The sequence below is a fragment of the Streptomyces sp. NPDC045778 genome (assembly GCF_056431945.1).
In genome coordinates, this window is sequence record NZ_JBWKJZ010000048.1 from 1 (window position 1) to 50,781 (window position 50,781).

Annotated in this window: 40 protein-coding genes; 21 read left to right on the forward strand and 19 right to left on the reverse strand. The window is 71.8% G+C overall.

Annotation, left to right across the window (positions count from 1 at the left end; translation table 11 throughout):
- Positions 1-115: 115 nt before the first annotated feature.
- The 4 genes from AC07GB_RS36755 to AC07GB_RS36770 all read right to left on the reverse strand — a co-directional run bounded on the left by AC07GB_RS36755 (position 116) and on the right by AC07GB_RS36770 (position 2,892).
- Entirely contained in the window at positions 116-946 is an 831-nt protein-coding gene (locus tag AC07GB_RS36755; protein WP_478853359.1) for a recombinase family protein, read from the reverse strand.
- Between the two features lie 624 nt (positions 947-1,570).
- A complete protein-coding gene (locus AC07GB_RS36760; RefSeq protein ID WP_478853361.1) occupies positions 1,571-2,077 on the reverse strand; it encodes a hypothetical protein in 507 nt (168 codons plus the stop codon).
- A gap of 17 nt (positions 2,078-2,094) precedes the next feature.
- Entirely contained in the window at positions 2,095-2,268 is a 174-nt protein-coding gene (locus AC07GB_RS36765) for a helix-turn-helix domain-containing protein (RefSeq protein WP_478853363.1), read from the reverse strand.
- Positions 2,269-2,343: 75 nt separating this feature from the next.
- Complete coding sequence (locus AC07GB_RS36770) at positions 2,344-2,892, reverse strand: hypothetical protein (RefSeq protein ID WP_478853365.1); 549 nt, start codon at positions 2,890-2,892, stop codon at positions 2,344-2,346.
- 137 nt (positions 2,893-3,029) lie between these two features.
- Between AC07GB_RS36770 and AC07GB_RS36775 the strand changes: the two genes are divergently transcribed.
- On the forward strand, positions 3,030-4,205 hold the full coding sequence (locus tag AC07GB_RS36775) for a tyrosine-type recombinase/integrase (RefSeq protein WP_478853367.1): 1,176 nt from the start codon (positions 3,030-3,032) through the stop codon (positions 4,203-4,205).
- Positions 4,206-4,404: 199 nt separating this feature from the next.
- Here the strand turns inward: AC07GB_RS36775 and AC07GB_RS36780 are convergent, their stop codons facing one another.
- The gene (locus AC07GB_RS36780) at positions 4,405-5,562 is read right to left on the reverse strand and encodes an acyl-CoA dehydrogenase family protein (RefSeq protein ID WP_150511481.1); all 1,158 of its coding nucleotides are present in this window, start codon (positions 5,560-5,562) and stop codon (positions 4,405-4,407) included.
- 220 nt (positions 5,563-5,782) lie between these two features.
- Between AC07GB_RS36780 and AC07GB_RS36785 the strand changes: the two genes are divergently transcribed.
- Positions 5,783-7,108 (forward strand): UDP-glucose dehydrogenase family protein, encoded by a 1,326-nt coding sequence (locus tag AC07GB_RS36785; RefSeq protein WP_478853369.1) that lies wholly within the window; start codon positions 5,783-5,785, stop codon positions 7,106-7,108.
- Between the two features lie 34 nt (positions 7,109-7,142).
- Here the strand turns inward: AC07GB_RS36785 and AC07GB_RS36790 are convergent, their stop codons facing one another.
- On the reverse strand, positions 7,143-7,661 hold the full coding sequence (locus AC07GB_RS36790; RefSeq protein ID WP_478853371.1) for a CGNR zinc finger domain-containing protein: 519 nt from the start codon (positions 7,659-7,661) through the stop codon (positions 7,143-7,145).
- Between the two features lie 91 nt (positions 7,662-7,752).
- On the opposite strand from AC07GB_RS36790, the gene AC07GB_RS36795 reads away from it, so the two are divergent.
- Positions 7,753-8,151 (forward strand): VOC family protein, encoded by a 399-nt coding sequence (locus AC07GB_RS36795; RefSeq protein ID WP_478853373.1) that lies wholly within the window; start codon positions 7,753-7,755, stop codon positions 8,149-8,151.
- A 25-nt stretch (positions 8,152-8,176) separates the two neighbouring features.
- Here AC07GB_RS36795 and AC07GB_RS36800 read toward each other — a convergent pair whose 3' ends face one another.
- Together AC07GB_RS36800 and AC07GB_RS36805 are read right to left on the reverse strand one after the other, a co-directional pair.
- On the reverse strand, positions 8,177-9,298 hold the full coding sequence (locus tag AC07GB_RS36800) for a dipeptidase (protein WP_478853375.1): 1,122 nt from the start codon (positions 9,296-9,298) through the stop codon (positions 8,177-8,179).
- 163 nt (positions 9,299-9,461) lie between these two features.
- Positions 9,462-10,784 carry an LCP family protein gene (locus AC07GB_RS36805; RefSeq protein ID WP_478853377.1) on the reverse strand — a complete coding sequence of 441 codons (1,323 nt, stop codon included), beginning with the start codon at positions 10,782-10,784 and terminating at the stop codon, positions 9,462-9,464.
- A gap of 129 nt (positions 10,785-10,913) precedes the next feature.
- Between AC07GB_RS36805 and AC07GB_RS36810 the strand changes: the two genes are divergently transcribed.
- Complete coding sequence (locus tag AC07GB_RS36810) at positions 10,914-11,462, forward strand: acyl-CoA thioesterase (protein WP_478853379.1); 549 nt, start codon at positions 10,914-10,916, stop codon at positions 11,460-11,462.
- Positions 11,463-11,995: 533 nt separating this feature from the next.
- On the opposite strand, the gene AC07GB_RS36815 is transcribed toward AC07GB_RS36810, so the two are convergent.
- Complete coding sequence (locus tag AC07GB_RS36815; protein ID WP_478853381.1) at positions 11,996-13,483, reverse strand: LCP family protein; 1,488 nt, start codon at positions 13,481-13,483, stop codon at positions 11,996-11,998.
- A 194-nt stretch (positions 13,484-13,677) separates the two neighbouring features.
- On the opposite strand from AC07GB_RS36815, the gene AC07GB_RS36820 reads away from it, so the two are divergent.
- The gene (locus AC07GB_RS36820) at positions 13,678-14,718 is read left to right on the forward strand and encodes a glycosyltransferase family 2 protein (protein ID WP_478853383.1); all 1,041 of its coding nucleotides are present in this window, start codon (positions 13,678-13,680) and stop codon (positions 14,716-14,718) included.
- 34 nt (positions 14,719-14,752) lie between these two features.
- Here AC07GB_RS36820 and AC07GB_RS36825 read toward each other — a convergent pair whose 3' ends face one another.
- From AC07GB_RS36825 to AC07GB_RS36840, 4 genes are all read right to left on the reverse strand, one after another.
- Positions 14,753-16,540, reverse strand: coding sequence for an LCP family protein (locus AC07GB_RS36825; RefSeq protein ID WP_478853385.1), 1,788 nt, complete (start codon positions 16,538-16,540; stop codon positions 14,753-14,755).
- A 143-nt stretch (positions 16,541-16,683) separates the two neighbouring features.
- A complete protein-coding gene (locus AC07GB_RS36830) occupies positions 16,684-18,492 on the reverse strand; it encodes an LCP family protein (RefSeq protein WP_478853387.1) in 1,809 nt (602 codons plus the stop codon).
- A 226-nt stretch (positions 18,493-18,718) separates the two neighbouring features.
- Complete coding sequence (locus AC07GB_RS36835; protein WP_478853389.1) at positions 18,719-20,050, reverse strand: LCP family protein; 1,332 nt, start codon at positions 20,048-20,050, stop codon at positions 18,719-18,721.
- A gap of 126 nt (positions 20,051-20,176) precedes the next feature.
- Positions 20,177-20,929, reverse strand: coding sequence for a TIGR03089 family protein (locus tag AC07GB_RS36840; protein ID WP_478853391.1), 753 nt, complete (start codon positions 20,927-20,929; stop codon positions 20,177-20,179).
- A gap of 139 nt (positions 20,930-21,068) precedes the next feature.
- On the opposite strand from AC07GB_RS36840, the gene AC07GB_RS36845 reads away from it, so the two are divergent.
- The 3 genes from AC07GB_RS36845 to AC07GB_RS36855 all read left to right on the forward strand — a co-directional run bounded on the left by AC07GB_RS36845 (position 21,069) and on the right by AC07GB_RS36855 (position 25,007).
- The gene (locus tag AC07GB_RS36845) at positions 21,069-22,562 is read left to right on the forward strand and encodes a peptidoglycan recognition protein family protein (protein ID WP_478853393.1); all 1,494 of its coding nucleotides are present in this window, start codon (positions 21,069-21,071) and stop codon (positions 22,560-22,562) included.
- A 94-nt stretch (positions 22,563-22,656) separates the two neighbouring features.
- Positions 22,657-23,739, forward strand: a complete 1,083-nt coding sequence (gene manB, locus AC07GB_RS36850; RefSeq protein ID WP_478853395.1) for a mannose-1-phosphate guanylyltransferase — start codon at positions 22,657-22,659, stop codon at positions 23,737-23,739.
- Positions 23,740-24,002: 263 nt separating this feature from the next.
- Positions 24,003-25,007, forward strand: a complete 1,005-nt coding sequence (locus AC07GB_RS36855) for a DNA-3-methyladenine glycosylase family protein (RefSeq protein WP_478853397.1) — start codon at positions 24,003-24,005, stop codon at positions 25,005-25,007.
- Between the two features lie 10 nt (positions 25,008-25,017).
- On the opposite strand, the gene AC07GB_RS36860 is transcribed toward AC07GB_RS36855, so the two are convergent.
- From AC07GB_RS36860 to AC07GB_RS36870, 3 genes are all read right to left on the reverse strand, one after another.
- Entirely contained in the window at positions 25,018-26,370 is a 1,353-nt protein-coding gene (locus tag AC07GB_RS36860; protein ID WP_478853399.1) for a coenzyme F420-0:L-glutamate ligase, read from the reverse strand.
- Positions 26,367-27,344, reverse strand: coding sequence for a 2-phospho-L-lactate transferase (gene cofD, locus AC07GB_RS36865; RefSeq protein ID WP_478853401.1), 978 nt, complete (start codon positions 27,342-27,344; stop codon positions 26,367-26,369). Before cofD ends, AC07GB_RS36860 begins: the two co-directional genes overlap by 4 nt.
- Before the next feature lie 88 nt (positions 27,345-27,432).
- Positions 27,433-27,948 (reverse strand): cysteine dioxygenase, encoded by a 516-nt coding sequence (locus AC07GB_RS36870; protein ID WP_478853403.1) that lies wholly within the window; start codon positions 27,946-27,948, stop codon positions 27,433-27,435.
- Between the two features lie 762 nt (positions 27,949-28,710).
- On the opposite strand from AC07GB_RS36870, the gene AC07GB_RS36875 reads away from it, so the two are divergent.
- From AC07GB_RS36875 to AC07GB_RS36885, 3 genes are all read left to right on the forward strand, one after another.
- Positions 28,711-28,974, forward strand: coding sequence for a WhiB family transcriptional regulator (locus AC07GB_RS36875; protein ID WP_030672713.1), 264 nt, complete (start codon positions 28,711-28,713; stop codon positions 28,972-28,974).
- A 296-nt stretch (positions 28,975-29,270) separates the two neighbouring features.
- A complete protein-coding gene (locus tag AC07GB_RS36880; RefSeq protein ID WP_478853405.1) occupies positions 29,271-32,996 on the forward strand; it encodes a glycosyltransferase family 2 protein in 3,726 nt (1,241 codons plus the stop codon).
- Positions 32,993-34,480, forward strand: coding sequence for a DUF5719 family protein (locus AC07GB_RS36885; RefSeq protein ID WP_478853407.1), 1,488 nt, complete (start codon positions 32,993-32,995; stop codon positions 34,478-34,480). The genes AC07GB_RS36880 and AC07GB_RS36885 overlap by 4 nt, the downstream gene beginning before the upstream one ends.
- 21 nt (positions 34,481-34,501) lie before the next feature.
- Here the strand turns inward: AC07GB_RS36885 and AC07GB_RS36890 are convergent, their stop codons facing one another.
- Positions 34,502-34,957, reverse strand: a complete 456-nt coding sequence (locus AC07GB_RS36890) for a metallopeptidase family protein (protein WP_478853409.1) — start codon at positions 34,955-34,957, stop codon at positions 34,502-34,504.
- Positions 34,958-35,219: 262 nt separating this feature from the next.
- Between AC07GB_RS36890 and AC07GB_RS36895 the strand changes: the two genes are divergently transcribed.
- The 7 genes from AC07GB_RS36895 to AC07GB_RS36925 all read left to right on the forward strand — a co-directional run bounded on the left by AC07GB_RS36895 (position 35,220) and on the right by AC07GB_RS36925 (position 43,003).
- Complete coding sequence (locus AC07GB_RS36895) at positions 35,220-35,642, forward strand: DUF3499 domain-containing protein (RefSeq protein ID WP_478853411.1); 423 nt, start codon at positions 35,220-35,222, stop codon at positions 35,640-35,642.
- Positions 35,643-35,870: 228 nt separating this feature from the next.
- Positions 35,871-37,487 (forward strand): L-lactate permease, encoded by a 1,617-nt coding sequence (locus tag AC07GB_RS36900; protein ID WP_478853413.1) that lies wholly within the window; start codon positions 35,871-35,873, stop codon positions 37,485-37,487.
- A gap of 164 nt (positions 37,488-37,651) precedes the next feature.
- A complete protein-coding gene (locus AC07GB_RS36905; RefSeq protein ID WP_478853415.1) occupies positions 37,652-39,016 on the forward strand; it encodes a phosphomannomutase/phosphoglucomutase in 1,365 nt (454 codons plus the stop codon).
- 176 nt (positions 39,017-39,192) lie between these two features.
- Positions 39,193-39,369: a Trm112 family protein gene (locus tag AC07GB_RS36910; RefSeq protein WP_478853417.1), complete on the forward strand. Its 177-nt coding sequence runs from the start codon at positions 39,193-39,195 to the stop codon at positions 39,367-39,369.
- A gap of 83 nt (positions 39,370-39,452) precedes the next feature.
- On the forward strand, positions 39,453-40,616 hold the full coding sequence (locus AC07GB_RS36915) for an SIS domain-containing protein (RefSeq protein WP_478853419.1): 1,164 nt from the start codon (positions 39,453-39,455) through the stop codon (positions 40,614-40,616).
- 119 nt (positions 40,617-40,735) lie between these two features.
- The gene (gene manA / locus AC07GB_RS36920; protein WP_478853421.1) at positions 40,736-41,887 is read left to right on the forward strand and encodes a mannose-6-phosphate isomerase, class I; all 1,152 of its coding nucleotides are present in this window, start codon (positions 40,736-40,738) and stop codon (positions 41,885-41,887) included.
- A 138-nt stretch (positions 41,888-42,025) separates the two neighbouring features.
- The gene (locus AC07GB_RS36925) at positions 42,026-43,003 is read left to right on the forward strand and encodes a cation diffusion facilitator family transporter (RefSeq protein ID WP_478853423.1); all 978 of its coding nucleotides are present in this window, start codon (positions 42,026-42,028) and stop codon (positions 43,001-43,003) included.
- A gap of 178 nt (positions 43,004-43,181) precedes the next feature.
- Here the strand turns inward: AC07GB_RS36925 and AC07GB_RS36930 are convergent, their stop codons facing one another.
- Positions 43,182-45,329, reverse strand: coding sequence for a fructose-specific PTS transporter subunit EIIC (locus AC07GB_RS36930; RefSeq protein ID WP_478853425.1), 2,148 nt, complete (start codon positions 45,327-45,329; stop codon positions 43,182-43,184).
- A gap of 380 nt (positions 45,330-45,709) precedes the next feature.
- Between AC07GB_RS36930 and ahcY the strand changes: the two genes are divergently transcribed.
- On the forward strand, positions 45,710-47,167 hold the full coding sequence (gene ahcY / locus AC07GB_RS36935) for an adenosylhomocysteinase (protein WP_478853427.1): 1,458 nt from the start codon (positions 45,710-45,712) through the stop codon (positions 47,165-47,167).
- A gap of 505 nt (positions 47,168-47,672) precedes the next feature.
- Positions 47,673-48,287: a hypothetical protein gene (locus AC07GB_RS36940; protein WP_478853429.1), complete on the forward strand. Its 615-nt coding sequence runs from the start codon at positions 47,673-47,675 to the stop codon at positions 48,285-48,287.
- A gap of 12 nt (positions 48,288-48,299) precedes the next feature.
- On the opposite strand, the gene AC07GB_RS36945 is transcribed toward AC07GB_RS36940, so the two are convergent.
- Positions 48,300-49,235 carry an RDD family protein gene (locus tag AC07GB_RS36945; RefSeq protein ID WP_478853431.1) on the reverse strand — a complete coding sequence of 312 codons (936 nt, stop codon included), beginning with the start codon at positions 49,233-49,235 and terminating at the stop codon, positions 48,300-48,302.
- 107 nt (positions 49,236-49,342) lie between these two features.
- Between AC07GB_RS36945 and AC07GB_RS36950 the strand changes: the two genes are divergently transcribed.
- On the forward strand, positions 49,343-50,350 hold the full coding sequence (locus AC07GB_RS36950) for a stage II sporulation protein M (protein ID WP_478853433.1): 1,008 nt from the start codon (positions 49,343-49,345) through the stop codon (positions 50,348-50,350).
- The last annotated feature ends 431 nt before the right edge of the window (positions 50,351-50,781 follow it).

Here is a 50,781-nt window from a genome sequence, read left to right on the forward strand (position 1 = left end):
CCTCCGTGCGGTGAAGATTCGACACCTCCACCACACACGGGGGCCTTCGCCATGATCAAGCCCGGCCAGTGTCAACAACGCTCGTGATCAATACAGCTAGGCAGCGGCTGTCTCGTCACTCCTCGATGTGTCGGTACAACGTCGCCCTGGATATTCCCAGAGCCTTGGCGATGGCGGTGACACCCTCCCCCTTGGCCCTCCTGGCACGGGCGACGGCAAGCATGTCGTCTGTGATCACAGTGGGCCGTCCGCCGTGGTTGCCAAGGCGTGCCGCAGCATCCAGCCCTTCCAGGGTCTTCTCCCGGATGCCTTCGCGCTCCACCTCGGCACCGACGGCCAGAACGGCGAACACGATGGCCCCGGCACCGTTCGGGTCGTAGAGACCCTGGAGCGGGCCGGAGAGTAGCTCTAGCTGGATACCCTCGGCCTGGAGGGCGGAGGCAAGGGTCATCAACTCCACGGCCGATCTGGCAAGCCGCTTCATCTCATGCGCCACCAGAACCACGGCCTGATCAGGAGCTGCCCCCTTGATCTCCCGGGACAGGGACAGAGCCTTCTCCAGCTCTGGACGGACCTTGACTCGGGTACTGACCTTCTCCGAGAAGACCCGTCTACAGTTCGCTCGCTCCAACGCGTCCAACTGACTCTGTAGCTCCTGGCCAACGGTGGAGCAACGGGCGTAGCCGATGCGGATGACCGTGGCCGTTTCCGCTCTCTGGCCAATCGAGACGGGTGCGCCCTCGGTCCAGGGCTTGCCGGGGCTGCGATCGATTGGCGTCTTGATCTCCAGTTCAGCCTTCAGAGATGACACCAAGGCGAAGCGCCCCGTGTGGTAGCTGGTGGCCACCTTCCCGCTGGTGGTCCGGCACGGACTCCCGGTGGGTGCGCTGCACTTCGGGCAGTCATGACCTTCAACAAGGTCGGCTGGGGCCGCAGTCACTGTCATGCCGCCAACGTCTCACAAAGGCGTCTCACAACAAAGAGCACAGCAGGTTGTTTCGAGACGAGTTTTGAGACGCCCGAGGCGGAGTGAAACGGACACAGCCCCAGCCGTACCCACGCGTCTCACAAACGACGGTTTCTGAGACCCTTCGCGGTCGTCACAGTCTGTGCATCGTGGGGTAATACCTCGACCTTGGCTCCACGAGGACCGCAGGGGCGCCTTCCCGCCACGATGTACGGGTTTCACCGCTCAGGAACCAACGGGACGAGCGGCCATGTCGCCTGCATCACAGTGCCGTCCCAGAGTTGACCAGAGGACAGGTACATCATTTATGAGGCCGGGGGTTATATACCCCCGGCCAGATGACTACCTAGCAGATCCAACCCCACCCTGAAGGTGGGGATGTTGGTTGAGTGTTAGCCCCTCCCTGAAGGAGGGGGAAAGCAGATGGTTCTTACGAGTATCAACATCAACTGCCCTCCCCTTCGAGGGGGAGGAGGATTTGGATGTCTACTAATGACTACCCCCTTAGGGGGAGCCGTCTTCTATCTGGAACCAGCCTAGGCTCGCCCCGCACGGGGCGAACCCCCCTTATTACAAGAAGGGCCGTAGCCCCGCTCCTTGGTATCAAGCCGCCGAGGGCGCCGATCCGTTAACGCTGCTCTCGGCACGCAGACGCACTGACCGCGCCCACCCGCCCGCAGGAAACGGACCACCGCCCCTGGCGATGTTGTCGCACTCGGCCTCCCACGCTCGGGCCCGTTCGGGGTTCGCGAACAGCCAGTCACCGCTCCGGCCATCCCAGGGGACGTTGTGGCCGTGGGTGGCGCACTCTTCCCGCTCCCCCTTCGACGGGGCGTCCATGGACGCGACCGTGAACGGGATGAGCAGGCACCGCGCGGAGGCGGATGGGGCGAGCAGGCCCGCCTTGATCAGGTTGCACCTGGCCTGCCGGTAGCGGCTCGGGCTGTAGGGGCCGCCATCATCCTTGCCCAGGATCAGTTCCAGTTCGCCGGAGCCCAGGGGCGCGTGGCCTCCGCGCTGCATGCGGTCGAGAGCCAAGAGCCACATGCGGAGTTCGAGATGGAGGCCAGGGTTCCCGATGGTCGGGTTGCCGTGTTCCGGCCGGTACATCTTGGCGAATCGGTACCTCACTCGGCCCCCTGTGCATCCAGCCATCGGTCAAGGTCGCTCGGGCGGCATCGCAGCGCTTGGCCCACCTTGCGGAACGGGATCTGCTCTCGCTGCCAGTTCCCGTACACCCAAGACGTGGGCTTGTTCAGGAAATCGGCAACATCGTTGACTGTCATGAGCTTCGCGTGCATCTCTACTCCTTAACAAAAATGCCCCCAAGTTCCCTTGGGGGCCAATGAGATATGGAGTTTTATGAGGCGTCAGGGCTAGGTGGCGTCTGACTCTGTGATGGCTTCGAGTTCCCTCATCGCCTTGTCGGTCAGTTCCCCGCCCGCCTTCCCGGCGATGGTGGTCAAGTAGCCTTCCCTGCGTGCCCGCTTGAGGTGATCCTTGACGGTCTCAGGGCGGCGATCGATGACCCGCGCCAGCCATGGGACGGGAGCCGGAGCTCCCGCGTCCGCCATGGTCTTGTAGGTCGCGGCCAGTATGGCCAGGTAGCGCTCCGACACGCCTGCGCGGGCCAGTTCGGAACCTGCGGCCTTTCCTGCCTGCTCAATCTTCGCTGCGACTTCCCCCAAGCCCTTCTGAAGTTCCGGTGCTTTCTCTGCCACCTTCATGGCTGCCGCCAGGTCGAGCCTGCGCAGGACGGTTGTCGAGATCCCCCGTGCCACGTCACGGGAGGCGGCGCCTTCCGCAGCCTCAATGGTGATCCGCTGTGGCCCTCCAGTGATGGGCCCTGCGGGCCACCACAGACGGATCACCCACGCGTCCCCCTGCCGCTGGGTGAGTTCGAACCCGGTCTCCTGCGCTTCCATGCATCTGAACGTACCACACAGGGTGATCCACCCCGTGTTGACAACACAGGGTGGTCAGTGTGCAGACTGAGGATGCCGGACAACCGGCGCGGCGCAGGGCAGGTCCCGCGCATCGTTGACAGGAGGGGGCTGCCTCAGTGGCAAGGGCGTGGGTCGCGCGGTCCAAGGACGACCCGAGGAAATGGACGACGTTCTGGTACGACCCGGACGGGAGGCAGCGGCAGAAGACGTTCGGTACCAAGACGCGGGCCGACGACCAGCGCAAGCGCAAGGAGCGGGAACCCGATGCCGGGACCTACCTCGACGACCGCTTAGGCAAGCAGTCGGTGACGGCTGTCTGGGAGCAGTGGACCAATCAAAGGAAGCTGGAGAACAGCACCAAGAAGCAGTACCGGTCCATCCTCAACACGACCATAGAGCCGTTCTTTAAGGCGCGTTCCATCGTGTCCGTGAAAGTGGCCGACGTTGAGCAGTGGCTCTTGTGGATGGAGCAGGACCGGAAGCTCGCGGCCCGCACTCGGCGTCAGCGGTTCTCGTTCTTCGCCGGGATGCTGGACTGGGCTGTCGTCAACGAGATCATCGGCCGGAACCCGTGCAAGAAGGTCAAGGGTGCTGGCAGTCGCGCCAAGGAGATCCGGGAGCACAAGAGCAAGGCTCGGCGGCTCGCGACCAGGGAAGTCCTGGCGATGCTCGACGCCTGCCCTCCCCGCTACCGGGCGTTGCTCTGGCTGATGGCGGGGTGCGGTCTGCGGCTCGGCGAAGCTATGGCGGTCGCCCGCGATCAGATCGACTTCAAGGCCGAGACGCTGCGTGTGGACTTCCAGATCACCGAGGACGGCGCGACCGAGTCAGGCAAGAACAGTGCTCTTCAGCGTCGGCACATCAAGGCGCGGGACGAGGAGGAGCCGGGGCGCATCGTGCCTCTCCCGCCCAACGTCGCCTTCGAACTGCGACGGCACATCAAGAACCACGGCGTATGGGGACCGGAACGGCTCCTCTTCCCCAACGTGACGCGGACGGGCTACCTGTACGCGTCGTACTTCTACCCGAAGATCTGGATGGCGGCGCTGGAGAAGGGCGGGGTGGCCTACTGCAAGGCGCACTCGCTTCGGCACTACTACGGATCCCGGCTCCTGTACGCCGGAGTCCCTGAGAACGACGTGGCCGACTGGATGGGCCACAGCAGTACGGACGTACTCAGGGAGCACTACCACTACATCTTCGAAGGTGCCGAGCAGCGTGGACGGGCGGCCATCGCCACGATGCTGATGCCCGGTGCCGATGACCCCACGGACACGACAGAGGTTGCCTGACGCTCGTACGACAACAGCCCCCGGCTTGATGCCGGGGGCTGTTCTGTTTGCGCTGGTCAGCGGGCGTTCCCGAGTCCCTGGTTCCCCAGGATTCCCCCAGTATGACGGCCAGAAACAGTCATGATCGGGCCGCAACAGGCAGCAAGCTCCGAGTCTGCCTCCGCCCCCTCAAAACGCCATCTGACCTGCGAAATCCCTGCTACGGCAGGTTGCGGGCCATGACGATCCGCTGTACTTGATTCGTGCCTTCATAAATCTGCGTGATCTTGGCGTCGCGCATCATGCGCTCGACCGGGTAGTCACGGGTGTAGCCGTAGCCGCCGAGGAGCTGGACGGCGTCCGTGGTGACCTCCATGGCGATGTCGGAGGCGAAGCACTTGGCCGCGGCGCCGAGGTAGGTGAGGTCGGCGTCGCCGCGCTCGGACGCGGCGGCAGCCTGGTAGGTCAGGGCGCGGGCCGCGGAGATCTTCATGGCCATGTCGGCGAGCATGAACTGGACGCCCTGGAAGTCGGCGATCGGCTTGCCGAACTGCTTGCGCTCCTGGACATAGCCCTTGGCGTAGTCGAGGGCGCCCTGGGCGATGCCGAGGGCCTGGGCGGCGATGGTGATGCGGGTGTGGTCGAGCGTCTTCATCGCCGTGGCGAAGCCCGTGCCCTCCTCGCCGATCATGCGGTCGGCGGGGATGCGGACGTTGTCGAGGTAGACCTCGCGGGTCGGCGAGCCCTTGATGCCGAGCTTCTTCTCCGGGGCGCCGAAGGAGACGCCCTCGTCGCCCTTCTCCACGACGAAGGCGCTGATGCCCTTGGAGCGCTTCTCCGGGTCGGTGACGGCCATGACCGTGTAGTAGTCGGAGACGCCCGCGTTGGTGATCCAGCGCTTCACGCCGTTCAGGACGTAGAAGTCGCCGTCGCGCACGGCCTTCGTCTTCATGCCCGCCGCGTCCGAACCGGCGTCCGGCTCCGAGAGGCAGTACGAGAACATGCCGTCGCCCTTGGCCAGCGGCGTCATGTACTTCTTCTTCAGCTCCTCGGAGCCGGAGAGGATCACGGGCAGCGAGCCCAGCTTGTTCACCGCGGGGATGAGGGAGGACGACGCGCAGACGCGGGCCACCTCCTCGATCACGATGACCGTGGCCAGCGCGTCGGCACCCGCGCCGCCATAGCTCTCCGGCACGTGCACCGCGTGCAGGTCGGCGGCGCGCAGGGCGTCCAGGGCCTCCTGCGGGAAGCGGGCCTCCTCGTCCACGGCGGCGGCGAACGGCCCGATCTTCGACTCGGCGAGCGAGCGGATCGTGTCGCGGAGCATGTCGTGCTCCTCGGACGGGCGGTACAGGTCGAAGTCAGCCGATCCGGCCAAGGTCTCTCACGCTCCAAGGACGCTGTGGACGCTAGTCACCCTTGCTAATTACCGTTAAGTAACACGATGGGTACCCGCAGTTTAGGGTGCCGTCCGCGCCACCGGTACGTGAGCTTGACGACAGGGGGAATCGTGCCCGGTGAGAGCCCCGGGCAAGCCCGGCCGGGGCCCGACTATGCTCGGGCAGCGCACCCCGGTCAGTACACCTCTGGAGCACCTCATGGCCCTGAAGATCACCGTGATCGGCACCGGCTACCTCGGCGCCACGCACGCCGCGGCCATGGCCGAACTCGGCTTCGAGGTCCTCGGGCTCGACGTCGTGCCCGAGAAGATCGAGATGCTCACGCGGGGCGAGGTCCCCATGTACGAGCCCGGTCTCGAGGAGCTGCTGCGCCGCCACGTCGCCGGGATCGAGGGGTCGAGCGGCCGGCTGCGCTTCACGATGGACTTCGCCGAGGCCGCGGAGTTCGGCGACGTCCACTTCGTCTGCGTGAACACCCCCCAGAAGCACGGCGAGTACGCCTGCGACATGAGCTACGTCGACGCCGCCTTCTCCTCGCTCGCCCCGCACCTGAAGCCCGGGGCGCTGGTCGTCGGCAAGTCGACGGTGCCGGTCGGCTCGGCGCAGCGCCTGTCCGCGCTCCTTCCCGAGGGCGCCGAGCTGGCGTGGAACCCGGAGTTCCTGCGCGAGGGCTACGCCGTGAACGACACGCTGCGCCCGGACCGGATCGTGGTCGGCGTGCACAGCGAGCGGGCCGAGAAGCTGCTGCGCGACGTGTACGCGAAGCCCGTCGCCGACGGCACCCCCTTCGTCGTCACGGACTTCCCCACGGCCGAACTCGTGAAGACGGCGGCGAACTCCTTCCTCGCCACGAAGATCTCCTTCATCAACGCCATGGCCGAGGTCTGCGAGGCCGCGGGCGGCGACGTGGTGAAGCTGGCCGAGGCCCTCGGGTACGACGACCGCATCGGCGCCAAGTTCCTGCGCGCAGGCATCGGCTTCGGCGGCGGCTGCCTGCCCAAGGACATCCGCGCGTTCATGGCGCGCGCCGGCGAGCTGGGCGCCGACCAGGCCCTCACCTTCCTGCGCGAGGTCGACTCCATCAACATGCGCCGCCGCGGGCACATGGTGGAGCTGGCCCGCGAGGCCGTCGGCGGCGGCTCCTTCCTCGGCAAGCGAGTGGCCGTCCTCGGCGCCACCTTCAAGCCCGACTCGGACGACGTACGCGACTCGCCCGCCCTGAACGTGGCCGGGCAGATCCACCTCCAGGGCGGCCAGGTCACCGTCTACGACCCCAAGGGCATGGACAACGCCCGCCGCCTCTTCCCGACGCTCGGATACGCCGACACCGCCGAGGACGCCGTCCGGGGCGCCGACGTCGTCCTGCACCTCACGGAGTGGCGGGAGTTCCGCGACCTCGACCCCGAGGCGCTCGGCGCCGTGGCGGGACACCGGGTCCTGCTCGACGGGCGCAACGCCCTGGACCCGGAGAGCTGGCGGGCCGCCGGCTGGTCCTACCGGGCGATGGGCAGGCCCGCGGCCTGAGGGCCCGCGCCCTTCCGTCGAAGCAGGGCGGGGCTCAGAGCGGCCGCCCGGCCCGCCGCGCCCGGTAGGCGCGCATCTTGGCCCGGGCCCCGCACACGCCCATGTCGCACCAGCGCCCCCGCCCGCCCGGGCTGCGGTCGTAGTACGCCCAGTGGCAGGTCGCCGACTCGCACCCCTTGAGCCGCTCCCACGTGCCCGCCGCCACGGCCTCCGCGATGGCCACGGCGACCCGTGAGGCCAGCGTCCCGGGGTCCGCGGGCACGAGCCGCGCCGCGCCGTCCCCGGGGGAGACGCGCACCAACAGGGCCGCCCCGGCGAGGAGTTCGCCGAGCGGGCGCACCTGTTGATGCGGCGCGTGCCCGGCGTGGGCGAGGCAGACAGCCCGCAGGGCCTCACGCAGCTCCCGCGCGGCGGGCACGTCCCCGGGCGCGAGCCCGAACCGCGCCCGCCCCGTTTCACCGTCCAGTTCGTCGGTACCCGCGCCGATGTCCAGCGTGTTCACCAGGTCCTGGATCAGCGCGAGCCCGCCGGGCGCGGGTGCTCTGTCGTTCATGGTTGCGACGTTACCGCCACTGAGCCACCATGGGGTCACTACGTGAGTTACCAGTAGACACGCTCAAGCAGTAACTACCGGAGGAGAACCCATGGCCACCCCCGTCGCCCGGCTCCACAGCGTCGTCCTGGACTGCCCCGACCCCCGCCGGCTCGCCGAGTTCTACGCCGCCGTCATCGGGGGCGAGATCGTCGACGAGGACGGCGAGGGACGGTGGATCGACCTCGTGTCCGACGGCCGCGTCAAGGTGTCGTTCCAGTACGTCCCGGACCTCATGCCGACCGAGTGGCCCCGCTCGGACGCCAACGCCCAGCAGCTCCACCTGGACCTGGACGCGGGCCGCACGACGGCCCAGCTCGAGGCCGCCCAGGAGCGCGTCCTCGCCCTCGGCGCCCGCGCGCTCGACCTGGACGACGACGGCGGCAAGCGCGACTTCCGCGTGTACGCCGACCCGGCGGGCCACCCGTTCTGCCTCTGCCGGATCTCCTGAGCAGGCCGTGCGGCCGCCGGGCGGGCTAGCCGTCGAGCCGGGTGATCGTCGCCGTCGACGCGTCCCTGCGCTCCCGCGCCGCCCGGGCCGTGAAGTCCGCCCCGCGCAGGACGCGTTGTACGTTGCCCCAGGTGAGCGCCCCGATCTCGGCGTCGCTCCAGCCCTGCCCGAGCAGCTCGGCGACGAGCCGCGGGAAGCGCGAGGCGTCGTCGAGTTCCTCGGGGTGCGCGGCCGTGGTGTCGTACGTCCCCGCGATGCCGACGCACTCGGGCCCCGCGACCCGGCGTACGTGCTCCAGATGGCTCACGACGTCCCGTACCGAGGTCCCTGTCTGCTCGGCCGCGAGCGGCACCAGGCACAGGCCCTTGCCCGCGCCCACGGCGGCGAGGAGGTCGTCGCTCAGGTTCGCGGGGTGCTCGCGCAGCGCCCGCGCCCCGGACCGGGTGAAGAGCACCGGCGCCCTGGACACCGAGAGCACCCGCAGCGCGGTCTCCTCCGGTGCCCCGGACAGGTCGGCGAGGACGCCGAGCCGGTTCATCTCGCGTACGACCTCCTCGCCGAAGGCGCTCAGGCCGTCCCCGCCCGCCCACGACGTGTCGGCCAGCGTGAGGACGCTCAGGCCGAGCGTGTGCAGCGAGCGCAGCGCGCCGAGCGAGTCGCCGATGGCGCGGGCGCTCGCCGGGCCGACGACGGTGGCGACGCGGCCGTGGTTGCGGGCGTCGGCGGCCTCGGACGCGTCCCGGGCGAGCCGCAGGTCGTCCCCGTAGCGGGTGACGACCTGCCGCACCAGGTCGAGCTGTTCGAGGGTCGCGCTCACCGCGCGGTCACCGGCGATCTCCTCGGGCACGTGCAACGACCAGAACTGCGCGCCCACGCCACCCGCTCTCAGCCTTGGCACATCGGTCTCCAAAGAGCTGTCTCCGGACTCCAGGTCGCAGTACGGAAGGCCGCGCAGGGCCCAGGGAAGCCCGCTGTAGCCGTCGGCGACGGGATGCGCGGCCAGCAGGTCGCGGGCCTTGCCGAGGTCGTCGTCGAGGCGCGCGGCGGGCTCGGGTTCGGCCGCCTCGGCGCCTGGCGCGGCGGCCGGGGGCCGGTCGAGTTCTCCGGCCTCTGCGGTGGTGTCGAATTCGTCCTGCAGGTCCGCCATGGCAGCTCCGCGGTCCGGTGGGCACTTTCTCGCTGGTCCACCACCGTCGCACGGGGAGCGCGCGGCTTCGCGGCGGGCGAAGCGTTCGGGGTATGCGGGCGCCGGAACGCCGCGGGCCCCGCCGTCACGTGACGGCGGGGCCCGCAGGTATTCGGGTGTCGGGTCAGCTGCCCGACACGGTCACCGTCTCGTCGTTGTTGAGCTGCTCGACGAGCTGCTTGACCTTCGCCTTGTCCCAGACGAGGTTGCCGCCGACCGAGCCCGAGATCGGCATGTTCATGGACTTGCCGTCGCCGCCCGTGACGCCCTTCATCGCCCAGAACATCGACGCCACGTCGAACAGGCCCATGTCCTTGTCCACGATCAGCGTGTCCAGACCCGCGCCCATCGTGGGGTAGAGCTTGAACGGATTCATGACGGTGCCGGGCGTCGCCACCTGGTGGGCCAGGGCCGAGAGGAACTTCTGCTGGTTCTTCGTACGCTCCAGGTCGCTGCCGAAGGCGTGCCGGGTGCGGACGAAGGCGAGCGCCTCCTGGCCGCTCAGCTTCTGCTTGCCCGCCTCGAAGTCGGCGCCCGACCACTTGTCCTTGAAGGCCTTGGGGATGTCCATCTCGACGCCGCCGACCGAGTCCACGATCTTCGCGAAGCCGCCGAAGCCGATCTCCGCGTAGTGGTCGATGCGCAGGCCCGTGTTGGCCTCGACGGTACGGACGAGCAGCTCGGGGCCGTCCTCGGCGTACGCGGCGTTGAGCTTGGTCTGGCGGCCGGTGCCCGGGTAGAGCTTGCCCGACTCGGCGCCCTTGAAGGACGGGATCGTGACGTTCGAGTCGCGCGGCAGCGAGATCATCGTGTTCCCGCCGTCGTCCGCGACGTGCAGGATCATCATCGAGTCGGTCCGCTTGCCCTCGGCCGAGCCGGTGTGGAGCTTCTTCTTCTCCTCGTCGGACATGCCCGCGCGGCTGTCCGAGCCCACGATCAGGTAGTTCGTGCCCTTGCCGCCCGCGGGCCGCTCGATCACCTTCGACAGGTCGACCTCGCGCTTGAGCTTGGAGTCCGCCCAGAAGTACGTGCTCACGGAGACCACGATCAGCAGGGCGAGGAAGGTGACCAGGCCCCAGGTGATCCGCTTCTTCCAGTTCACCGGAGGCTTCGGGCGCGGTGGCGCGGGCGGGCCGCCCGGTCCCTGCGGGCCGCCCGGCGCCTGGCCACGGCGGGGGCCGGCCGGCGAGCCGTAGACCTGGCCGGTGTTGTACCCGCTGTCGTAGCCCGGGCCGCCCGGGCCCTGGGCGTGCTGCTGGCCCGGCTGGGCCCGCTGGTCGCGGTAGAGGTCGTCGTACACGTTGTCGTCGTACGAGGGCTGGCGCGGGACCCCGTCGGGCCGCTGCACGTGGCGCATCACGCGGGCGCCCTCGGGCTGTGCGCTGCCGCTGCCGTACCCGTGGCGGTCCCCGTTGCTGCCGTTCCGCGCGTCTGGCCAATCGCTCATGTGGCTTAGTGTGCAGTGCCGCACGCCGTGCCTCACAGGGAGGGCGTTATTTCGGGTCACGCCTGTTGCAGAGCTGTGGCAATGCGCCCGTAACCGGCACGATGCCCCCGCCGACATAGGGTGGAGGGCATGACAGATCAGGCCACCGGTCCGGAGTCGGAGATTCCGGGCAAGCCGACCTCGGCGTCCCGCACCACCCTCAGCCACATCATGACCCACGCCGACACCAACCTCCTCGGCTCGGTGCACGGCGGCGTGATCATGAAGCTCGTGGACGACGCGGCGGGCGCCGTCGCCGGGCGCCACTCCGGCGGGCCCGCGGTGACCGCCTCCATGGACGAGATGGCCTTCCTCTCACCCGTGCGCGTCGGCGACCTCGTCCATGTGAAGGCCCAGGTCAACTGGACCGGGCGGACCTCCATGGAAGTCGGCGTACGCGTGCTCGCCGAGCGCTGGAACGAGTCCACGCCCGCGCAGCAGGTGGGCTCCGCCTACCTCGTCTTCGCCGCGGTCGACGCCGATGGCAAGCCGCGGCTCGTGCCGCCGGTGGAGCCCGAGACCGACCGGGACCGGCGGCGCTACCAGGAGGCGCAGATCCGTCGCACCCACCGTCTGGCGCGGCGCCGGGCCATCAAGGAGCTGCGCGAGGCGCGTGCCCGCGAGGGCTTCGACGACTGACCCCGCCGCAAGCGGTACCTCCCCCTGGGCGGGGGGCCTGACGCGAAGCCCCGCCGCCCTCGGCGCGGCCCCGCTTCCCCACCGCTGCCGCGGCGGGGCGTTCTCCCACCCGCCCACCCGAAACTCCCCAGCTTCGCGGGGCTGGGCCCCGGCGCGTAGCGCTGCGGGTGGTGCCGTCTTCTTCCCCGCCCACCCGAAACTGCCCAGCTTCGCCGGACTGGGCCCTGACGCGGAGCGCTGCGGGTGGTGCAGGCCCTCTCGCCTGAACCCTCCAGCCGCCGCGTGAGACACCCCGGGCGGGGGAGGGCGGTGGGCCTGCCCCGTGCGGTGCGAGGGGGCCGGGCGGGGGCTGCCCAGCGCCACGCCGTCCCCCTTGAGGGGGGTGAGTGGGACCACCCCGCCGCGCGGAGCGCGGCCCCTGTGCCAGGCCCCAGCCGCAGGCCGGTGCGTGACGCCCGGGCGGGGGCTGCCCAGCGCCCCGCCGTCCGGGACCACCCCGTCGCGCGGAGCGCGGCCCCGGGGCCAGCCCCCCGTCAGGGGCAGATGACCTGGTCGCCGGTGATGGCGCCGAACTCGCCCTGATAGGCATCCTGCGCCCGCACCGCCCGCACCCCACGGAAATCCACCCCGGCCAACACCTTCAGCGTCGCCCCCTGCCCGTTGACCTGCCGCATCTCGCACCCGGGCAGCGCCGTAGCCAGGGACTTCGCGGAGCGGTCCCAGCGCGGGTCGTAGGCCACGACCGTGCGGGCGAGCGCCCTGGCGCCCGGCGCGAGCGGGACGGACCCGGGCGCCCCGGTGGTGCGGAAGCCGGACTTCCGTAGCTCGGAGTCCACGCGGCGCCCGAGCCCGGCCGTCCGCGTGCCGTTGTCCACCTGGACCCGGATCAGCTCCGGGGACACCGGCACGAGCGCCGTCTTCCGCCGCTCCCGGTGCGGAGCCAGCGGCTTGTCGTCGCGCAGCGCCTGGAACAGCTTCGCGGACTTCTGCGGATCCCACCTCAGCGTCGACCCGACCCCGGGAACCAGCTGCCCCTTGGGGGCCAGCGGCACGGTCGTGAACTCCGACGACGAGGGCGAGAAGTCCCGCATGGCCCGGCCGAGCGCCAGCATGTCCTCCGTACCGAAGCCCTTGTCGGCCCGCACCGACCCGAGCAGCGTCTGCGTGACGTCACGGAATTTGACCGGATTCAACAGCACGCCGCTGCTCGTGACCTTCGCGATGAGCGCCGCGAGGAACCGCTGCTGGCGCTGCATCCGCCCGAGGTCGGCGGCTCCGTCGACGTGCCGGGAGCGTACGTACTGAAGTGCCTCGCCGCCACCGAGCTGATGGGTGCCGACGGACAGGTCGAGACCCGTGTTGGAGTCCTTCAGGGGGCGCTCGGTGCAGATCTCCACGCCGCCGACGACGTCGACCGTCTTCATGAAGCTGGTGAAGTCGACCTCCATATAGTGGTCGATCTTCACCTTCGTCATGCGCTCGACCGTGCGGACGGTGAGGTTCGGACCGCCCTCCGCGTACGCCGCGTTGATCTTCACGGGGTGCGACCTGTGGTGCTTGCGCGAGTTCTGGTCGACGTGCGGCGGCAGCTCCGCGTACGAGTCCCGGGGCAGGCTCACCACGCTGGCGCGCTCCCGGTCGTCCGAGATGTGCACGATCATGATCGTGTCCGTGCAGTGGCAGGGCGCGCCGCCGAGCCGGTACTTCTTCTTCTCCGCACGGCTGATCTTGTCGCGCCCGTCGGTGCCGACGAGCAGCACGTTCGTGCCGTGGCTGCCCTCGGGCCGGTTCTTCATGTCCTTGAAGGCGTCGACGCGCCTGATCCCGGTGTCCAGGCTGGAGATCACGGAATGCCCGATCCCGGCGGCAACCAGCACCGCGACGGACAGCGCCGTCGTGATCCGCATCGCCCAGCGAGGCCGCCGCCTTCGCCGGGCCACCGGTCGGGCCGGGGGGTGCGGCGGCCGCGGCGGGTGAGGCCGGCGCGGTGGCGGGGCGGGGGAGCGGTGCGGTGCGGGCACGTGCGAGGACACCTCCGCGGTCGCTGCTTGAGCGGGGGACGCCAGAACCGTAGGCCCATACGATCTGCGGCCCGGGGTACGACCCGGATGGCGCGCGCCCGTGTCCCCCGTTCGCGGTAACGTGACGCCCGATGCTGCATTTCCCGGGGGCGTCCCCGGGAGCCCGGCCGCGAGACGAGAAGGAAACTCCGCACGTGAATTCTGACGGTCAGCCTCCCGCCGTCTCCGTGATCATGCCGGTCCTCAACGAGGAGCGGCACCTGCGCGAAGCCGTCCACGCGATCCTCCGCCAGGAGTACGCGGGTGAGATGGAGGTCGTCGTCGCACTCGGCCCCTCCACCGACCGCACGGACGAGATCGCCGCCGAGCTGGTCGCCGAGGACCCCCGTGTGCACACGGTCCCGAACCCCACGGGACGTACGCCCGCGGCGCTGAACGCGGCCATCAAGGCCTCGCGCCACCCGGTCGTGGTGCGCGTGGACGGCCACGCCGCGCTCTCCCCCGGCTACATCACCACCGCCGTGCGCCTCCTGGAGGAGACCGGCGCGATGAACGTGGGCGGCATCATGCACGCCGAGGGGCAGAACGACTGGGAGCACGCCGTCGCCGCCGCCATGACCTCGAAGATCGGCGTGGGGAACGCCGCCTTCCACACGGGCGGCGACGCCCAGCAGGCCGAGACGGTCTATCTGGGCGTCTTCCGCCGCGAGGCCCTCGAACAACAGGGCGGGTACAACGAGGAGTTCATCCGCGCCCAGGACTGGGAGCTGAACTTCCGCATCCGCGAGGCGGGCGGCCTCATCTGGTTCTCGCCCGAGCTGAAGGTCTCCTACCGGCCGCGCCCGAGCGTGAAGGCCCTCGCCAAGCAGTACAAGGACTACGGCCGCTGGCGGCACGTCGTCGCCCGCTACCACGAGGGCTCCATCAACCTGCGCTACCTCGCGCCGCCGACGGCCGTGTGCGCCATCGCCGCGGGCCTGGTCGTGGGCGCCGCCCTGACGCCGTGGGGCTTCGTGATCCCCGGCGGCTATCTGGCGGCCATCGTCGCCGGGTCGGTGCCCGCGGGCAAGGGCCTGCCCCTGAAGGCGCGCCTCCAGATCCCGGTGGCCCTCGCCACGATGCACATGTCGTGGGGCTGGGGCTTCCTCACCAGCCCGCGTGCGCTCGCCAAGAAGGTCATCGCCTCGCGCCGCCCCGCGGTCCTCGGTACGGACCGCAAGCCCCAGGAAGCCTGACCCCGCAGCCCGCGTCCGGACCCGGACTTCCGCCTCACCAGGTGAAGTTCGGGTCCACCTTCATGCACGCCTTCTTGTCGGAGCCGTTGAGCGCGTCCGCCGACTTCGGTGTCGAGTCGTTCTGCTTCTTCGCCTTCTCCGGCTTGTCGCCCTCGCGCCAGTCGGCGCCCACGACCAGCGTGACGCCGGAGACGTCGGTCGACTTCTTGGCCGCGCTCAGCGGCAGGCCGAGGGACTTCGCGACCCGCTGGGCGTCGCCCTCCAGGTCGACCGTCGGATAGCGCACCACCGTCCTGGCCTCGGTGAGGGCCGTCGCCGTGTCCGGTGCCGCCTTGGTGAAGCCTCCGGCCGCGAGCAGCCGCGCGACCGCGCTCGCCCGGCCGCTGACCGGCGGCTCGGTGGCGGTGCGGGTGCCGTTCTGGATCTGCACCGCGATGTCGGCGTCCGGCGCGGCCGGGTCGTCCGACGGCTTCTCCTTCGCCTTCTTCCTCTTGTCCCTGCCGTCCAGGGAGATGTCGTCGCGTACGAGGCGGAACAGCTGCTCGGCGTCGCCCGGCTTGGGCACCACGCGTGAACCCGAGTACTCGAACGGCATCGTGGTCATCGTGGTGCGCTCGGGCGAGACCTTCTTCAGCTCGTTGCCGAGGTCGTAGAGCTTCAGGACCGAGCCGAGGCCCGGGTCGACCTTCAGGGCCTTCGTCGCGTTCTCGGCGAGCTTGCGCAGCCGGTTGGGGCTGGTCAGGCTCGCGTTGTCACGCAGGGTGCGGACCAGCGAGTTCATGTACATGTGCTGGGCCTTGGCGCGGCCGATGTCGCTGCCGTCCTCGAAGCCGTAGCGCGTACGCAGCCACTGGAGGGCCTGCTCGCCCTGGATCTTCGAGGTGCCCTTGGGCAGCTTCAGGCCGGAGCCCTTGCCCGTGCTGGTGCGCGAGTGGATGTTCTTGTCCACGCACACGGGGACGCCGCCGATGGCGTCGGCCATCGACACCACGCCGGAGAAGTCGACCATCATGAAGTGGTCGATACGGATGTTCGTCAGCTTCTCCCAGGTGGCGACCGTGCAGCCGGGGCCGCCGCGCCCCAGGGACTCGTTCGTCATCGTGCGCGGCCCGGTCTCCTCGTACACCTTGCCGTCGTCCGGGTCCGTGCACTTGGGGATGGTCAGGAGCGTGTCGCGGGGCATGCTGATCATCGACATGTTGGTGCGGTCCGCCGACAGGTGGAGCAGCATCTGCACATCGGCGAGCGGGGGGCCGCCGAAGGTGTCCTTGGCGCCGCCGAGCTTCCGGTTCTCCTTGGAGTCCCGCGCGTCCGAGCCGATCAGGAGGATGTTGAGCGGGGTCTGGCCCGCCGCGTTGGGCGTGGGCGCGGGGGCCCGGTGGTCGCCCAGGTTCAGGTCGTCCGTCTCGAGGTTGCTGTTGAGGTGCTGGTAGTACAGGTATCCGGCGCCGGCCGTGCCGAGTATCAGCACCGCGAGGACGGTCGCCGACCAGCGGAGCACCCGCCGTTTGCGCCGGGGGGCCGTGCGCCGCGTCCGGCTGCTGACGCCTTCGGCCCCTTTGCCGCGAGGTGCCGCCTCGCCCTCTTTCCCTCTGCCGCGGGGCGTCGCCTCGCCCTCTTTCCCTCCGCCGCGGGGCGTCGCCTCGCCCTCTTTCCCTCGGCCGCGCGGCCGCCCCCGGCCCTTCGTGTCCCGCGCGTGCGGCTCCGCGTCCCGGGTGTCGCTCGCCGGGCGGCTGCCTTTCGCGCGGGACCGCTCACGCGTGGCGTCGCGAGTGTCCGCCCCCGAGGACACTCCCTCCCCACGCACGCTGTTCTGCCCCATCCCCTGTACCTCCCCGCCGTGCTTCCCAAGTGTGGCTCACCCGCGGCCACTTGCGGCGAGCTGCCGCCGCCCCGGCAGCCGACGCGATATGTCACGCTTCAACCACCGGGGCGTTCTGTGAGACGTGAAACGACCGCCTCAGGTCACTTGGCACACACGGTTTTGTCGGCCTCGACCTTCTGGACGCCGTCCGGCACCTTCGACGGCGCCTTCACGGGTACCCCCGCGCCCTTGAAGTCGGCACCGAGGGTCAGCACGATCGCCGGCAGCCCCTGGGCGTTCTTCTCGCTCTTGCCCGGCTTCAGGGCGGCGGCGGGCAGCCCCATGAGGTCGGCCAGCTTCCGGGCCTCGGCGGCCTGGCCGGAGCCGTACTCCACGGTCGTCTTGGCCTGTTTGCCCGCGTTGCCGAGCTGGGTGGACTTCGTCACGCCCTCAGTGTTCTGCAACCAGCTGAGAGTTTCCTGAGCGGCGCCGATCCGCTCGCTGCCGTTGTAGACGTCGACGCGGACGTCACCCGCCTGTGCGCGCGGGCCCTTCAGGCGCGCGGCCACGGCGGCCTTCTCCTTCTTCTCCTTCTTCTTGACCTCGGTCAGGGACACGTCCTCGCGCAGCATCGAGAACAGCTCGTCGGACTTGGCCTTGTTCAGCACGACCGTGACGGGCTTCTTCTCGGCGGGGTTGTCGACCACCGGGGTCGTCGCGAAGGTCAGGTTCTTCATGTCGAACTTGCCCAGCTCCATGCCGAGGTCACGGAGTTTCATTATGTCGGCGATCTTGGAGTCGACGGTGAGCGCCTTCGTGCCCGCTTCCGCCAGACTTATCATCTTCTTCGGGTTCGTCAGGGTGTCGTTCGACTTCAGCTTGCGCATCAGGGAGCTGAGGAACTGCTGCTGGAGCTGGATCCGGCTGAGGTCACCGCCGGTGCCCACGGTGTAGCGGGTCCGGACGAACGCCAGCGCCTCCTCGCCCTCGATCGAGTGCTTGCCCGCGGGCAGCTTCAGATGCGACTTGGGGTCGTCGAAGTCCTTGGCGAGGCACACGTCCACGCCGTCGACCGCGCTGGACAGCGTCTTGACCGCGTTGAAGTCGGCCACCATGAAGTGGTCCAGCTCTATGCCGGTGATCTTCGTGACCGTGCGCATGACACAGCTGGGCGTGCGCTCGTTCTGCCCGAGGCTCTCGTTGAAGCGGACCTTCTGCGAGCCCGGGATCGTCTTGGTGGAGCCGTCGTCCTGCTCGGTGGGGCAGTCCGGGATGTCGGTGATCAGGTCCCGGGGGATGCTCAGGGCGGTCGCGTTGGACCTGTCCTTGGACACGTGCAGCAGGATCGTGGTGTCCGCGTGCCCGACGCTGCCCTCGTCGCCGTAGCCCTTGTTGCCGTCGCCGCTGCGCTCGTCCGTGCCCACGAGCAGGATGTTGATCGCGCGGTCCTTGCTGAAGCCGCCGGTGCCCGCGCCGTCGTCGGAGACGGACGTGATGTTGTCGTTGAGGTGCTGGTAGTACAGATAGCCGCCGACACCGGCCGCGATGACCACGAAGGCGACCGTGCCCCCGGTCCACGCCAGTATCCGCTTGCCCGTGGACTTCTTCTTCTTGGCCTTGCCCTTGCGGCGGCTGCCCGCCGCCTCCGGCGCGGCGCGGCGCCTGCGCTGGCCCGGCACCTGCTCGCGGCCGCCGCCCCTGCCGCCCGGGCGGTCGGCGCCTCCCGGCCGCTCGGAGCCGCGGGCGCCCGGGCGCGGCGCGCCCTGCTGCGGCGTGCCGTGCTGTGGCTCCGCGGGGCGCGGGGCTCCGCGCCGCGGCGCCGCCCTGCGCGGGCCCGGTACGCCGGTCTGGGGTGCTGACTGCTCTGCGGAAGGGGTCAGTCGCAGCTCGTAGTCGCCGGTCTGCGGATTGAGCACCCACTGATCTGCGGGATCAATGCCCTCTGCCCGCCCACGGCCTTGCGCGTCCACGGTTGTTTGCGTCCTCCGTCAGGGCCACGCGGCGCCTTACCCCCCTTAAGAAGGCGCTCGGTCCAGTCGTACCAACGGTGTGCGGCCCATCGGCCGGACACCGGATCGGCTCACAGTATCCGCCCAGTTCAGCGTCCAGCGACGCCGGTGACAAATTCCACTCCCCTACAACTGGGCAATCCGCCCAATTTCTTGGCCGCGCGGCCCTGTCCACCCGGTGTTCGGATTACGTACAGGCGGATCCGGCGGCCGTGTTGCCCCGGAACGTGGGCGCCGGACTCGGCGTGTGCGTGGGGTCGTCCGGCTTCTCGTCGCTCCACTCGCCGCCGTCTTCGCCGTTTCCGCCGTTTTCGTAGGGTCCGGAGTCGTCCTCTTCCTCGTACTCCCCGCCGTCGTCACCGTTCTCGTACGAGGATTCGTCGCTGTTCGAGGTGTTCGAGATGTTCGAGGTGTTCGCGGTGTCCTCGGTGGTCGAGACCTTCGCGGCGTCCGGCCGTGCGCGGGTCACCTGCACCGGCTCGTCCCGGCGGAGACGGGTGAAGAGTTCGTCGGCCTCGGGCTCCACCAGCTCGTCCCGATTCGGGTCGTACGTGTACGAGCGGCGCGGCACCGTGAGGAATTGAACCCGTTCTGTGGGGATATTACGCAGCCCGCGCACCAGTTCGTACAAACCGCGCAGGCTCGCGAGTCCCGGGTCCGTGGTGAGCGACGACGTGGCCGCGTCCAGGACGGGATAGAGCTTCACCGGATTCAGCAGGACGTCATTGCTGCGTACTTTGTTGACGAGCGCGCCGAGGAACTCCTGCTGCCGGTCCATGCGTTCGGTGTCGCTGCCGTTGCCGAGCGACTTGCGGGCGCGTACGAAACCGAGGGCCTGCTCGCCGTCGAGGGTCTGCCGTCCCGCGGGCAGCCGCAGCTTCGCGGCGGCGTCGTCCACCGGCTCCGCGAGGCACACGTCCACACCGTCGACGGCGTCCACCATGTCCTTGAACCCGGCGAAGTCCACGACCATGTGATGGTCGACGCGGACGTTCGTGAGCTTCTCCACCGTACGGATCGTGCAGGCCGTGCCGCCGAACTCGAACGCCCAGTTGAACTGCGCGAATTGGGCCCGGGTCCGGGAGCCGTCCGGGCGCCGGCAGCCCGGGATGTGCACCATCAGGTCGCGCGGCAGCGACACCGCGGTGGCGCTCTGCCGGTCGGCGGCCAGGTGCAGCAGGATCGTGGTGTCCGAGCGCTGGGTGCCGAGGTCGCGCCCGTACTTGCGGTTGTCGCGTCCCGAGCGGGTGTCCGAGCCGATCAGGAGGATGTTCTGCGCGTCGTGCACGAGCGGGGTCGGCCGCTCCTTCTCGTAGCGTGCCAGCTCCGCGGCGGCGTCGGTGTCCTCCGTGATGTTCCCGTCGAGCTTCTGGTACACGGCCCAGCCGGCCCCGCCCGCCGCCAGTACGACCACGGCCGTGGCGACCCCGGCGTACCGCAGCCAGCGTCGTCTGCGGCGGCGCGTACCGAGCCCCGACGGACTCGCCCCCGCGCCCGGTCCGTACGTGCTGTCGGTCACGTGTGGGTCCACCCCTCGTGGCTGCGTCGGGTCATGGCGCTCCTACGACCATGACCCGCGAGGCGGCGGGGGGCCCGCGGATGGTGGGCCGAACGGGTGAGGGGCCCGGGGCGCGGCCCGCCCCGGCTACCGCGCCGTCGAGGTGACCCGCTCCGCCTCCACCCGCTTCTCCAGGCCGCCCTCCGCGAGCCGGTCGAGATGGCGGCACAGCACCACCGAGCCACCGGAGGCGAGCGGCGCGTACAGGCCGGCGCTCAGCCCCTCCCAGCTGTCGTAGGGGCGGCCGGACAGCAGCCGCGCCCCGGTCGCGAGCCCCAGCCCCGTGGCGTCGTCCAGGGCCCGCGCCACCACCTCGGCCCCGGTCAGCTCGTCCCCGGCGACGGCGAGGGCGGGCTCGTCCGGGTCCACGGGCGCGTACGGCGCGAAGCGGTCGCCCTGGCTCGGCACCTCCACCGCGTAGTCGACGAACCCGTCCGGGGTCTGCGGGAAGCGCCCGCCGAGCGGCCGCAGCGCGAGCGCCACCCGCTCCCCGGAGCAGGCCCGCGCCGCCTCCAGCGTGTCGGGGCCGCTGACGACGAGGTCGGCGCGGGCCGGGTCGCCGCCGACGTCCGCGACGACGCCCACCGAGGAACAGGCGAGCAGCCACACGGCCGTCTGCCAGTGCGCGGGAAGCAGCAGGGCGAGCCGGTCGCCCGGCTCGGCGGCCAGGTCGCCCTGGAGCAGATTGGCGGTCTTGGCCACCCAATTGGCGAAGGTGGCCACGGACAATTCCACGCGCTCGCCCGTGGCGTCGTCGTAGTACGTGACGAGCGGGCGCGCCGGGTCGGCGGCGAGCGCGGATCGCAGCAGGTCGGCAGGGGTGCGGTCGTTGGCGTTCACGGCCGCAAGGGTACGCGGGCACCCGCGTGTCGCCCGTGCGGGCGGGGCAGTTGAGGCCACCGGTTCGGCCGACTCCTGGCCGACGGACCGTCAATTCCCCAATGGACAGATATGACCCGATATGCGGACGATCGTCTGCATGCGTGGATTCCTTGCTTCCTCGATCGGTGTCACCTGCGCGGCGGCGCTGACCCTGCCCCTCGCCCTCCCTTCGACGGCCGCCGCCACGGCCGCCGCGCCGCCCGCGGCGGACGCGCTGCCCGGCAGCACCCAGTCGCTCCCGCTGGCCCCGCTCGGCTCCGACCGCGCGGGCGGCGCGGCCCGCACGGAGGGCCTGCACCGGCGTGACGTACGGCCGTTCTCGCTGGTCGGCGTCGTGTGGGACGACCCGGACGCCGAACTGCACGGCAGTGTCCAGGTCCGTACCCGCGCCACCGGCACCACGGTCTGGTCCACCTGGCAGGACGTCGAGACGCACAACCACGAGCACGCCGCCGACCCCGGCACCGCCGAGCGCGACTCCGGCCGGGTGCGCGGGGCGACGGCGCCGCTGTGGGTGGGGGACTCGGACGGAGTGGAGGTGCGCGTACGGGCGCTCGACGCGGGGCGCACGCCGGACGGTCGCGCGGGTGAGCCGGTCGATGAGGTCGGCCGGGCCCCGGGAGGCGATGAGGGCGGCCGGGCCCCGGGAGGTGACGAGGTCGGCCGGGCTCCGGAAGGTGACGAGGTCGGCCGGGCTCCGGAAGGTGAAGAGGGCGCCCCGGCCCCGGCGGCCGACAGCCTGCGCCCCCTGCCCGCCGGGCTGCGTCTGGAGCTGGTGGACCCCGGGGCCGAGCCGCCGCCCGGCGGCGCCCCGGCCGACGCCCCGCGCGCCAACACCCTGACCGCCGAGGCCGCCGCCTCCTCCGCCGTGAACGCCGACCTCGCCCCGCTCGGCGCCCCGACCGTCCCCGAGCTGACGAAGGAGCGCACCCGGGCCGACCTGCTCGCCGCCCGCGGCCTTCCCGACACCCCCGGGGCCAGGCCTTACGTCGGCCCGCGCCCGCGCATCGTCACCCGCCGCGGCTGGGGCGCCGACGAGCGGCTCCGCGAGCGGAACTTCGCGTACACGAAGACCGTCAAGGCCGCCTTCGTGCACCACAGCGCGACCGGCAACAACTACCGCTGCTCACAGGCGCCCTCCGTCCTGCGCAGTATCTACCGCTACCACGTCCAGAGCAGTGGCTGGCGCGACATCGGCTACAACTTCGCCGTCGACAAGTGCGGAAACATCTACGAAGGCCGCGCCGGTGGCGTGGCGAAGGCGGTCCTCGGCGCCCACACCCTCGGTTTCAACACCAACAGCATGGGCATCGCCGTCCTCGGCACCTACACCGGTGCCGCCCCGCCGAAGGCCGCGGTCACCGCCGTCGCCCGCCTCACGGCGTGGAAGCTCGGCCTGTTCGGGGCGAATCCCCGCGGCACCACATACCTGAAGTCCGGAGGTGGCAACCTCTACAGGAAAGGCACGAGGGTCCGGCTGCATGTGATCTCCGGCCATCGGGACGGGTTCGCCACGGAGTGCCCGGGCCGGCGCCTCTACAACAAGCTCGGCACGGCCCGCACCGCGTCGGCGCGCTACCAGGGCCGCTGAGGCCGATCGCACCGCACGGTCCGCATACACGTCTGCATACACTGGCCGGCCGAAACACAGTTCGGCCGGCCCCAGCAGGAAGCAGAGACGACAGGTGACAGAAGCGATCCTCCTGGTCGGCGGCAAGGGCACCCGGTTGCGGCCGCTCACGGTGAACACACCCAAGCCCATGGTCCCGGCGGCCGGTGTCCCGTTCCTCACCCACCAGCTGGCCAGGGCCCGCGCGGCGGGCGTGGACCACATCGTCCTCGCCACGTCGTACCTGGCGGAGGTGTTCGAGCCGTACTTCGGCGACGGCTCGGCGCTCGGTCTCCACATCGAGTACGTCACCGAGGAGGAGCCCCTGGGCACCGGCGGCGCCCTGCGCAACGTGGCCTCGCGCCTCCGCTCCGGCCCCCAGGACCCCGTCCTGGTCTTCAACGGCGACATCCTCACAGGACTGGACATCCGCGCCCTGGTCGCCGAGCACGAGCGGACGCGGGCGGACGTCTCGCTGCACCTGACCCGGGTCACCGACCCGCGCGCGTACGGCCTGGTCCCCACGGACGAGTCGGGCAAGGTCCTCGCCTTCCTGGAGAAGCCCCAGACCCCCGAGGAGATCGTCACCGACCAGATCAACGCGGGCGCGTACGTGTTCCGCCGCTCGGTCATCGACACCATCCCCGCGGGCCGCCCCGTCTCCGTCGAGCGCGAGACCTTCCCCGAGCTGCTCGCCTCCGGCGCGCACCTCCAGGGCATGGTCGACTCGACGTACTGGCTGGACCTCGGCACCCCGCAGGCCTTCGTGCGCGGCTCCGCCGACCTCGTCCTCGGCCGCGCCCCGTCGCCCGCGGTGCCCGGCCGCTGCGGCGACCGCCTGGTCCTGCCGTCCGCCCGGGTCGCGTCCGACGCCAAGCTGACCGGCGGCACGGTGATCGGCGAGCACGCGGTGGTCGGCGAGGGCGCCCGGCTGTACGGCAGCACGATCCTGTCCGGCGCGGTCATCGAGCCCGGTGCCGTGATCACCGACTCCCTCGTCGGCGCCCGCGCGTCGGTGGGGGCCCGCTCGGTCCTCACCGGAGCGGTGGTGGGCGACGGCGCCCGCATCGGCGCGGACAACGAACTGCGGGACGGCGCGCGGGTCTGGTGCGAAGCCACGCTCCCGCCGGGAGCGGTCCGCTTCTCCTCGGACCAGTAGGCCGCCCTTTTCTCCCACCCACCCGCCCTTTCATCGCGCTGGCGCGCTCGTCCTCGAACGCCGGACGGGCTGGATGGTCGCCGGTGCGAACCGGATCCCGTCTGCGGCCCGCGGATGACCTCCGGCGCGCAGCGGATACTTGCAGCCCGTCCGGCATTTGAGGACGAGGCGCGGAGCGCCGAAAGGGCGGGGGTACGGGGGCGGCAGCCCCCGGATCGGGAAGGGGCGGGCCCGGGGCGCACCGCGAGGGCTACCCTCGACGGATGTCCTCCCGTTTCGCCCCGCGCCCCACCCGCACCACCGTGCGCGGCGGCGAGACCTTCGTGCCCCCGGCCAGGACCCGGCCCGCCCCCGTGGCCAAGCACCGCACCTGGGCCCCCGCGGCCCCCCTTGACCTGGGTCTCGTCCTCGGCCCGCTGCGCCGGGGCCCCGCCGACCCCACCTTCCGCACCACCCCGGACGGCTCCGTCTGGCGGGCGAGCAGGACCCCGCAGGGCCCGGCGACCCTGCGCGTGGCGCTGCGCGCGGGCGCGGCGGAGGCGGAGGCCTGGGGCCCGGGCGCGGACTGGCTCCTGGAGACCCTGCCCGACCTGCTCGGGGCCGCGGACGCCCCGGGCGACTTCACCGCCCGCCACCGCCTGGTCGCCCACACCGAGCGCCGCCGCCAGGGCCTGCGCCTGACCCGCACCGGCCTGGTGATGGAGTCCCTGATCCCGTCGATCCTCGAACAGAAGGTCACCACGGACGAGGCCTACCGCGCCTGGCGCCTGCTGGTCCGCGCGTTCGGCGAACCGGCCCCCGGCCCGACGCCGCCGCAGGCCCGCATGCACGTGATGCCGGACCCGGCGACGTGGCGCCACATCCCGTCCTGGGAGTGGCACAAGGCGGGCGTGGACGACAAGCGGGCCTCGGCGATCCTGCGCGCCGCCCGGGTGGCGGGCCGCCTGGAGGAGGCGGCGGCGATGCCTCCGGAAGCGGCCAGGGCCCGCCTGGAGCTGGTCCCGGGCATCGGCCCCTGGACCTCGGCCGAGACGGTCCAGCGCAGCAACGGCGCCCCCGACGCCGTCACCGTCGGCGATCTGCACCTGCCCGGCATCGTCGGCTACGCCCTGGCGGGCGAGCGCGACGCCGACGACGCCCGCATGCTGGAACTCCTGGCCCCCTACGAGGGCCAGCGGCACCGGGCGGCCCGGCTGATCCTCCTGAGCGGCCGCACGCCGTCGAGGCGCAAGCCCAAGATGCCGAAATTCGACATCGCGGCCCTCTAGGGAGAGCCGGCTACCGCACCACCACGAACTCCTCCGCGTCCCGCCCGACCCGGGGGCTCGGCGCCACCGCGGGGTGCCCCACCGCGACGGCCCCCATGGGCTCCCACGCGGGCGGCAGCCCCAGGACGTCCCGTACGACATCCCGGCAGAACATCGTCGAGGACACCCACGCGGAGCCGAGCCGCTCCCCGGCGAGGGCCACCAGCAGGTTCTGCACGCCCGCTCCGGCGGCGACGACGAACATCTCCCGCTCGGCCGCGTCCCGCCGCTCGTCGCCGTAGCTGTGCGCGCCGTCCATGACGAGGCAGGGGACCACCAGGTACGGCGCGTTGCGCAGCACGTCTCCGCGGCGGACGCGGCGGGCGACGGACTCCTCGGACTTGCCGTCGCGGCGCAGGTCGGCGACCCACGCGTCCCGCATGGCGTCGAGCAGCCGCACCCGGGACTCCGCCGACTCCAGGAGCACGAACCGCCAGGGCGTCGTGTGGTGCGGCGCGGGCGCGGTCACGGCGGCGGCGACGGCGCGCCGCACGGCCCCGGGGTCGACGGGCTCGTCGGTGAACTCCCGCACGGTGCGCCGCAGCGCGAGCGCCTCCCGCACGGCCTCGCTCGTGCCGAGCCGGAACATGTCGTCCCGGGCGTCGCGCACCAGGGCCCGCGCGCCGGTGTCCGGGTGCTCGGGGGTGCCGGGGCCGGACGGGCCGCGCACCGCGTGCGGCAGTCCCCGTACGACCGCGACGGGAAGCCCCGCGGCCTTCCCCTTCACCAGGTCCCCGGCGGCGGCCAGCTCGTCGGCGGTGGCGACGACGGTGGCCTGGAGCGGATTCCCGTACGAGTCCACGCCGCCGCGCAGGTCGTCGAGCACCCGCACTCCGGCGGCACCGATGGCGACGTCCGTCAGGCCGGCGCGCCAGGGGCGGCCGAACGTGTCGGTGACGAGCACGCCGACGTCCACGCCGAGCGCGTCGCGCAGTCCTTCGCGCAGGGCGCGCGCGGACGCGTCGGGGTCCTCGGGCAGGAGCAGGACGGTCCCGGCGGGCGTGTTGGACGCGTCGACGCCCGCGGCGGCCATCACCAGTCCCTGGCGGTTCTCGACGATGCGCAGGGTGCCGCGCCGCGCCACGACGCGTACGGTCTCGGCGTCGATCGCGGCCTCGCGGTCGGTGGCGGCGACGACGCGCCCCTCGGCCTTGCTGACGATCTTCGAGGTGACGAGGACGACGTCCCCGTCGGCGAGGCCCGGCTCGGCGTCGGCGATCAGCTTCGCCAGGTCGTCGCCCTGGCGGACCTCGGGCAGCCCGGGCACGGCCCAGACCCGGAACGACGGGGCGCTCCCCGGCGCGCCGGCCGCCGGGGCGCTCACGCGCGGACCTCCTCGGCGAGGGCGAGCGCCTCGCGGGCCATGGCCGCGGCGGCGGTGCCCTCTTCGGGGTCGGTCATCATCAGCGGGATGGCCCGGCACCGGATGCCCGCGGCCTCGACGCGGTCGACGGTGGCGGCGTCGACCGTGTCGACGAGCCAGCCGTCGAGCAGTCCGCTGCCGTAGTGCTCGGCGACGGCGGCGGCCGTCGCCTCGACGCCCACGGCGGCGAGCACCTTGTCGGCCATGCCCCGCACGGGCGCGTCCCCGACGATGGGGGACAGGCCCACCACGGGCACCCCGGCCTCGGCGATGGCCTCGCGGATGCCGGGCACGGCGAGGATCGTGCCGACGCTGACGACGGGGTTGGACGGCGGGAAGAGGACGACGTCGGCCTCGGCGATGGCTTCCAGGACGCCGGGCGCGGGCTTGGCCTGCTCGGCGCCCACGGGCACGATCGCGTGGGCCTCGACGGAGGCCCGCAGGCGGACCCAGTACTCCTGGAAGTGCACGGCCTTGCGCTCGCCGGTCTCGCTGCCGGGAACGGTGATGGCCACGTGGGTCTCCACGCGGTCGTCCGACATGGGGATGAGCCGCACGCCGGGCTGCCAGCGCTCGCACAGTGCCTCGGTGACGGCGCTGAGCGGATAGCCGGCGGCGAGCATCTGGGTGCGCACGATGTGCGTGGCGAAGTCGCGGTCGCCGAGGCCGAACCACTCGGGTCCGACGCCGTAGGCCGCCAGCTCCTCCTTCACCTTGAAGGTCTCGTCCTCGCGGCCCCAGCCCTGTTCCTCGTTGATGCCGCCGCCGAGTGTGTACATCACCGTGTCGAGGTCGGGGCAGACCTTCAGGCCGAACAGGTGGATGTCGTCACCGGTGTTGCCGATGACGGTGATCGCCGCGTCGGGCGCGGCCTTCTTGAGTCCGCGGAGGAAGCGGGCGCCGCCGATGCCGCCGGCCAGAACCACAATGCGCATGTGCCCAGCATCGCAGGCGGGTGTGACATCGCGGCAGGCGGTCCGGGGATCGGCCGTGACGTCGGCGGGATCGCGCCGGTTGTGCGCCTTACGCGGTGAGTGCGTCGTGCGCCGGGTCCCGCGGCGCGTGTGCCTCGCAACGCGCTGTGTGCATCGGCATCTCGGTGAGGCCGGGGTGGTAGACGTGCAGGCTCACGGCGGGTTCCAGGGAGTCGTTGACGACTTCGTGGACGTATCCCGGTGCGAAGACGCGCTGCGCCCCCGCGGCGAGGGTGCGGGTGCCGCGCCGGGTGCGCTCGGTCAACTCGCCCTCCAGGAGGGTGAGTACGCCGGACGAGCGGCCGTGGTCGTGGAGTCCGCTGCTCTGTCCGGGCACCCAGGAGAGCAGCCACACCTCGTATCCGGGTGCGGTGCGCAGGCGGTGGTACCAGCGGCTGGTGGCGTCGTACTGGACGAGGTGCGCCCACTGGGCGCGGTCGGCGGCGATGGCGCGGGCGAGTCCGGCGAACTCCGCCACGGTGACGGGGTGCTCGCGCGGGGGCTGGAGCAGGTGCGGGACTTCGAGGATGTCGCCGGCGATCTGGAGGTCGCTGTCGCTGTTCATGGGGTGCGGTGGTTCCTCAACGTAAGAGTGCTGGGGTGTCGCGGGCAGAAAGCGGAGGTACTGCGGTGGGGGTGCGGGCCTGGTGCGGAGCGCGCGGCGGGGGACGGGGTGACCGGGGCCCGGCGGTGGCTCAGCGGTTCAACGGCTGGAGACGGTGTGGCTCAACAGCTGGAACAGGCACACGCACAGGTACAGCGACAGCGCGCGGGGGCAGCACCGGAAGACCCGCCGTTGCGGGTCACGGAAAGCGCCAATTTCGCGAGCATGCCCACCAGGACAGCGGCTTACACGTCGACTGTCAACTCGATGTCCGGAATGTGGACAATGTTTCACCGCATCCGGTTGTTCTCTCAGGTGAAAGGTTTGTGCGGCGCTTCCGGGGACACAAGCCGCACCAACCGGCGCTCGAACCGGCGCGCCGGCCGGTGCTCGGCCGCCGTCGCGATCCCGTGGTCCGCATGCGAACCGCATGTGATCCGGTTCGCTTCGGCGAGTTCGCTGCAACGGGAGTGGGAGTCGCGGCGTCCCTGTCGTTGAGGGACGTGGTGCGACGCCCGTCGGACGGCCGCTGGCGGGTGTCATGGTTTAGGTAGATTTGAACACTTTCCGCAAAGCCTTGGTTCCGCAGAGTGAATAAGGGGCTCAATAGCAGATCCCGGCTTGACTGCCCCGGATCGGCACACTTGTAATTTCACTCGTGTCGTTCAGCCGAAATCGGTAACGGCAGCACCACGGGGACGCGAAGACAGACGAGGGGCGCATATGACCGAGCTGGTTCAGGAACTGCTGGTCGAAGACGCGGACGACGAACTCGGCTGGCAGGAGCGCGCACTGTGCGCCCAGACCGACCCCGAGTCCTTCTTCCCCGAGAAGGGCGGCTCCACGCGCGAGGCCAAGAAGGTCTGCCTCGCCTGCGAGGTCCGCTCGGAATGCCTTGAGTACGCGCTTGCGAATGACGAGCGCTTCGGCATCTGGGGCGGCCTGTCGGAACGCGAACGCCGCCGCCTGAAGAAGGCGGCCGTCTGAAGGAGGCGGCCCTCTGACACCCCGTTCCACGGCCGCCCCCGACCCCGCTCGACCCCGCTTACCGGACGGGCCGATTCCTGCGACGCGCAGGGACCGGCCCGTCCGGCGTTTCCGGGGGCGCGCGGCGCCGTCGTGCGCCCTCCCGATCCATACCGGCCAGGCACTCCTTCAGTTGTCCACAGGCGGCGGGGCGTTGCGTCGCCAGCCGTTAGTGTGGGGCCCCGTCCGAGACGCCACGGAGCCCCCACAGGGCACGGGCGTCCACCGCAGTCCAGCGAACCGGGGCCCGTACCTCGATGTCCGTGCACAGCCACCCCGCAGCCCCCGACGGTGCCGCCGCCGGGTTCGACCCGTCCCGCGCGGCCGGGTTCGATCCGGCGAGCCCGCCCGAGTTCCCCCGGCACGTCGTGACCGCGGTGCTCGTCTCCCACGACGGCGCCCGCTGGCTGCCCGACGCGCTCGCGGGACTGCTCGGCCAGGACCGGCCCGTGCAGAACGCGATCGCGGCCGACACCGGCAGCGCGGACGACTCCGCGCGCCTGGTCACCGAGGCCCTCGGCGACGACCGCGTGCTGCACCTGGCCCGCCGCTCCGGCTTCGGCACCGCCGTCGGCGAGGCCGTCCGCACGGCCCCCGTCCTCACCCCGGAGGACCTGCCGTATCTGAAGCGCCCCAGCGGCTGGGACCCGGTGAGCCGCAGCTGGCGCGACGACGCCTACGACCTCCCCGACCTGCCGCACGGCGAGCCCGAGCAGTGGCTGTGGCTCCTGCACGACGACTGCGCGCCCGAGCCCGGCGCCCTCGCCGAACTGCTGCGCGCCGTCGAGACGGAGCGCGAGGCGGGCCAGGAGGTCGCGGTCGTCGGCCCCAAGCTCCGCGGTTGGTACGACCGCAGACAGCTCCTCGAAGTGGGCGTCTCCATCGCCCACTCGGGCCGCCGCTGGACCGGCCTCGACCGGCGCGAACAGGACCAGGGCCAGCACGACCACGTACGGCCCGTGCTCTCCGTGTCCACCGCGGGCATGCTGATCCGCCGTGAGGTCTTCGAGCGGCTCGGCGGGTTCGACCGCAGGCTGCCCCTCATGCGCGACGACGTCGACCTGTGCTGGCGCGCCCACGCGGCGGGACACCGCGTCCTGGTCGCCCCCGACGCCGTCGTGCGGCACGCGGAGGCCGCGTCGCGCGAGCGCCGCACCGTCGACTGCGCGGGCCGTACGGCGACCTCGCCGCACCGCGTCGACAAGGCCGGCGCGGTCTACACCCTCCTCGCCAACTCCCGCACCGCCGTGCTGCCCTGGGTCCTGGTGCGGCTCGTCGTCGGCACCCTGCTGCGCACGCTCGGCCTGCTCCTGGGCAAGGCCCCCGGCCAGGCCCTCGACGAGGTCGCCGGGCTCTTCGGCACGCTGCTGCGGCCCGAGCGGATCCTCGGCGCCCGCAAGAGCCGCGGCAAGCCACAGCTCAGCGGCGGCGAGATGCGCCCCCTGTTCCCGCCGCCCGGCGCCACGGTGCGCGCCACCGTCGAGCAGGTCGCCGGCCAGCTCGGCGGCGGCACCGACCCCGAGGTCTCCGCCGCCGGACGGCACGGGGCCGTGGAGTCGGGACCCGGCGGCGACGACGCGGACTTCCTGGAGATCGAGCAGTTCGCCCGCCTCAAGCGTGTCGCCCGCAAGCCCGGCCCCCTGCTCTTCGTAGTCCTGCTCTTCGTGTCGCTCGTGGCGTGCCGGTCGCTGCTCGGCGGCGGCGCGCTCGCGGGCGGCGCGCTCCTGCCCGCGCCCGCCGACGCCTCGGCCCTGTGGTCGCGGTACGCGGACGCGTGGCACCCCGTGGGCATCGGCGGCTCGGCCGCGGCACCCCCGTACCTGGCCCTCCTGGGCGGCTTCGCGACCCTCCTGTTCGGCTCCACCGGGCTCGCCGTCACCATCCTCCTGATCGGCTCGGTGCCGCTCGCGGGGATCACCGCCTACTTCGCGTCCAGGCCCCTGGTCACCTCCCGGCTGCTGCGCGCGTGGGCGTCCGTCGCGTACGCCTTCCTGCCCGCCACCACCGGCGCGCTCGCGGGCGGGCGCGTCGGCACCGCCGTGCTCGCCGTCCTGCTGCCGCTCATCGCGCGCGCGGGAGCCTCGGCCGCCGGGCTCACGTCCCAGGACGGCGGCCGCGGCAGCTGGCGTGCCACGTGGGCGTACGCGCTGCTGCTGACCGTCGCCACGGCCTTCACGCCCGTCGTGTGGCCCATCGCCGTCATCATCGGCCTCCTGGTGCTCGTGCTGCGCCGCGCCGACCTCGTCGCGTACGGCCCGCGCTTCCTCGCCGCCGTCGGCACACCGCTGCTCGCCCTCGCGCCGTGGTCCCTCACGCTGCTGCCGACCGGCTTCTTCAAGGAGGCCGGTCTCTCGTACGGCACGGGGGCCGCGTCCGCGCTCGACCTGCTCGGCGGCAGCCCCGGCGGCCCCGGCACCGTGCACGGCCTGCTGCTCATCGGCGTCGTCCTGGCCGCGCTCGCCGCCCTGCTGCGGGGCGAGCGGCAGCTGGCCGTCCGCGCCGCCTGGGCCGTCGCCCTGGTCGCGCTGGTCTTCGCCGCGCTCTCGAACGGCTCGGCGTGGGCAGGACCCGCCACGCTCGCGTACGGCATCGCGCTGCTCGCCGCCGCCGCGCTCGGCGCCGACGGGGCACGCGCGCGTGTCGCCGAGCAGAGCTTCGGCTGGCGCCAGCCGGTGGCCGCGCTCATCGCGTTCGCCACGGCCGCGGGGCCGCTGCTCGCCGCCGCCGGGTGGATGATCCGCGGCGCCGACGGCCCGCTGGAGCGCCGCGACCCCGTGCAGGTGCCCGCGTTCGTCGCCGAGGAGAGCCGCACCCAGGACCAGGCCCGCACGCTCGTCCTGGACAGCGAGTCCCCGGCCGAGGTCGCCTACATGCTGGTCCGCGGCTCCGGCGCACGGCTCGGCGACGGCGAACTCGCCGCGAAGGACGGCACGGACGCCCGCCTCGACCGCATCGTCGCCCGCCTCCTCGCGGGCTCCGGCGCCGACCAGGCCGACCAGCTCGGCGGCTACGCGGTCCGCTACGTCCTCGTCCGCGACGGGGCGCCGCGCCAGCTCAGCCGCACCCTGGACACCACACCGGGCCTGACCCGGCTCAGCCAGGAGGACGGCAGCGCCCTGTGGCGCGTGGACCGGCAGGTCGCCCGCGCGGCCGTCGTGTCCGGCTCCCAGGACCCCGAGCCGGTCGCGGCCGGGCCCGTGGAGGTGCACACGAGGATCCCGTCCGGCGACGAGGGCCGCGTGCTGCGCCTTGCCGACGCGGCGGACCCGGGCTGGACGGCGACCCTGGACGGCCGCGCGCTCACCAGGACCACCGTGGACGGCTGGGCCCAGGGCTTCGAACTGCCCTCGTCCGGCGGCCGCGTGGACGTCACGTACGAGCCACCGGCGGCCCACACGGCGCTGCTGTGGGCCCAGGGCGCGCTCGCGCTCGTCCTGGTGGTCCTGGCCCTGCCCGGCCGCCGCCGCGACGTGGACGACGACCTCCCCGATGAGGAGCTGGTGCCCGCGCAGGCGGTGGCCGGCGAGGGCCGCAGGGCGCGCAGGCTGCGGGCCCAGGGCGAACAGGCCACCCCGGAGGGCGCGTTCCCGGACGCCCTCCCCGAAGGGACCGCCCTGGGCGCCGTCCCGCCCCAGCACACTCCCGCCCCGGGCGAGTGGCAGACCCCCGCCCACGCGGGCGCCGACCAGAGCGCGTACGGCGGTGAACAGCACCACCAGGGCGGCCCGTACGCCTCCGGAGGCTACGACCAGGCGTACCAGGCAGACCCCTACAAGGCAGACCCTTACCAGGGCGCCCAGTACGACCCGTACGCCTACGACGGCACGTACGGCACGAACGCCTACGACGGCACGAACGCCGGCTACGGCCAGACGTACGGCTCCTACGACCCCGCGGAAGCCGCCCGCCCGCAGCACCCGCCGATGCCGCCGAGCCCCCCGCACGGCACCGACAGTGAGCGCCCCGACGGGAGCCAGCAGTGAACCGCACCACCCTGTCCCTGATCGCCGCGGCGGCGGCCCTGGCCGCCGTCACCGGCTTCGCGGCCGTCAACGCCCCGGCGGGCGACGACGGCGTCACGGCGGCGAAGCGGCTGCCCGTGGAGCGCAGCAGGCTGCTGTGCCCGGAGCCCAGCACGTCCGACCTGGCGGAGACCACGTACACGGCGTTCACGCCGCCGTCCGCCGCCGCCGGACGCGCGGGCGGCGCCGCGCTGTTCCCCGTCGTCAAGCAGCTGACGGACGCGCCGCAGGGCGGCAAGGGCAAGGCAGCCAAGCCGTTCCTGACCCAGAAGGAGCCCGGGAAGCCGGTCTCCGGCGAGGAGTCGGGCGCGGAGGCCCCCGCGCTCATCGGCAGCGCCGACGGCCGCCTCGCGCCCGGCTGGACCGCCCAGCAGACCACTTCGGTCAGCGCGGGCGCCGGGCGCGGCCTGCACGGCACCAACTGCGTCGCTCCGGACACCGACTTCTGGTTCCCGGGCGCCGGCACCGCCAAGGGCCGCAACGACTACGTCCACCTGATGAACCCGGACGACGCGGCGGCGGTCGTGGACATCGAGCTGTACGGCCCCGACGGTGCCCTGAAGGCCGAGGTCGGCGAGTCCATCCAGATCCAGCCGCGCTCCAGCGTGCCCGTGCTCCTGTCCACGCTCACGCCCAAGCCGCGGACCGACCTCACGATGCGCGTGACCGCGCGCAGCGGCCGCGTCGCCGCCGCGGTGCAGTCGTCGGACGACGAGCTGGGCGGCGACTGGCTGCCCGCCGCCGCCGACCCGGCGCCCCGACTGGTGCTGCCGGGCATCCCCAAGGACGCGACATCGGTCCGCCTCGTCGCCTTCGCGCCCGGCGCCGACGACGCGGACCTGAAGGTCCAACTCGCCTCGCCGACCGGCTCGATCACCCCGGCCGGGCACGAGACCCTGCACGTGAAGTCCGGCATGACGACGGCGGTGGACCTGGGCGACGTGACGAAGGGGGAGGCGGGCTCCGTGGTCCTCACCCCCACGGAGGACCCGGTGCCGGTCGTGGCCGCGCTGCGCGTCACCCGGGGCAAGGGCGCCAAGCAGGAGACGGCGTTCATCCCGGCGACCGCCCCCGTGGGCGCCCGCGCCACCGTCGCCGACAACCGCGCCAAGGGCACCACGCTCTCCCTGACGGCTCCCGACAAGACCACCCGCGTGAAGGTGACCGCGTCCCCGGGCACGGAGGCGGGTGAATCCGTCAGCAAGACGTACACGGTCAAGGCGGGCACGACCCTGGCCGTCGCCCCGCCCGCGCCCCCCGGCCTGAAGGGCTCCTACGCCCTCACCCTGGAGCCCCGCCCGGACGCCCCCGTGTACGCCTCCCGCACGCTGGAACTGCCCGAAAACGGCATCCCCATGTTCACGATCCAGTCCCTGCCGGACGACAGGGGCACGGTGGAAGTACCGAAGGCGAAGCAGGATCTGGAGGTACTCCAGCGGGGGTGAGACTGCGGCGGGCGCCGGGCGTCACTCCTCCCCGTACCGCGGATCCACCGACTCCGGCGAGAGCCCCAGCAACTCGGCGACCTGCTCGACGACCACCTCGTGGACGAGCGCGGCCCGCTCGTCCCGGCCCTTGGTCCGGATCTCCACCGGGCGCCGGTAGACGACGACCCGCGCGGGCCGCCCCTCGGACGCGGCCACGGTCCCCCCGAGCGGCACGCTCTCCCCGCCCCACTCCTCGTCCGGGGTGCCCCCGCCCGTCGGCGGCACCTCGAGCACCAGGAAGTCGATCTCGGTGAGCTGCGGCCAGCGCCTCTCCAGGCGCTCCACCGAGTCCTGCACGAGATCGGTGAAGGCCTCGGCGCGGCTCGCGGAGAGAGGGACCTGGGGCGGCGCCACGGGGCCGCGCATGCCCCTGCCGTGGCGGTCGCGGCGTCGGGGCCTCGGCTCGGCGGAGCGGGGCTGTACGGGGTCGTCCATCACTGACGAAGCGTAGTCCCCGAGATCGCCCTTTCCGCACGGAGCACGGCATGTCGCTTCCTGACCATTCCGGCCAAGCTTGGGCTCGATTGTGTATCTCTCCTGTACCGCCGACCTCGCCCCGATTGGCAGTATTTGTTCCGAGTGGTGACCGGGTTCAACACCTCAGGCCCCGTTGGTCCCTTGTGTCACCGCAGGTCAGAGCGGCGCTTTTCGGACACGCCGTGGGCGGGATCACAGCACGACACGGGGGAGTGACCTGGTGGAGAGTCGTCGCGGCCCGCTCAAGAGTGCGGTACCGTCCAACGTCGTGAGCCCTGTACGTCGCTGTTCGCGCACCGCTTGCGGCCGACCCGCCGTCGCGACGCTGACGTACGTCTACGCCGACTCGACCGCGGTCCTCGGCCCCCTCGCCACCTACGCCGAACCCCACTGCTACGACCTGTGCGCCGAGCACTCCGAGCGCCTCACCGCGCCGCGCGGCTGGGAGGTCGTCCGGCTCGCCGACGGCTCAGGACCGGCCCGCCCCAGCGGCGACGACCTCGAAGCGCTGGCCAACGCCGTGCGCGAGGCCGCCCGGCCGCAGGAGCGCGCCGCCGAGGCGGGCGGCGGGTCGCGCGGAGCGGACCCCATGGAGGTCGCGCGCCGCGGCCACCTGCGGGTGCTGCGCTCGCCCGACAGCTGAGGTCGCATTCCGGCCAGCGGGGCCACCGCCGGACCCCGCACCCTCCCCGCGCCGCCGCACGGGCGGTGCGCACACCCGTGGGTGAATCCTCGCCCCTGAGTGGATCCTCGCCGGTGGGTGATTCCTCGCCCGTGAATGAATCTTCACCGGCACACGCATTGACGGCCGTTTGTCGAGGCCACGACTATTTCGCCACCCCGTGATCAAGGATCACCCAGGGAGGCACCCGTGTTCGTGCAGCAACTGGAGCCCGTGGCCGACTCGCTCGGCCTGTCCGCACTCGTCGCGACCCTTCCCCTGCTCACCGTCCTCGTCCTCCTCGGCGCCGTCCGCATGAAGGCCCACCGGGCCGGGCTCATCGGCCTCGCCGTGGCCGCGGCCGTCGCCTGGCTCGTGTTCGGCATGCCCCTCGGCCAGACCGCGTCCAGCGCCGCACAAGGGGCCGTCTTCGGGCTCTTCCCCATCCTGTGGATCGTCGTCAACGCCCTGTGGGTGTACCGGATGACCGTCCGCACCCGGCACTTCGACATCCTCAGACGCTCCTTCGGGCGCCTCTCCGACGACCCGCGCGTCCAGGCGCTCGTCGTCGCCTTCTGCTTCGGCGCGCTCCTCGAAGCGCTCGCCGGCTTCGGCGCGCCCGTCGCGATCAGCGCCGTCATGCTCGTGGCGCTCGGCTTCGACCCGGTGCGCGCCGCCGTCGTCGCCCTCGTCGCCAACACCGCGCCCGTCGCCTTCGGGGCCATGGGCACCCCCGTGGTGACGCTCGCCCAGGTCACCGACCTCCCCCTGGACACCGTCGCCACCATGGTCGGCCGCCAGACACCGCTGCTCGCGCTCGTCGTGCCCCTGCTCCTCGTCGCCCTCGTCGACGGGCGGCGCGGCCTGCGCGAGACCTGGGTGCCCGCCCTCGCCTGCGGCTTCGCCTTCGCCGCCGCGCAGTTCGCGGCCTCCAACTACGTCTCCGCGCAACTGGCCGACATCGGCGCGGCCTTGGCGGGCGCCGGCGCCCTCGTGGCGGTGCCGCACACCCGCAGGCCGGCCGCCGAACCCGTACGCGCCGCCGTCCTGACCGGCGCCCGCAGCGAGGACCTCGACCACGACGACCCGCGCGCGGAGGTGCTGCGCGCCTACGCCCCGTACGCCCTGATCGTCGCGGTCTTCTCCGTCGCGCAGATCCCGCCCGTCAAGCGCTTCCTCGCCGAGGCCACCCGCACCTTCGACTGGCCCTTCCTGGACGTCGCCGACCCCACGGGCGACCCGGTCGGCGGCAACGTCTTCTCGCTGCCCCTGGTGGCCACGGGCGGCACGCTCGTGCTGCTCGCCGGGTGCGCGACGGCCGCCGTACTCGGCGTGCACGCGCGCGTGGCGGCGCGGGAGTGGGCGGCCACCGTCCACGAACTGCGGTTCGCGATCCTCACCGTGACGAGCGTCCTGGCGCTCGCGTACGTCATGAACCTCTCCGGACAGGCCGCCACCATCGGGCACTTCGTGGCCGACGCGGGCGCGGGCCTCGCCTTCCTGTCGCCGGTGCTCGGCTGGTTCGGCGTCGCGGTGACCGGCTCGGACACCTCCGCGAACGCGTTGTTCGGCGCCCTCCAGGTGACCGCCGCCGAACAGTCGGGCCTCTCGCCCGAACTCCTCGCCGCCGCCAACAGCTCGGGCGGGGTGCTCGGCAAGATGATCTCCCCGCAGAACCTGACCATCGCGTGCGCGGCCGTCGGCCTCGCGGGCAAGGAGGGCGATGTCCTGCGCAAGGTGCTGCCCTGGAGCCTCGGCCTGCTGCTCGTGATGTGCCTGATCGTGTTGGCCCAGAGCACGGCGGCGCTCGGCTGGATGCTTCCCTGACGTCCTTGGGTCTGGATGCTTCCCTGACGTCCTTGCGTAACGCCGCCACAACCCGCTGTCAGTGGTTGGAGGTAGTTTGGGGGCGCCGTTGGAAGTCCGCCGCGCGCCGACGCCCGCCCGGGCGCCCGACGCGTCGCTGAACGTACGTAGAGAGAGGCTTGGCCGTGGCTGCTGATCTGTCCCAGATCGTGAAGGCGTACGACGTGCGCGGGGTGGTCCCGGACCAGTGGGACGAGACCCTGGCCGAGCAGTTCGGCGCCGCCTTCGCACAGGTGACGGGCGCGCACGCGATCGTCGTCGGGCACGACATGCGGCCCTCGTCGCCCGGCCTCTCCGGAGCCTTCGCACGCGGCGCCGCCGCCCTCGGCGTGGACGTCACGGAGATCGGCCTGTGCTCCACGGACCAGCTGTACTACGCCTCGGGCGCGTTGAACCTGCCCGGTGCGATGTTCACCGCCTCGCACAACCCGGCGCAGTACAACGGCATCAAGATGTGCCGCGCGGGCGCCGCCCCCGTCGGCCAGGACACCGGCCTCGCCGACATCCGCGCCCTGGTGGAGCGCTGGGCGGGCGAGGGCGTCCCCGAGCCCGCGGCCACCCCCGGCACGCTGACCCGCCAGGACACCCTCAAGGACTACGCGGCCCATCTGCGGTCCCTGGTCGACCTCACCGCGATCCGGCCGCTGAAGGTGGTCGTCGACGCGGGCAACGGCATGGGCGGTCACACCGTGCCCACCGTCTTCGAGGGCCTGCCGCTGACCCTCGTACCGATGTACTTCGAACTGGACGGCACCTTCCCCAACCACGAGGCCAACCCGCTGGATCCGGCGAACATCGTCGATCTCCAGCAGCGGGTGCGCGAGGAGGGCGCCGATATCGGCATCGCCTTCGACGGGGACGCCGACCGCTGCTTCGTCGTCGACGAGAACGGTGACCCGGTCTCCCCCTCGGCCATCACCGCCCTGGTAGCCGCCCGCGAACTGGCCAAGCACGGCGGCTCCGGCACGGTCATCCACAACCTGATCACCTCCTGGACGGTCCCGGAGGTCGTCCGGGAGAACGGCGGCACGCCTGTGCGCACCCGCGTGGGGCACTCCTTCATCAAGGAGGAGATGGCCAAGACGGGCGCGATCTTCGGCGGCGAGCACTCCGCGCACTACTACTTCCGCGACTTCTGGAACGCCGACACGGGCATGCTCGCCGCCCTGCACGTCCTGGCGGCCCTCGGCGGCCAGGACGGCCCCCTCTCGGGGCTCGTGGCCGCCTACGACCGCTACGTGGGCTCCGGCGAGATCAACTCCACGGTGGCCGACCAGCAGGCCCGCCTCGCCGCGATCAAGGCCGCGTACGAAGGCCAGGACGGCGTCACCCTCGACGAGCTGGACGGCCTGACGGTCACGTCGGCCGACTGGTGGTTCAACGTCCGCGCCTCCAACACCGAGCCGCTCCTGCGCCTCAACGCGGAGGCCCGCGACCGGCAGACGATGGAGAAGACCCGCGATGCGGCACTGGCGATCATCAGGGCGTAGCCGCGCCGCACGCGCGGCCCTCGCACCCGAAGAGCGACACCCTGGGGGCCTTGGGCGGGGCTCCGCCCGGGCAGGGCCCCCGCCCCCCGGGGCCAGGCCCCGCCCAAGGCTCCCAGGCCAGCGATAGGCTGGACGGGCCGCACCGCCCGAACGACCACCCCCGAAGGGACCACCCCATGCCGCTCGAAGCCGGCCTCCTGGAGATCCTCGCCTGCCCGGCCTGCCACGCCCCTCTCAAGGAGACGGACACCGAGCTGGTCTGCACCGCCGAGGGCACCGACTGCGGCCTCGCGTACCCGATCCGCGACGGCATCCCCGTACTCCTGGTCGACGAGGCCCGCCGCCCCGAGTAAGGATCAGAAGACGGCCAGGCGTGCACCCCGCGCGCACGCCCGGCCGCACCCCTGCCGCGCACGGCGATCGGAGGCCGCCCCCCATGCTCGACGAGTCGCTCCTCGACGCCCCCGACGAGCTGGCCCGCGCAGACCTGCGAGACCTGCTGCGCGGCGCCGCCGAAGCGGGCGCCCGCGTACGGACCGCGGTCCGGCACGCCACCGAGTCCGGGGTCACGGAACTGAAACCGGACGGCCGCCCCCGCGCCGTCCTGATCGCAGGCCCCGGCACGGCCGCCGCCGGCGTCGCCGACCTCATCGGCGCCCTCGTGGGCACCGGCTGCCCCGTCATCAAGCTCGCCCCCACCGGCGTCGCCCCCGCGGCGGGCGCCCTGCGCTGGACCCTGCCCGGCTGGGTCGGCCCCGTCGACCTGCTGCTCATCGCCACGCCCGACGGCACGGAGCCGGGCCTCGCGCTCCTCGCCGAGCAGTGCTACCGCCGCGGCTGCACCGTCGTCGCGGTGGCCCCGGCCCGCTCCCCGCTCGCCGAGAGCGTCAGCGGCTCGCACGGCCTCACCGTCCCCATGGCCCTGTCGCCCCAGCCGACCGGGAACGCCGCGGACGCCACCGACGACACCGAGGCCCCCGCCGCCGCCCCCGGCACCCTGTGGTCCCTGCTCACCCCGCTGCTCGCCCTGCTCGACCGCACCGGCCTGGTCGCCGCCCCCGCGGAGACCCTCCAGAAGGTCGCCGACCGGCTCGACGGCGTCGCGGAGCGCTGCGGCCCCGCCATCGCCACGTACAGTAACCCCGCCAAGACCCTCGCCACCGAGCTGGCCGAAGCGCTGCCGCTGATCTGGACCGAGGGCGAGACCGCGGGCCCCGTGGGCCGCCGCTTCGCCGCCGCGCTCGCCGAGCTGGCCGGGCACCCCGCCCTCACCGCCGAGCTGCCCGAAGCGCTGCCCGCGCACGCCTCGCTGCTCGCGCGCGGCCTCACCGCGGACGCCGCGAGCGACGACTTCTTCCGCGACCGCGTCGACGTCCCGGCGCCCCTGCGCGCCCGCGCGGTCCTGCTCCGCGACCGCCCCGCCGACGCGGGCGGCCTCACCGCCGCACCGGTCGCCCGCGAGCTGGCCCAGAGCCACGACGTCGCGCTCAGCGAGCTGGACCCCGAGGACGGCGACGACCTGGAGCGCCTCGCCGAACTGATCGCCATCACGGATTTCGCCGCCGTTTACCTGGCGCTCGCCTCCGGCGGCCGATCATGACCGCGGCCCCCGTACCGGCGCCCTCCCGCGCGTGCCCGTACCCGTAGGGGACACGCGCGTACCCGCACCGAAGGACGCGCCCGCCCGCGTCCCCGCACGCCCGTAAGGGAGACCCTTCCGTGGACCGCCTCACCAACACCGTCCGCCCCTACGCCTGGGGTTCCACCACCGCCATCGCGGGCCTCCTCGGCGTCGAGCCGACCGGCGAACCGCAGGCCGAGATGTGGATGGGCGCCCACCCGGGCGCACCCTCGCACACCGAGCGCGGACCGCTCGACGAGGTGATCGACGAGGATCCGCGCGGCGAGCTGGGCGACCGTGCCGTCGACAAGTTCGGCCCCCGCCTGCCCTTCCTCCTGAAGATCCTCGCCGCGGGCGCCCCCCTGTCCGTGCAGGTGCACCCGGATCTGGAGCAGGCGCGCGAGGGCTACGAGGACGAGGAGGCGCGCGGCATCCCGCTGGGCGCCCCCGACCGCAACTACAAGGACGCCAACCACAAGCCCGAACTGATCTGCGCGCTCACCCCCTTCGACGGCCTGTGCGGCTTCCGTCCGCCCGCCGAGGCCGCCGACCTCATCGAGGGCCTCGGCGTGGACTCCCTCACGCCGTACGTCGACCTGCTGCGCGCCAAGCCCGAGGACGCCGCCCTGCGCGAGGTCCTCACGGCCGTACTCACCGCCGACCGCGAGGACATGGCGCGCGCCGTCACCGAGGCCGCGACCGCCGCCGAACGCCTCGGCGGCCCGTACGCCCCGTACGCGGCGGCCGCCCGCCACTTCCCCGGCGACCCCGGTGTCATCGCCGCCATGCTCCTCAACCACGTGCGCCTCAACCCCGGCGAGGCCCTCTACCTCGGCGCCGGGGTTCCGCACGCCTACCTCGACGGCATGGGCGTCGAGATCATGGCCAACTCCGACAACGTGCTGCGCTGCGGCCTCACCCCCAAGCACGTCGACGTGCCCGAACTCCTGCGCGTGGTCCGCTTCGAGGCGAGCGACCCCGGCGTCCTGCGCCCGGAAGCCTCTGCCGACGGCGAAGAGGTCTACGAGACGCCGATCGACGAGTTCCGCCTCTCCCGCTACGTCCTGCCCGAGAGCGACGCGCACCACGACCTCACCGCCGGGACGCCGCAGATCCTGCTCTGCGTGGCGGGCGAGGTCCGTGCGGGTGACGTCTCCTTGACGCCCGGCCGGTCGGTGTTCGTCCCCGCGGGTGAAAAGACCGACGTTTCCGGCAGCGGCACGCTTTTCCGCGCCACCGTGGTGGCCTGACCCACCCCGCGCCTCCCGTGCTGCAACAATGACCCACCGCACCGGCCGGGCTCCTCGGCGCCCGGCCGTCGCGGAACGGAGAACGTACGCGTGGCACGCGGCAGGCGCGGCACGCAACCGAAGGGACAACGGGCACACATGAGTGCGTCAGGCGGAACAAAGGCGATCGTGGCGGCACTCGCCGCCAACCTCGCGATCGCGGCGGCCAAGTTCGTGGCGTTCCTCTTCAGCGGCTCGTCGTCGATGCTGGCCGAGAGCGTGCACTCGCTCGCCGACTCCGGCAACCAGGGCCTGCTGCTCCTCGGCGGCAAGAAGGCCCAGCGCGAGGCCACCCCGCAACACCCCTTCGGCTACGGCCGCGAGCGCTACATCTACGCCTTCCTGGTCTCCATCGTGCTCTTCTCCGTCGGCGGCATGTTCGCCCTCTACGAGGGCTACGAGAAGATCAAGCACCCGCACGAGATCGAGCACTGGTACTGGCCGGTCGGCGTCCTGGTGTTCGCCATCATCGCCGAGTCGTTCTCCTTCCGGACGGCCATCAAGGAGTCCAACACCCTGCGCGGCTCGCTCTCCTGGAAGGAGTTCGTCCGCCGCGCCAAGGCACCCGAGCTGCCCGTCGTCCTCCTGGAGGACCTCGGCGCGCTCGTCGGCCTGGTCCTCGCGCTCGGCGGCGTCGGCCTCGCGCTCGCCACGGGCGACGGCGTCTGGGACGGCGTCGGCACGCTCTGCATCGGCGCCCTGCTGATCCTCATCGCGATCGTCCTCGCGGCCGAGACCAAGTCGCTCCTGCTCGGCGAGGCCGCGGGCACCGAAGAGGTGCAGAAGATCGAGAAGGCCCTGGTCGACGGCGATACCGTCACCGGCGTCATCCACATGCGCACGCTCCACCTCGGCCCCGAGGAACTGCTCGTCGCCGCGAAGATCGCCGTCCAGCACGACGACACCGCCCGCGAGGTGGCCGACGCGATCAACGCCGCCGAAACCCGCATCCGCGAGGCCGTCCCGATCGCCCGCGTGATCTACCTGGAGCCGGACATATACAGCGAGGACGCGGCGGCAGCGGGCACGAACCCGGCGAAGTCCCCGGGCGGCCCGACCCCGGAGCCCGGCCACTGACCTCGTGCGCCCGGTCGTACGTGACCTCGTGCGTCCGGTCGTACGTGAACTCGTGCGTCCGGTCGTACGTGAACTCGGGTGCATCCCGTCGTATGTGACCTCGTGCGTCCCGTCGTACGTGAAGGGGCCCCGCACCAAGCACTTGGTGCGGGGCCCCTTCACGTACGAACACCCAGGCTCACTGCACCTCCCGCAGCACCTCCAGCACAGCCCCCTCGTCCGCCGCGGCCACGAGCCGCTCCCGGAACCCCCCGTCCATCAGCTTCCGCGACAGCAGCGCCAGGATCCGCAGGTGCTCGTCGCCCGCCGCGGCCTCCGGCACGGAGATCATGAAGACCAGCTTGGCCTTCGTACCGTCGAGCGACCCCCACTCGATGCCCTCGGCGGACCGCGCGAAGCCCACGACCGGCGAGGTCACGGCGTCGGTCTTGGCATGCGGGATCGCGATCTCCTCCCCGAGCCCGGTGGTGCCCTGCGCCTCGCGCGCGAGCGCGGTCCGCACCAGCTCCTCCACGTCGGTGACCTTGCCGGTACGCGCGAGCAGCCCGGCCATCTCGCGGATCGCGGCCTCCTTGTCGCCGGCGTCGAGCTGGATCTTCACGGTCTCCCGGGTGAGATAGCCGGACAGCACTTCGGGAGCGGTGGCGGCAGCCGCCGGGGGAGCGGCGGACGGGGCAGCAGCAGCCGGGGCAGCGGCGGACGGGGCAGCAGCAGCCGGGGCAGCGGCGGGCGCGGCGACGGGCTCCCGCGCGCCGGCCCCCACAGTCCCGGCCGTCCCACCGGCCCCCGCGCCCACGCCCGCGAGCACCGGCTCGCCCGCGCCCGCGCCCGCGCCCGCCCCACCGGCCGGCACCCCGCGCCGCTTCCGCTCGCTCAGGTCCACCAGCGAGACGGTGGCGAGCGCCGTGACGGCCGTTCCGGCGGCCACGGCCACGAAGAACATCGGCACCCCGCCGACCGCGCCGAGCACCGCGACGATCGGCCCGCCGTGCGGCACCGCGTCCTTGACGCTCGCGAGGCCCGCGACGGCGCCGGCCACGGCGCCACCCAGCATGTTCGCGGGAATGACTTGCGCGGGCCGCGCGGCCGCAAACGGAATAGCACCTTCCGAAATGCCGAACAACCCCATGAACAGCGACGCGAGCCCCGTCTCCCGCTCCTGCTCCGTGTACAGCCGCTTGCGGATCAGCGTCGCGAGCCCCTGCCCGAGCGGCATCACCGGAATCGCGGCGGCGCACATGCCCATGACGGTCTGGTTGCCGGTGGCGATCAGCCCCGCACCGAACAGGAACGCCGTCTTGTTGACCGGACCACCCATGTCGAAGGCGATCATCAGCCCCAGGATCGCGCCGAGCAGGATCGCGCTCGTGCCCGTCATCCCGCTGAGCCAGTCCGTCAGGTGCTCGAAGACCCAGGAGATCGGCTTGCCGATGACGTAGATGAAGAAGAGGCCGAGCGCGCTCGTCGCCAGGATCGGGATCACGATGATCGGCATGATCGGCTGGACGAACTTCGGGACCTTGACCTTCTTGATCCACAGCACCAGATATCCGGCGAGGAACCCGGTCACGATCGCCCCGATGAAGCCCGCCCCCGCCTTGGAGTCGTACAGCTCACCGGTGTTCGCGATCCACCCGCCGATCATGCCCGGCACCAGGGCGGGCCGGTCCCCGATCGCGTACGCGATGTACCCCGACAGGATCGGCACCATCAGTGTGAACCCGATGACGCCGATCTGGTTCACGTGCATCCAGAACGAGTCGTCCGGGATGACGAGCCCGCCCTTCGGGTCGGTGTGCCCGCCGAGCGACAGCGAGATCGCGATCAGCAGACCGCCGACCACGACGAACGGGATCATGTACGAGACGCCGTTCATCAGCGCCTTGTACGCGACGCTCCGCTCCCGGCCACCGCCCCCGCCGCCCCCGCCGCCTCCGGTGGGAGCCGCACCGCCGCCCCCGGCGTCGCCGCCCTGCACGGGCGCCGACCTGACCTGCTCGATCAGCTGCTCGGGCCGGCTGATGCCCTCGGACACCCCGACGGACAGCACGCGCTTGCCCGCGAACCTGTCGCGGTCCACGTCCTTGTCGGCCGCGATGATGACGCCGTCCGCCTGTCTGACATCGTTGTCAGACAGCACGTTCTCGGCCCCGATCGAGCCTTGTGTCTCCACCTTCATGTCGACGCCGAGCCGGTCGGCGGCCTGCTGGAGCTTCTCCGCCGCCATGTACGTGTGGGCGATGCCGGTCGGGCAGGCGGTCACCGCGAGCAGCTTCAGCCTCTTCTGCCCGTCGGCGCCGGTCGGGGGGTCGGCCGGACTGGTCACGTGGTTCTCCTAACGCCTTGACCGAACAAGGTCGCGCATATGTTCCCGATCTCCAGGCATCCTGCAACAGACAGGGACAGGAGCAAAAGCGCAAACATCCCGGTTCGTCAGGGAGTGGTGTCCTTTGCTCCGGCCCTGGAAGGTCGCGATTCAGCCACGGCCCCTCTCCCCGCACCCTTGTGGCTCACTGCGCCGATCGGTGTAGATTCGTGACAGTGCCAGACGTCGCTGCTGATGGCGGTCGGGCGGTCCGCTCCTGGACCGGCCGAGGGAGAGAGGGCCTCCGACGGACTGCGCTGCGCGCGCCGGTGTGCCTCCGTACCCCGACGCCGCAGATCAGCCATGCCCACCCTCGACCCCATCACGAGGAGCAGCTCATCATGACGACTGCCGTCAACGGCAAGGACTTCAAGGTCGCCGACCTCTCCCTGGCCGAGTTCGGCCGCAAGGAGATCACCCTCGCCGAGCACGAGATGCCCGGCCTGATGGCGATCCGCAAGGAATTCGCCGCCAGCCAGCCGCTCGCCGGCGCCCGCATCATGGGCTCGCTGCACATGACCGTGCAGACCGCCGTCCTCATCGAGACCCTGGTCGCCCTCGGCGCCGAGGTCCGCTGGGTCTCCTGCAACATCTTCTCGACCCAGGACCACGCCGCCGCGGCCATCGCCGTCGGTCCGAACGGCACCCCGGACAACCCCCAGGGCATCCCGGTCTTCGCCTGGAAGGGCGAGACCCTGGAGGAGTACTGGTGGTGCACCGAGCAGGCCCTGACCTGGCCGAACTCGCCCACCGGCGGCCCGAACATGATCCTGGACGACGGCGGCGACGCCACCATGCTCGTCCACCTGGGCGTCCAGTACGAGAAGGACGGCAAGGCCCCGGCCGTCGAGACCGCCGAGAACGACGAGCACCGCGTCATCCTCCAGGTCCTCAACCGCACCCTGGCCGAGAACCCGCAGAAGTGGACCCAGCTCTCCTCGGAGATCCGCGGCGTCACCGAGGAGACCACGACCGGCGTCCACCGCCTGTACGAGATGCAGCGCGACGGCACCCTCCTCTTCCCGGCGATCAACGTGAACGACGCCGTCACCAAGTCGAAGTTCGACAACAAGTACGGCTGCCGCCACTCGCTCATCGACGGCATCAACCGCGCCACCGACGTCCTCATCGGCGGCAAGACCGCCGTGGTCTTCGGCTACGGCGACGTCGGCAAGGGCTGCGCGGAGTCCCTGCGCGGCCAGGGCGCCCGCGTCATCGTCACCGAGGTCGACCCGATCTGCGCCCTCCAGGCCGCGATGGACGGCTACCAGGTCACCACCCTGGACGAGGTCGTCGAGACCGCCGACATCTTCATCACCACGACCGGCAACAAGGACATCATCATGGCCTCGGACATGGCCAAGATGAAGCACCAGGCCATCGTGGGCAACATCGGCCACTTCGACAACGAGATCGACATGGCCGGCCTCGCCAAGATCCCGGGCATCGTCAAGGACGAGGTCAAGCCGCAGGTCCACACCTGGACCTTCGAGGACGGCAAGGTCCTCATCGTCCTCTCCGAGGGCCGCCTGCTGAACCTGGGCAACGCGACGGGCCACCCGTCCTTCGTGATGTCCAACTCCTTCGCGGACCAGACCCTGGCCCAGATCGAGCTGTTCACCAAGCAGGACGAGTACCCGATCGGCGTCTACACGCTGCCGAAGCACCTCGACGAGAAGGTCGCCCGTCTGCACCTGGACGCGCTCGGCGTGAAGCTCACGACGCTCAGCCCCGAGCAGGCCGCGTACATCGGCGTCAAGGTCGAGGGCCCGTACAAGCCGGACCACTACCGCTACTGATCCGGCCCGCGTACCGCCCCTGACCAGGACCGGCCTTCGGGCCGCCCCTGGTCCCCGGGGCGGCGCCCGGCCCGTCCGGCCGACCCAGGCCGTACGTCTCCAGCAGGCCCTCGCCCTTCCGGCGGGGGCCTGTCGGTGTACTGGCCCGGGCCGCGCCTGGCCGGGGCAGCCCCACGGCCGGGGCGCCCTGCTCCGCATCCCCGACGGCACACCGCCTCACGAGCCCTGCGCTCGACCTATGAGCCCTGGGACTCGCCTCCACGAACCCCCCGACGGCCGGCCGCACGGCGCTCCGTACGCTCTGCCCACGACGCCGCACCATTCCGACGACGACGCTTCACAGCCCTGACGACGACGCCTCGCAGCCCTGACGGCGAAGCCTCACAGCCCCGACGACGACGATTTACAGCCCCGACGACGCCTCACTATCGCGACGCTGTCGCCCTACAGCCCGACGACGACGTCCTCACGCCTCACGCACGTCCCCCGACAAGGACCGAGCCCCATGCCCCGCGGTCGCTATTCGCTGCACGATCCGCACGATCACACCCCCCTTGGTGAAGAACACTTCCAGTGCGCGCCCGGCCCCTCCGGCTGGCGCTACGTCGCCCAGCGCACCAGCCCCTCCGGCGACCACGCGGGCTCCGTCGACCTGGCCGTCGACGAACTGGGCCGCCCCATCCGAATCGAACTGCACGCCTCCGGCTGGCAAGTGCGGGCCGCCGCCCTCGACGGCGTCACCTGGGTCCGCACCGACGCCACCGGCGCGCACGCCACCGAGAACAACGCCCCCGCTCACGCCGTCACCGGCATGTCCCCCGCCTTCCTCGTCGCCACGGCCCGGCTGCTGCGCCTCACCCCCGATTCCCCCGCGACCCGCGTCCGCCTGGTCGCCTTCACGGACCCGGTCCTGGCACCGCGCACCCTCGACCAGTCCTGGGCCCTGCTGACGAGAGAAGCACACACCACTGACAACGGCCCCCTGACCGTGGACGAATACCAGGTCACAGCCCTGGACACGGGCGAGCAACACACCGTCCACCTCAGCGGCGACGTCGTCCTCGCGGCCCCCGGCATCGAACTCGAACACCTCGAGTCACCGCCGTCGACCTTCCCTTGACGGACGCCCGCGCTACGCCGGCGGCACGAAGCCCGTCGACGGCTGCCGCGGCTCGTCACGCGGCTCGGGCTCCGGCGCCGCGTGCGGCACAGGCCGGGGCGCTCCCGCACCCGGCGCACCCGGCGCACCCGGCGCACCCGGCACATTCGGAGCCGCCGGGGCATAGGTGCTCGGATACGGCGCGCCGCCCTCCACCGCGGCCCCGCCGAAGGTCCGCCGCGCCTCCCGCGCCTGCCGCTCGTGCACCACGGCGGCCAGGAACGCGGCCGGCGGTACCCCCACCGGCGCGGGCGCGCCCGTCCGCGCCACCACATCGCTCGCAAGGCGCTCCGCCATGCCCCAGCCGACCTGCGGATCGAGCTGCTCCATGCGCGTCAGGTACTGCCGTATCGCCAGCCACAGGCCGTCCGGGACCCCGGACAGATCGAGTTCGGAGAACCGCCCCGCGAGCCACGGCGGCGGCGCGGGCACGTACCCGGTCCGCCCCGACGGCACCCGTTCCCGTACGACGAGCGTTCCCGCGAACACGTCGCCGAGGCGCCGCCCACGCGCCGACACCAAGGACGCGATGCAGGCGACCACCCCGAACATCAGCAGGATCTCGACGACACCGACCGCACCGCGCACCAGAGCGTGCCGGAAGCGGATCGGCCCGCCGTCGTCCCGTACGACCCGCAGCCCGCACGCGAGCTTCCCCAGCGACCGCCCGTGGCTGAGCGTCTCGATCGCGATGGGCACGCCCACGAGCACCAGGACGAACGTCGCCACGGCGATGGCGGCCGCCGCCGCGTCGTCCAGGGACGCCGTCGCCGCGAGCAGCCCCAGCGTCACGGCCAGATACACCGACCAGGCCAGGACCATGTCGATCAGAAGGGCGAGTGCCCGGCTCGGCAGCTTCGCGGGACGCAGCTCCAGCGCCACCGCCTCGCCCGTCACAAGCTCACTCACGCCCGCCGCCCTTCCTGTCTCCGCCCCCGTCACCGCCAGTCTGCCAAGCTGATGAGTGATCGCGCCGCAGTAGGAGCAGTACGAGAAGCCGAGGAGCAGCCAATCCGATGGACCTCGACGTCTTCGTGTCGGCCCATGGAGCCGAGTGGGACCGACTCGATGCCTTGGTACGCCGCCAGCGCCGGCTCACCGGCCCTGAGGTCGACGAGCTCGTCACGCTCTACCAGCGCACCGCGACGCACCTCTCCCTGATCCAGTCCAGTGCCCCGGACCCTCAGCTCACCGGACGCCTCACACAACTGGTGGCACGCGCGCGTAGTGCCGTGACAGGCACGCGCCGCGCCTCCTGGAGAGACGTCATACGCTTCCTGACCCACGGTTTCCCCGCCGCGGTCTATCGATCCCGGCGCTGGTGGATTCCCGCGGCCCTGCTGTCCGTGGCACTCGCGGCCGTGATCGGCTGGTGGGTCGGCACGCACCCGGAGGTGCAGTCCTCGATCGCGGCCCCTTCGGAGCTGCGCGACCTGACCCGCCCCGGAGGCGAGTACGAGACGTACTACTCCAGCCACCCGGCGACGTCCTTCGCCGCCCAGGTGTGGACGAACAACGCCCAAGCGGCCGCGATGTGCCTGGTCCTGGGAGCTTTCCTGTGCGTCCCGGTCATCTGGATCCTCTTCCAGAACATGCTCAACGTGGGCATCGGCCTCGGCCTGATGTCCTCCGCGGACCGTCTGGACACCTTCCTGGGACTGCTCCTCCCACACGGCCTCCTGGAACTGACCGCCGTCTTCGTAGCCGCCGGTACGGGGCTGCGCCTCGGCTGGACGCTGATCGACCCCGGCCCGCGCACCCGCCGCGCGGCAATGGCCGAAGAGGGGCGCTCAGCCCTGGGAATGGCCATCGGCCTCGCCCTCGTGCTCCTCGTGTCCGGTGCCATCGAAGGTTTCGTCACCCCCTCCGGCCTGCCTACCTGGGCCCGCATCGCGATCGGGGTCGCCGCCGAGCTGGCCTTCCTCGCGTACGTCTACGTCCTGGGCGGCCGAGCGGCACGTGAGGGCGAGACGGGCGACATCGACGCCTCGGAGCGGAGCGCGACCGTCCCCACTGCGGCGTGATGTGCGTGCCACCCGTCTGACCTGCTAGTCTCCTCATCGCTCCGGAAAAACCGTTGACACGGAAGGACCGGGGAGGTAGATTCGAACAGTTGCCTAGAGCTGGACAGCTCGGACGGCGACATTGAAAATCTGCTTGCTTCTCGAATCTCATCAGCCGAGAAGCCGCCCCGATGAATCGGAATCCCGAGCCGGTCAGACCGGCCCAGAACTTCTGATAAAGTCGGAATCGCCGAAAAGGGAAACGCGAAAGCGAAAACCTGAAAGGCACCGAGGAAATCGGAACGGACCGGGAAGCCGGAAAGATCTGATAGAGTCGGAACCGCCGAAAGGCAAAGACCCTCCAACGGCCACCGGAAATGAAATCCGAACCGGAAACGGAACGGAAAACGGATCTGGTAAGGTTGGAAACACGAAATACCGAAGGGAAGCGC

Coding starts and splice junctions, on each gene's coding strand:
- AC07GB_RS36755 (WP_478853359.1), bottom strand. CDS start 946: ATGACAGTGACTGCGGCCCCAGCCGACCTTGTTGAAGGTCATGACTGC.
- AC07GB_RS36760 (WP_478853361.1), bottom strand. CDS start 2,077: ATGTACCGGCCGGAACACGGCAACCCGACCATCGGGAACCCTGGCCTC.
- AC07GB_RS36765 (WP_478853363.1), bottom strand. CDS start 2,268: ATGCACGCGAAGCTCATGACAGTCAACGATGTTGCCGATTTCCTGAAC.
- AC07GB_RS36770 (WP_478853365.1), bottom strand. CDS start 2,892: ATGGAAGCGCAGGAGACCGGGTTCGAACTCACCCAGCGGCAGGGGGAC.
- AC07GB_RS36785 (WP_478853369.1), top strand. CDS start 5,783: ATGGCCCTGAAGATCACCGTGATCGGCACCGGCTACCTCGGCGCCACG.
- AC07GB_RS36790 (WP_478853371.1), bottom strand. CDS start 7,661: ATGAACGACAGAGCACCCGCGCCCGGCGGGCTCGCGCTGATCCAGGAC.
- AC07GB_RS36795 (WP_478853373.1), top strand. CDS start 7,753: ATGGCCACCCCCGTCGCCCGGCTCCACAGCGTCGTCCTGGACTGCCCC.
- AC07GB_RS36800 (WP_478853375.1), bottom strand. CDS start 9,298: ATGGCGGACCTGCAGGACGAATTCGACACCACCGCAGAGGCCGGAGAA.
- AC07GB_RS36805 (WP_478853377.1), bottom strand. CDS start 10,784: ATGAGCGATTGGCCAGACGCGCGGAACGGCAGCAACGGGGACCGCCAC.
- AC07GB_RS36810 (WP_478853379.1), top strand. CDS start 10,914: ATGACAGATCAGGCCACCGGTCCGGAGTCGGAGATTCCGGGCAAGCCG.
- AC07GB_RS36825 (WP_478853385.1), bottom strand. CDS start 16,540: ATGGGGCAGAACAGCGTGCGTGGGGAGGGAGTGTCCTCGGGGGCGGAC.
- AC07GB_RS36845 (WP_478853393.1), top strand. CDS start 21,069: ATGCGTGGATTCCTTGCTTCCTCGATCGGTGTCACCTGCGCGGCGGCG.
- AC07GB_RS36855 (WP_478853397.1), top strand. CDS start 24,003: ATGTCCTCCCGTTTCGCCCCGCGCCCCACCCGCACCACCGTGCGCGGC.
- cofD (WP_478853401.1), bottom strand. CDS start 27,344: ATGCGCATTGTGGTTCTGGCCGGCGGCATCGGCGGCGCCCGCTTCCTC.
- AC07GB_RS36870 (WP_478853403.1), bottom strand. CDS start 27,948: ATGAACAGCGACAGCGACCTCCAGATCGCCGGCGACATCCTCGAAGTC.
- AC07GB_RS36875 (WP_030672713.1), top strand. CDS start 28,711: ATGACCGAGCTGGTTCAGGAACTGCTGGTCGAAGACGCGGACGACGAA.
- AC07GB_RS36880 (WP_478853405.1), top strand. CDS start 29,271: ATGTCCGTGCACAGCCACCCCGCAGCCCCCGACGGTGCCGCCGCCGGG.
- AC07GB_RS36890 (WP_478853409.1), bottom strand. CDS start 34,957: ATGGACGACCCCGTACAGCCCCGCTCCGCCGAGCCGAGGCCCCGACGC.
- AC07GB_RS36910 (WP_478853417.1), top strand. CDS start 39,193: ATGCCGCTCGAAGCCGGCCTCCTGGAGATCCTCGCCTGCCCGGCCTGC.
- AC07GB_RS36915 (WP_478853419.1), top strand. CDS start 39,453: ATGCTCGACGAGTCGCTCCTCGACGCCCCCGACGAGCTGGCCCGCGCA.
- AC07GB_RS36925 (WP_478853423.1), top strand. CDS start 42,026: ATGAGTGCGTCAGGCGGAACAAAGGCGATCGTGGCGGCACTCGCCGCC.
- ahcY (WP_478853427.1), top strand. CDS start 45,710: ATGACGACTGCCGTCAACGGCAAGGACTTCAAGGTCGCCGACCTCTCC.
- AC07GB_RS36940 (WP_478853429.1), top strand. CDS start 47,673: ATGCCCCGCGGTCGCTATTCGCTGCACGATCCGCACGATCACACCCCC.
- AC07GB_RS36950 (WP_478853433.1), top strand. CDS start 49,343: ATGGACCTCGACGTCTTCGTGTCGGCCCATGGAGCCGAGTGGGACCGA.